Here is a 55995-nt window from a genome sequence, read left to right on the forward strand (position 1 = left end):
CGGTGAAGAAGACCAGGAGCGCGAGCGCTGCCGTTACGATCAGATGGCTCGAGATCGTGAACGTGTAGGGGATGATGCCGACCAGGTTCGAAACGCAGATGAACATGAACAGCGAGAAGATCAGCGGGAAGAACTTCATGCCTTCCGCGCCGGCCGTCGAACGGATGGTCGAGGCGACGAACTCGTAGGAGATCTCGGCGACCGACTGGAGGCGCCCTGGAACCAGCTGCGTGCCGCTGGCAAGCATCAGGATCGAGATGATCGCGACCGCCACCAGCATGTAGAGCGACGAATTGGTGAAGGCGATCGTGTGATTGCCGATATGGCCCAGGGTGAAGAGAGGCTCGATGTTGAACTGGTGGATCGGGTCGATTTTCATCAGCGCGGCATCTCTTGGTCTGCCGGGCAATGCCGGCGGGTCTCGGTCTGCCGGCCGGGCCGGCCCGTACCGGCATGGCCGGCACGATCATTCCTCTCGTGGTGCGGATCGCTTAGGAACCACCGCGCCTGTTTTGACCCGCGCCTGCCGTTCTCACCACATTCACCACGCCGGCCACGAAGCCCAGCAGCAGGAACACGATAAATCCGAAAGGCGACGTCGACAGCAAGCGGTCGAAACCCCAGCCAATCCCCGCTCCGACAACGACGCCGGCGACCAACTCGGAGGATAACCGGAAACCAAGCGCCATCGCCGAGGCTCTGGCCGCTCTGTCTTCACCGTCACCTGCGGGTTGCTCGGTCTTGATTCGTCGGTCCCGGAATTCGGACAACCGCTGATCAAGATTCCCGAGCCGTTCGGAAAGCGCAGCTTCCTCGGACGATCTATCGCGATCCCCATTCTCGCCGTGCCCCGTGCCCTGTGTCATGCAACGAAGACCCGAAACGCCGCGGCTGAATGGAAATTACGCCCGCCACCCTCAAAAGCCGCGCGGACCATACTGATGGCCCATAATCAAGTCAAGCCAAGTCACGATTGCGTCGCGTTCCATTATGTACCTGATTTACTTGATGATATTGGCGCGCGCGGCAACGCTGCACACAGCGTGACGCCGCACCGCAGCAGCTCTCTTCATGATCGGCGAATGCGACCACCGTTTCGTCCTGCTGGCGGGATCAAAGGGATTGCCGCGATCGTTGATATCGGTGGCGCGTTTTGGGCGGCAGATCACCTCGCCGGGGTGTAGAATGAAGAGAAGCCGCAGAAGCGCCATGGCGGAGAGCGCGATGAGACCAGCAAATTCATCCACAGCATCATGGCTTGCAGCGGCGGTATTCGCCGCGGCGATGACCATCGGCGGCGGCTTCGTTGCCGCACAGTCCGCGCCCGACAGCGAAAACGGCCGCTACAGCATGACGCCCATCCCCGAAGGCGTGCTGCGGCTCGACACCCGCACCGGCACGGTATCGACCTGCAGCAAGAATGGCGCCGGCTGGGCCTGTTACGCGGTGCCCGACGAACGCACCGCGCTCGACGCCGAGATCGGCCGACTCCAGGCCGAAGTCGAGAAGCTGAAGGGGCAGATCGCGGCGGGGCCGACCGTATCCGGCAAGATCGACGAGGCGCTGCCGAAATCCGATCCGCTCAAGAAGGAGCCGAAGGTCGCCGAGGGGGACCGCAGGATCGAGATTCCGCTGCCCAGCGACCAGGATGTCGATCGGGTGATGTCGTTCCTGGAAAAGGCCTGGCGCCGGCTGATCGATATGGCCAACCGCGTGCAGAAGGATGTCTCGGGGAAGATTTGAGGACCCCTTCGCGCTATCCATGCGTTGAGCTGCCGTAGGGTCGGCAAAGGCGTTCCTACGCCGTGTCCACCATGTTTCCATCGTGACGTAAGAAGACGTGGGCACGTCGCTACGCGCCTTTGCCCACCCTACGGCAGTGTTCGATGAACGAGACATTTCATGACATCAGGCAAATCCGTCACGCGTTCGACGCCATCGTCAGTGCAAGCCACCACCGTCGCATCGTCACTGCTGACCGCGCAGACGCCCGGCCGCGGTTTCACCGATCTCACCAGAGAAGCCGCGAAGTTCATCAATGAGGTTCAGGCGCGCGATGGCGCGCTGACGCTGTTCATCCGTCACACCTCGGCTTCGCTGACGATCCAGGAGAACGCCGATCCGTCCGTGCTCGTCGATCTCACCACGGCACTGTCGCGGCTCGCGCCTGAGAACGCCGGCTGGACCCACGACACCGAGGGACCGGACGACATGCCGGCGCACGTCAAGACCATGCTGACGCAGACTTCGCTTCAGGTCCCGGTCTTGAACGGCAAGCTCGCGCTCGGCACCTGGCAGGCAATCTACCTGATCGAGCATCGCGCCCGCCCGCATCGGCGCGAAGTGGTGCTGCAATTCATCGGTAGCAATCAGTAGGCCCCAAAACAAAACCGGCCGCGGAGACCGCGGCCGGCTCGTATAGTCGATCGGTGCTGTCGATCAGGTCGCCTTGATGTCGACGTCCTTGGTCTCGGGCAGGAAGAAGAAGCCGATCACGACGGTAATCGATGCGAAGATGACCGGATACCAGAGACCCGCATAGATATCGCCTGTGGAAGCCACGATCGCGAACGCGGTCGCGGGCAGCAGGCCGCCGAACCAGCCGTTACCGATGTGGTAGGGCAGCGACATCGAGGTGTAGCGGATGCGGGTCGGGAACAGTTCGACCAGCATCGCGGCGATTGGGCCGTACACCATGGTGACGAAGATCACCAGGATGAACAGCAGCCCGACGGTCGCGGCCACCTGCGGACGGAAGATGTCGAACGGATGCGACATCTTCACGATGCCCGCATCGCCCGGCTTCGGATAGCCGGCTGCCTGCACGGCGGCGAGCAGCGCCGGATTGCCGTCCTTGGCGTTGGCGTAGGCAACGTCCTTGCCGTTGACCGCCACCTTCACGCCGGAGCCGGCCGGGCCGGGCACGGTCGAGTACTTGACCGACGCGCCCGACAGGTAGGCGCGTGCGGTGTCGCAGGGCGCGCTGAAGACGCGGGTGCCGACCGGGTTGAACAGGTCGCCGCAACCCGCGGGATCCGCCACCACGTCGACCTTGACCGACTCGATCGCCTTTTCCAGCGCCGGGTTGGCGTTGGTGGTGATCATCTTGAAGATCGGGAAGAAGGTCAGCGCCGCGATCAGACAGCCGCCGAGGATGATCGGCTTGCGGCCGATCTTGTCGGAGAGCACGCCGAACACGATGAAGAAGCCGGTGCCGAGCAGCAGCGACCATGCGATCAGCAGGTTGGCGGTGTAGCCGTCGACCTTCAGGATCGATTGCAGGAAGAACAGCGCGTAGAACTGGCCGGTGTACCAGACCACGCCCTGGCCCATCACGCCGCCGAGCAGCGCGAGCAGCACGAGCTTGCCGTTCTGCCAGTTGCCGAAGGCTTCCGTCAGCGGCGCCTTCGAGCTCTTCCCCTCGTCCTTCATCTTCTGGAAGATCGGGGATTCATTGAGGCGGAGACGGATCCAGACCGAGATGCCGAGCAGCAGCACCGAGACCAGGAACGGAATGCGCCAGCCCCAGGCCGCGAAGTCGGCTTCGCCGGTCGCAGTGCGGGTGAACAGGATCACCAGCAGCGACAGGAACAGGCCGAGCGTCGCCGTCGTCTGAATGAAGGAGGTGTAGTAGCCACGCTTGCCGTTCGGCGCGTGCTCCGCGACATAGGTCGCCGCACCGCCATATTCACCGCCGAGCGCCAGGCCCTGGGCGAGGCGCAGCGCGATCAGGATGATCGGGGCCGCGATGCCGATGGTCGCCGCATTGGGCAGCAGTCCGACGATGAAGGTCGACAGACCCATGATCAGGATGGTGACGAGGAAGGTGTATTTGCGGCCGACGATGTCGCCGACGCGTCCGAACACGATGGCGCCGAACGGACGGACGAGGAAGCCCGCGGCGAAGGCCAGCAGCGCGAAGATGTCGCGGGTTGCCGGCGGATAGGCCGAGAAGAACTGCGCGCCGATGATGCCGGCCAGCGAACCGTAGAGGTAGAAGTCGTACCACTCGAAGACGGTACCGAGCGAGGAGGCGAGAATGACGAACCGTTCGTCCTTCGTCATCCCTCCCGCGCCCGCTTGAGACACAGCCATTGTCGACATGTTGAGTCGCTCCCCGAAATGCGTTTCCTCGCGCCCCGGATGTCCGGTCATGCCGGATCAACCCAGGTCTTGGCTCCAAGGTAACATCGGCGTGAAACCTGCCCCAATACGACTTTCGGCCTTGCGCACTGACGCGCACCTGACGCCGCGGACCTTTCAATCCGGCACGATCGCGCTCGACCATGGGTTAACCCCGTTCCCGCAAAGGGATAATGCCCACTTGCATGCCACGGCCGGTCGGGAAAGAATTGACCAAGGCCCCGGGCCGGCCTACTGGCCCGGTGTGAATGCCAGCAAGAGAACGATGAGCGCTCCTTCGACCCATCTCGTCATTGCCGATGACCATCCCCTGTTCCGCGACGCGTTGCGGCAAGCGGTGGCGGGCGTCCTGACCTCGGCCAGGATCGACGAGGCCGGATCGTTCGAGGATCTCACCAAGCTGCTGGAACAGACATCCGACGTCGATCTGGTCCTGCTCGACCTCTCGATGCCCGGGATCTCCGGCTTTTCCGGGCTGATCTATCTGCGTGCGCAGTACCCGGCCATCCCGGTGGTGATCGTCTCGGCCTCCGACGACAGCGCCACGATTCGCCGTTCGCTCGATTTCGGCGCCTCCGGCTTCATCCCGAAGCGATTCGGCGTCGAGACCTTGCGCGACGCGATCCTCAAGGTGATGGAGGGGGACGTCTGGGTTCCCACCGACACCGACCTATCGGCTGCCGCCGATCCCGACATGACGCGCCTGCGCGACCGCCTGGTGACGCTGACGCCGCAACAGGTCCGGGTCTTGATGATGCTGTCGGAAGGGCTGCTCAACAAGCAGATCGCCTATGAGCTCGGCGTCTCCGAAGCCACCATCAAGGCGCATGTCTCGGCGATCCTGCAAAAGCTCGGCGTCGAGAGCCGCACGCAGGCGGTGATTGCCGCGGCGAAGATCGCCGGCGGTCAGTGGAAGCAGGGCACCACGACGGGATCGTAGATCCCGATCGGTCAGTCGCCTTTTTCGCGCGTCGGCTTGGGCAGGATATCCGGCTGTACCGATTCCAGGATGCTCTTGACGTCGCCATGCCTTGCGAGGGCATCGAAGACGTCGGGCACGTCGGTCGACACCGAAAACGACTTGGCCAAGCGAAACACCTTGCCGAGCTTGATCGCATTGGCCGGCAGATCGAGGCGGGCGCTCATGTCAGTGACGATTTCCCTTGCTTTCTCCGGCAGGTCGCTCGCGGCAACGTCATCGTTCAGGAACACCTGAACTGACGAAGGTTGGCCGGGCTTGGTGGCCTGGCGCAATCGATTGACGACAGCCTTACCTTCCCATTCGGGCGAAGGCTTTGTCTTGTCGGTCATGGCCGGCTCCTGTGCGGGAATCCCTGACGGCCTGGCCAATATAGCGCTTATTGCGGTCGGCTTTTAGCCGGCCGCAACAAGAATTGCCGTGGAGTCAGGCGGGCCGGCGCTTCGAAGGGCTCTTCTTGCGCGATGCGCGCCGCGATGCGGCAACCTTCGGCCGGCGTGCCATCTTCTTGGCGACGCTGCGCGGTGGATGCGACGACGAGCGCCCCCTCGCAGAGCGCTTTTTCGCGGGCGTGCGCCGCCGGGGCGCGACGCTCACCTGCGTGGCGGGGAGCTGCGATCCGGTCAGGAGTTCGTAGGCCTTGACGGCATCGGGGACCCCATGGTTCGCGCGGGCCTCTTCCATCGCCTCGGGGCGCGTGCAGGATCCGATGATGGCGGCTTCGAGCTGGTCCGCCGTTGCGGTCGGCCTGGCTTGCAGCAGAAGGGCTGCAAGACCCGCGACGTGGGGCGTCGCCATCGACGTCCCATTCATGGTCTCGTACTTCTTGCCGGGAACGCAGGACGTGATCGCGACCCCCGGTCCGACGATCGCGGGGCACAAGGGGCTGATCGCGCGGTTGAAGCTCTGGCTGCTGGAGAAATCGGGCACGACGTCGTGCAGGTCGATCGCGCCGATCGACAGCACGTTCGCGTAATTGCCCGGCGAGCGGCTGGTCCGGGGGCCTTCATTGCCGGACGCAATGACCGGCAGAACGTTGGCGGCGCGCAAGGCATCGATCACACTCTGGAATGCCGGCGTGAAGCCGCGCAGTCCGAGCGACATGCTCAGGACTCGGGCGCCTTCGCCGATCACCCAGTCCATGCCGGCCAGGATGCGCTCGATCACCTGCCCGCCCTCGATCACCATCGCGCTCGCGAGCTGGGCATCCGGTGCGACGCCGAAGCGACCCTTGCTGACCGGCCGGCCGACGATCGTGCCCGCGGTGTGAGTGCCGTGTACGCCGCTGTCGCGGGCCGGTGCGTTCGGAACCTGATCTCCCGCCAGGTCGAACTCGGCAAACTTCTTGATGGCTCCGGCCAATGCCGGATGCTTGCCGTCGACGCCGGTATCGAGGTGACCAACCACCACGCCTTGGCCGGTGAATCCTGCCTGCCAAAGGCGTTCCACGTTCAAGCGCTTGATGCCCCAGGTCGGACCGACCCCGGTCTTGATTGGACGGGCTTCGACCGGTTTGATCAGGCTGATCTCCGGAGCCTTGTCGACCTTGCCCACTTGCGGATCAGCCTGGAGCGAAACGAGGCCGCTGGCATCCACGCTGCCGACCGCGAGTCCGAGGTTGGGGTAGATGCGCACGCGGCGCTCGGCCAGGTTCTCCGCTCGTCTGATCTGGCGGCCAGCGGAGCGCGTCGCCGCCGCCACGAGACTCTGTGTCTGGGCAGTGTCCGGTGCGATGAAATGATCCTGCATCGCGCTCTCGGACGTGGCGGCGGCCGCCGCCCTGTCCTTCATCGTGACAATCACTTTGACATAGCCAATCGCGGCCAGTGTATCCTCGAGGCTGGACCCTGCCATTGTCGTGGCTCCGGATGATTGAAATGGACGTGCTAAAGGCAATCAACTGAATAGGTTCAACATGCGATAAAATGCTCGCAGTGGTTGATGCTAGTCCATTTCCCGGGAGTTGCAACGAGAGAGGATGTCGCAGGGATACGCGGCGCAAACCTCGAACATCGCGATACCGTTTCGGCCAACGCCTGGCCGCCGGTGCGCTTCCTAGAGTGTCTCCAACAACTTGTTGGCGATCCCGATATCCGAGGTCTGTGAGCCGTCGGAGAAGCCTCCGAGCGCCGATCGAAGCAACCTCTTCGCGTCCGCGCGCTGGCCGCGCCCGGCGATCAATTTCGCGAGATCGATCGCCGCTCGCAACTCCCAGGCTTTCGCATCCGAGCGGCGGCTCAGGTCAAGCGATCGCCTGAAGTGGTTCTCAGCCTCATCGGTGGCGGGCTGCGGCAGTGACAGCAACACATTGCCCTTCATGCGCAGCAGCTCGGGCATGTAGAGATGATCGCCGCCTTGCTCGACGAGGCCGATCGCGTCGTCGATCAGGCGCGCACTCCGCTCGATCTGCCCGAGTGCCAACAAGCCATGCACGAGCGCGATGTTGAACGTCGTGGTGAGCAGCTCGTAGCCGGCGTCGTGGAGTTCGCGCAGACAGGCCCGTATCGTCGCGACGCCGCCGGCGGCGTCGCCGCGCCGGATCGCCAGCTCGCCTTTGACGCCCCGGCCGACCGCGAGATAGGGGCCCATCGAGCGCGTTTCGGCATGTGCGATGAAGCGGTCGATGTTCTCTTCCGCGCCGTCGAGATCCCCGCTCCAGAGATCGATCGAGACCGCCCAGATCAGCGCGATGCAGAGCGTGATCGGATGGTCCATCTGCGCGGCCTCGGTAACCGTCTGCCGCGCCAGTTGCCGCGCATCCGCCGGCCGGCCCTGCAACCAAAGCTCGCGCGCGAGCGAGATGCCGGCCCGGTTGCGGTGATCGAAGCCGTGGACCGTGCTGATCCGCTCCGTGCCCGGCCCGTGCCAGGCGGCCTCCAGCATGCTCAGGGCGTCGCGATGCTCGCCGGCCAGATGCAAGGAGACACCCAGCAGCGAATGGGCAAGGGCGATGGAGGCGGCATCGCCGAGCGCCTCGGCGACCGTGAGGCTCTGCTGCGCATAACCGAGCGCGGCGTCGAACTGTCCCATCCGCTCGTGGAAGATGTGCATGCGGCCGAGCAGCTGGAGCTGGTTCGGCGCGTCGCCGCGCGCCTCGGCGATCGCCAGGCTCCTGCTCAGGGCGGCACGCGCAGCTTCGCTGCCGCCACGCGTGAACATCAAGGTCAATCCGAGGGCGGCCTGGATGTGCATTTCCTCGGTGCTGCCGCGCGCGGGCGGATCGATCGCAAGCAGCGCCCGTTCCGACCAGCGCCGGCATTCGATCAGCAGCGACATCGCGAGAAAGATCGGAGCCGCGGCGGCGGCGAGCCCAATGCCGATGCTTGCGTCGCCGCCCGTGTCGAAGCACCAGTCCAGCGCGGCGCGCACGTTGTGAAGCGCGGAGAAATGGATCGCACGTTCGTCGGCGCTCGGCACCGTCGCCCATGTCGTGCCGGCCTGCTCCAGCCATCGCCGGTAGTAGGTTGCGTGGCGGGCGGCAAGCGCGGTCTCGTTCGGCTCGATCTCGAGCAGATAGGCGCGCGTCGTGTCGAGCAGGCGGTAGCGCATCATGGCGCCGATCGGTCGCGGCGCGACCATCGACTTGGCGACCAGGCTGTCGATGGCATCGAACAGGCGCGAGCGGTCGACGCGCTCGTCCGGCACGATTTCAAGCGCGGCGTCGATGGTGAAGTGACCGGCGAAGACGGCGAGCCGGCGCAGCACGAGGCGCTCGGTGTCGGACAGGAGCCCGTAGCTCCAGTCCAGCGTCGCTTGCAACGTCTTCTGCCGGGGCGGCGCGGTGCGCTGGCCCTGCCAGAGCAGATTGAGGCGTTCGTCGAGCAGTGCGGCCGTCTGCTCCAGGCCGTAGGCCTCGACCCGGCCGGCGGCGAGCTCGATCGCCAGCGCCATGCCGTCGAGCTTGCGGCAGATCCCGGCGACGATCGCGGCATTGGCGTCGTCGAGCGCGATCTGCGCGCCGCCGGCCATGGCACGTTCGAGGAAGAGTTGAAGCGCGGGATAGGTCTGTGCGGCAGCCGCGGTCAGCCCGGGATTGTCAGGGGGAACGGCGAGCGGCGCCAACCGGTAGACTTGCTCGCCCTCGACGCGCAGGGCTTCGCGGCTCGTGGCGAGGATATGGACATGGGGCGCGGCTTGAAAGATTTCTGCTGCCAGCGGCGCCGCGGCGGCGATGACGTGCTCGCAATTGTCGAGGATAAGCAGCATCCGCTTGTCCCCGAGATGGGCGAGCAGTGCAGGGAGGGGATCGTCGGTCTGCGCCGGCAAGCCCAGCATCAGCAGGATCGAGGTGATCACGAGATCGGGATCGCTGAGCGCGGCGAGGTCGACGAAATGTGCGGCGTCGGAGAAAGTCTCGAGCAGGTCGTGCGCGATCGCCACCGCAACGGCGGTCTTGCCGACGCCGCCCGGGCCGACGATCGTGACGAAGCGCGAGCCGATGAGCCTGTCGGAGACGGCGGTGACCGCATCGTCGCGCCCGACCATCCGTTGCAGCCGGTTCGGCAGCTTGACGGGCGGTAGTTCCGTTCGTTGCGCGGGACGCCGCTCTGCCGCGATTTCCGCCTTCGAGATCGGCGCCACGAAGCAATAGCCGCGGCCGGAGAGCGTGGTGATGTAGCGGGCGCCGTCCTTGCCGTCGCCGAGCGCCTTGCGCAAGGCTGCGACGTGAAAGCGTAGATTGGCTTCTTCGACGGTCAGGCCCGGCCACACCAGCGCCATCAGATCCCATTTGCTGACGACCTCGTTCGGCCGCGACATCAGCGCAATCAGCGTGTCGAAGGCCTTTGCGCCGAGCGGCAGCGCGACGCCGTCGCGCATCACGAGCCTTTCGTGCGATGTGACGGTGAATGGCCCAAACGACAGGGTTCCCGTTGCGGTGCCGGACGGCTCAGTCATGGTGGAATTCTGGTCCTTTCGATGGGATCGCATAGCCAGATGATCACGATCCGGCAAGGTCGCTGCCGCATCGGGAGCAGACCGCAAATGCAGGCCTCGTGAGGGACTGGAAGCCAGGCCTTAACAATTTCTCACAAGTCCAAACGGGTGTCCTGTGGCGGCCGCTGCTAGTCAGTTGCGTGACGGCAAGGAGACCTTCATGACGCAAGCGGCACAAACACTCTACACGGCCAGGACCCACACCAGCGGCGGGCGAGAGGACGGCACGTCCCGCAGCTCCGACGGCCGCCTCGACGTGCGGCTCTCGCCGCCGGGCGGTGCAGGCATCGGCACCAATCCCGAGCAATTGTTCGCGGCCGGCTGGTCGGCCTGCTTCGAAGGCGCGATGGAGAAGGCGGCCCGCAAGCGGAAGATCGAGCTTCCGAGAAAAAGCGCGATCGATGCGGAGATCGATCTCGTGCTCGACGAGGGGGCGTATTCGCTCCGGGCGCGCCTCAATGTCAGCCTGCCGGGCCTCGATCCCGAAATCGCGCGCGGCATCGTCGATGAGGCGCACCAGACCTGTCCTTATTCCAAGGCCGTGCGCGGCAATATCGACGTCACGGTCGCGCTGATCTGACGCACCATCACCAACCACCAACAAGGTAGCACCACCATGAAACAGATCATCGACCAGCACCGCCGCAAGTTTTTCAGCGTCGCCGCGGGAACCGTCGCCGTCGGTCTCGGCGTGATCGACCTCGCCCGCGCCGAGACCGAAGCGCCGCGTTCCCCGGCATCGAACGCGTCGTTCGGTCCGATCAAGCAGATCGACGCCGGCGTCCTCAATGTCGGCTACGCGGAAGCAGGTCCCTCGAACGGTCCCGTGGCGATCCTGCTGCACGGCTGGCCCTACGACATTCACGCCTTCGTCGATGTCGCGCCGATCCTGGCAAAGGCCGGCTATCGCGTGATCATCCCCTATCTGCGCGGTTACGGCTCGACGCATTTCCTTTCCAGCGAGACGCCACGCAACGGCGAGCCCGCGGCGATGGCCGTCGACATCATCGCGCTGATGGACAAGCTCGACATCAAGAAGGCGGTTATCGCCGGCTTCGACTGGGGCGCGCGCACCGCCGATATCATCGCTGCGTTGTGGCCGGATCGCTGCCGCGCGCTGGTGTCGGTCAGCGGCTATCTGATCTCCAGCCAGGCCGCCGGCAACGCGCCGCTGCCGCCGTCGGCCGAACTGCAATGGTGGTACCAGTTCTATTTCGCGACCGAGCGCGGCCGCGCCGGATACGAGAAGTACACGCATGATTTCGCAAAACTGATCTGGAAGCTCGCCTCGCCGCAATGGAAGTTCGACGACGCGACCTTCAACCGGAGCGCGGCGGCGCTGGACAACAAGGATCATGTCGCCATCACGATCCACAATTACCGCTGGCGGCTCGGGCTCGCCCAGGGCGAAGCCAAATACGAGGAGCTCGAAAAGAAGCTCGCTGCAGCTCCGGTGATCAGCGTCCCGACGATCACGATGGAGGGCGACGCCAACGGTGCGCCGCATCCCGACCCCAGCGCCTATGCCAAGAGGTTCTCAGGCCGGTACGACTTCCGCCTGATCACCGGCGGCATCGGCCACAATCTGCCGCAGGAAGCGCCGCAAGCCTTCGCCAAGGCCGTCATCGACGCCGACGGCGCCTGAGCGTTCATTCGATGCCTCGGTCCAGCGCGGCTGGACCGAGGATGCCACGATCCCAGCATGAAGGAACGTCATGACGTCCATCGAACCTGAAAAGAAGAAGCGCTTCCATGCCACGGCTATCACGCTTGCCGCGCTCCTTCTCGTCGTTCTCCTGACTTGCGTGCCCTACCTGGTCTCGATCGCTCTCGCCGAGGGGCCGGTGCAAGGCAACACGGCAGACGCCTCTCCGATCTTCGGCGTCACGATTCCTGCGGGTTACAAGCAGTGGGAGCTGATCGCGCCCGCCGAAGAGGCGGCACCGCTCGACGAGCTTCGCGCCGTTGTCGGCAACCAGACCGCGATCGATGCTTATCAGGCCGGACAACTTCCGTTCCCGGATGGCACCATTCTGGTCAAGCGCGCCTGGAAGCGGAAACAGTCACCGGAGTTCGCATCCGCGACGATCCCCGGCGCGGCCACCACAGTTCAGGTGATGGTCAAGGATTCCAGGAAATATGCGTCCACCGGAGGTTGGGGGTTTGGCCGCTTCGTCAATGGCAAGCCGGTCGACGAAGCCCAGCACCGCACCTGCTGGGGCTGTCACGAAGCGCGCGCGAAAAGCCGTGATTACGTCTTCACCCGGCTTGCGCCTTGAGCGGTCAGGAGAGCGCCGTGTCAAAGATCTGGTTCATCAGCGGCAGTTCGCGCGGGCTCGGACGCGCCATCACGGAAGCCGCACTTGCGGCGGGAGATCGCGTGGTGGCTACGGCCCGGGACACGAAGCCGCTCGAACCGTTGAGTGAGCGCTTTGGCGAGAGACTGCGGCTCGCAAGGCTCGACGTAACCGACGAGGCTGCCGCGCAAGCGGCCATCGGCCTCGCCGTGGAGGCATTCGGCGGCGTCGATGTGGTCGTGAACAATGCCGGCTATGGCGATCTCGGATCGGTCGAGGACACGAGCCTGGCCTCGTTCCGTCAGCAGATCGAGGTCAATCTGCTCGGCACCATCATCGTCACCAAGGCGGCGATCCCCGTGCTGCGCCGGCAGCGCCGCGGGCATATCGTGCAGTTCTCATCCGTCGGCGGACGGATCGGAGCTCCCGCCCGCGCGGCCTATTCCGCCGCGAAATGGGGCATCGAGGGCTTTTCGGAATCGCTGGCGCGCGAGATGGCGTTGATCGGCGTGCACGTGACGATCGTCGAACCCGGCGGCTTCCGCACAGGCTTTGCGCAGTCCGCGCATGCGACCGGCGAAGGGCGGGCGGAGTACGATGCCGTCGTTGGCGCGGCCGTCAGGATGCAGCGCGATTACGATGGCCGCCAGCCGGGCGATCCGGCGAAGGCCGCCGCCGTCGTGCTGGAGCTCGTCGACATGGACAGCCCGCCGCTGCGGATCGCGCTCGGCAGCGACGCGGTGAACGCCATCGCTGCGACGGACCGGCAACGCCTCGACGAGCTCGAGAGGTGGCGCACGCTCAGCGTCTCGACCGACTACTGACCGCGTCTCACTCCGCCGCCACCATCTGCTGCGTGCGCCATTGTCCCAGCAGGGCGCGCAGTGAGGCCGGCTTCACCGGCTTGTTGAGCACCGCGATTTTCTCCTCGCGCGCGGCGACCTGCACCGCGGGGCTGCGGTCGGCGGTGATCAGGATCGCGGGGATGCCGTCGCCGAAGCGGCGGCGAATGTCGCGGATGGCGGCAATGCCGTTGCCGCGGTCGAGATGATAATCGACCAGCAGGCCGGTGACGCGGCGGCCCGCGCCTTCGATCGCGGCGATCGCGCCCTCGGGGTCGGCGACCGCGATGACCTCGGCGTCCCAGGCCTTCAGCAGCGTGCGCATGCCGTCGAGGATCGCCGCGTCGTTCTCGATGCAGACGATGAGAGCGCCCGAGATCGGCCTACGCGCCAGCGGCGTCGCGCTGGTGACGGCAGCGGTGTGGGTGATCGCCTTGGCTGTCGGCACTGTCACGGAGAAGACCGAGCCGCCGCTCTTGTTGCTGTCGATGGCGATGCCGTGCTTGAGCACGCGTGCAAGACGCTCGACGATCGAGAGGCCGAGTCCAAGGCCGCGGGCGATCCGCGCGCCCTGCTCGAGGCGGTGGAATTCCTTGAATATCTCGCCGCGCTTGACCGGCGGGATGCCGACGCCGGTGTCGTAGACGCAGATTTTCAGCGAAGGGCCCTGCCGGCGGCAGCCGACCAGCACGCGTCCGCGCGGGGTGTATTTGATCGCGTTTGAGATCAGGTTCTGGAGCAGGCGCCGCAGCAAGAGCCGGTCGGACTCGACCGGCAGCGAGCAGGGCACGAAGGCGAGCTCCAGGTTCTTGGCGCGCGCGATCGGCGCAAACTCGATCTCCAGCGAGCGCATCAGGTCCGCCATCTTGAAGCTCGAAGTCGAGGTCGTCATCGCGCCGGCATCCAGCCGCGATATGTCGAGCAGTGCGCCGAGAATCTCCTCGATGGCCTGGAGCGATTCGTCGATGTTCTCGACCAGCCGCGTCTCCTCGCCGCTGTGCTGGCGCTCGACCAGGCTGGTGACATAGAGCCGCGCCGCGTTCAGGGGCTGGAGGATGTCGTGGCTGGCCGCGGCCAGGAAGCGCGTCTTGGAGATGCTGGCGTCTTCCGCCGCGCTCTTGGCCAGCGCCAGCTCGGAATTCAGCCGGGTCAACTCCTCGGTGCGGTCGCGCACCCGCTTTTCGAGCGTCGCGTTGGCGCGCTCCAGCGCTTCGGCGGCCTCGAACGTGGGGGTGACATCGGTGAAGGTGATGACGAAGCCGCCGCCGGGCATGCGGTTGGTCAAGATCTCGATCACCATGTGGCGGTCGGGCAGGCGCTCGAGATAAGGCTCGCTGTCGGTGGTGTAAGCCGCGAGCCGCCGCTCCAGCATGGCTTCGCGCTCGACCGGATTGTCCGGCTCGCTCACACCCATGAATTCCAGGATTTCACGCAATGGCGTGCCGAACTGGATGAAATGCGGCGGCACGTTCAGGAGATCGCCGAACTGCCGGTTGGAGCAGATCAGTTGCAGATCGGCGTCGAACACGGCGATGCCCTGGCGGACATGGTTGAGCGCGGTCTGGAGGATCTCGCGATTGAAATGCAGCGCGGCGTGGGAATCGTCGAGCAGTTTCAGTGCCGCTTTCGCCGAGACCGTCCGCTTGCGCAGCAGCAGCGACATCACGAGCCGCGAGGAGGCCGCGCCGATCGAAGAGGCGATCAGGTGCTCGGCGTGCTGCAGCAGCTCGAAATCGGCCGGCGCCCCGGATTCCAGGCGTACATTGCGCCGCACCGAAAAGGCCTCGAACGAATGCCGGGCACGGTCGGGCCCGAGATATTGCGCGACCGTGGTCTGGATGTCCTGCACCGTGACGGTGGTGCGCCAGCGGCGGAAGTTCGGGGAGATCGGCGCGAGCGTGTTGGGTACGAACAGATCGGCTTGCACCAGTTCGATCGAGGTTGGCCGCCGCGCCAGCGACAGCAGCACATAGGTCATGATGTTGAGCGACAGCGACCAGATCACGCCGTGCATCAGCGGCGGCAAGTCGGCGCCGAACAGCGCCTGCGGGCGCAACGCCTCGATGCCGAACGGGCCGTGCTGGACCAGCAGGATTCCCGCTGTCGAGGAATCCATGAAGCTCGGGATGAACAGCGTGTAGAGCCACACCGCGAAGCCGACCAGCATGCCGCCGATCGCGCCGCGCGCGGTGGCGCGCCGCCACAACAGCCCGCCGAAGAAGCTTGGCGCGAGCTGGGCGATGGCGGCAAAGGAGAGCAGGCCGATCGCCGCGAGCTGGGTGTTGCCGAGCGCGCGGTAGTAGAAATAGGCCATCACCATGATGGCGAAGATCGCAAGGCGCCGCGAGCGCAGCAGGAAGTCGCTGAAATCGGCGCCGCCGGTGCGCCCCTCCGGCCGCCGCTGCAGCACCAGGGGCACCACGAGGTCGTTCGAGACCATGATGGAGAGCGCGACGCATTCGACGATCACCATCGCCGTCGCCGCCGACAGCCCCCCGACGAAGACGGCGACGCTGAGAAGTCCCGCGCCGCCCTCCATCGGCAGCGCCAGCACATACATGTCCGGTTCGACCGCGCCGAACGGAAAGGTGACGAGGCCGGCGAGCGCGATCGGGATCACGAACAAGTTGATGGCGACGAGATAGACCGGGAACAGCCAGCGCGCGCGGCTGACCTCGGCATCCGAGGAGTTTTCGACCACGCTGACGTGGAACTGGCGGGGCAGCAGCATGATCGCGCAGAGCGACAGCAGCGTCATGGTGAGGAAGTTGCCGATCGACGGCGAATAGTTGATGGCGCGCACCGCCTCCGGCGTCTTCATCGCGCGCTCGATCAATTCGTGCGGCGAGAACATCCAGAAGGTGACGAAGATGCCTGCGGCGAGGAAGGCGATCAGCTTGACGATGGATTCGGTTGCGACCGCCAGCATCAGGCCGTGCTGGTGCTCGGTGGCGTCGGTCTGCCGCGTGCCGAACAGCACGGCGAAGGCGGCCATCGCCAGCGTCACCATCAGCGCCATGTCGCCGAGGATCGGGATGTGGGAGAACGCCTGGTCCTCGCTCAGGATCGTTTCGAGCGATGAGGCGACCGCCTTGAGCTGGAGCGCGATGTAGGGCACCGAGCCGATGATCGCGATCAGCGCCACCGTCGCCGCCACCGCCTGGCTCTTGCCGTAGCGCGCGCCGATGAAGTCGGCGATCGAGGTGATGTTGTGCGCTTTCGCGAGCTGGATCACGCGGCGCAGGACACCGGCGCCGAGCCCGATCATCAGGATCGGGCCGACATAGATGGCGAGGAAGTCGGTCGAGGCGCGGGTGGCGAAGCCGACCGAGCCGAAGAAGGTCCAGGAGGTGCAATAGATCGCGAGCGAGAGCGGATAGATCAGCCCGGACGCACGGCCGCGCCCGGCCGGCGAGCGGCGGTCGCCGTGGCTCGCCACCAGGAACAGGAAGCCGATATAGCCGAAGGCGGCAGCGATCACGCCCCAGTCGTGCAGCATGGCGAGCGCGCTTCTCCCTGGGCGCGAGGGCGCCCGAACTCATTTTCCCTGCAAATCTAGCGCGTTGGGCGGGCGCAAGCGACAGCGAAATGCCGTACCGGGGCGGGAACTGGGGTTGTCGTTAAGGTGCGGGGCGAGGCTGCCGATACTTACCCTCCCCTGGAAGGGGAGGGTCGATCGCGCGCAGCGCGAGCGGGGTGGGTGATCTCTCCGCTCGGGCAGTGTGTTCGCGGAGGGACCGTCACCCCACCCCGCTACGCATTCCGCTTCGCTAGATGCGTAGCGACCCTCCCCCTCCAGGGGAGGGTAAGAACGGAGGCCTACTCCGCCGCCAGCGACTTTTGCTTGAGCGGCAGGCCCAGGCGGTCCCACACCTGCAAGAGCGCTTCGGCGAGCTGATCGATCAAGCCGTCGTCGTGATAGGGCGAGGGCGTGATGCGCAGGCGTTCGGTGCCCTTGGCCACCGTCGGATAGTTGATCGGCTGAATGTAGATGCCGTGCTGTTCCAGCAGCAGGTCGGACGCCTGCTTGCACTTCTCGGCATCGCCGATGAACAGCGGCACGATATGGGTGTCGCTCGACATCACAGGCAGGCCGGCGGCGTTGAGGATCGCCTTGACGCGGGCAGCGCGGTCCTGGTGGCGCTCGCGCTCCCAGTTCGAGGTCTTCAGATGCTTGATCGCGGCGGTCGCGGCCGAGCAGATCGCCGGCGGCAGCGCGGTGGTGAAGATGAAGCCCGGCGCGTAGGAGCGCACGGCGTCGATGATCTGGCCGTTGGCGGCGATGTAGCCGCCAAGGCAGCCGAATGCCTTGGCGAGCGTGCCTTCGAGAATGTCGATGCGATGCATGACGCCGTCACGCTCGGCGATGCCGCCGCCGCGCGGGCCGTACATGCCGACGGCATGGACCTCGTCGACATAGGTCATCGCGCCATATTTCTCGGCGAGATCGCAGATTTTTGCGAGCGGGGCGACGTCGCCGTCCATCGAATAGAGGCTCTCGCAGGCGATCAGTTTCGGCCGGTTCGGCCCCGCGGCCTTCAACAGCTCTTCGAGGTCGGCGAGATCGTTGTGGCGGAAGACGACGCGCTCGCAGCCGGACTGGCGGATGCCCTCGATCATCGAATTGTGGTTGAGCTCGTCCGACAGGATCAGGCAGTTCGGAATGAGCTTCGCGATGGTCGCGATGCCGGTCTGGTTCGAGACATAGCCCGAGGTGAACAGCAGCGACGCTTCCTTGCCGTGGAGATCGGCGAGCTCGGCCTCGAGCTGCACCAGCGGATGATGCGTGCCGGCGATGTTGCGGGTGCCGCCCGCGCCGGTGCCGACGCGGGTCGCGGTTTCGACCATGGCGCCGACCACCTTCGGGTGCTGGCCCATGCCGAGATAATCGTTGGAGCACCAGATCACGACGTCGCGTTTGCCCTTGGGCGAGTGCCAGAGCGCATGCGGGAACCGGCCGGCGATGCGTTCGAGATCGGCGAACACGCGGTAGCGCCGCTCGGTGTGGAGACGATCGAGGGCGGTATTGAAGAACTGGGCGTAATCCATCGGCAAAACCTAAGACGGAACTGACCAAAAAGGGCGCATCTTCTTAGAGCTTTTCCAGCTCTAGAGTCTATGCGCTATCCCATATTTGGGGGCGAGGAGCATTTGGGCAAAATGCCCTATCGTGCGATTTGAAACTTGATCCCGATCAAGTTCGCGCGAGAGGCAATGTTGCTTTGCACCATCGGTGGCGGTGCGGATCTACCCGGCCTTGGCCTTCTTGCGCGGCTCGGCGCGCGCCTCCTTCACGGCGGCCACCGGCTTTAACCAATCCGAATTGCGCAAGGCATGCGCCACGCAATCATGGATGTGGGTGTGCAGCACCTTGTTCGCGCCCTTGGCGTCGCGCTTCAGCGCCAGCTCTTTCAGCTCGCGATGCTCGGAAGCCGCCATCTCGCCACGGAACACCACGGCGATCATCTGGTAGCGCAGATAGCGGTCATAGACCGCGGCATGCGCATCGAGCAGCACCTTCGAGCCGCAGGCCGCGACGATCGCGCGATGAAACTGGAAATCGCACTGTTTCCAGCTCTCCGCATCGGATCGCTCGCCTGACAGCAGCATCCGCTCCATCGCCGCGAGCTTGTGATGCGCCGAGACGATATGCGCCTCCCAGTCGAGATCGCCGGCCGCGAACGATTTCTCGATCATGTGGCCCTCGAGCAGCTCGCGCAGCTCCGCGATCTCCTGGAATTCGGTCGCCGAGATCGGCGCGACCTCGAAGCCGCGCTGGCCTTCGGCGACGACAAAACCTTCCGAGCACAGCCGGTTCAGCGTCTCGCGCAGCGTCGAGATGCTGGTGCCGTAGGCGCCGCTCATCCGTTCGAGCTTCAGCTTCTGACCCGGCGTCAGCTTGCCGAAGATCAGGTCGGTGCGGATGCGGCGATAGGCGCTGTCGCCCACCGTCTCGGCGGTCGTGTCGGGAAGGGTGTCCATGCCTCATCCTAGCGCTTTGGACTTGCGTTTTGCCAAATTTCGCAACTTTATCAAGCGTTTCTTATAACATCAGATAAAATCAAAAATATAGGTTGATTTATAATCCATCATATAAGACGTTCCCGCCCCTAAGAACGAGATCAACAGGGGAGGCGGCGATGCCCGTTCGGTTCAAAGGTCTGGCTTTGGTGGCGGCGATCGGCGCGGTCGCCTTGGGCGCGATGGGGCCGGCCTCGGCGCAGGCCATTCAGGAGCGCACCATCCGCTGGGGGCACCTCAACAACACCGACCATCCCGTCAGCAAAGGCGTGCAGAAGTTCGCCGAGATCGTCGCGGCCAGGAGCGGTGGCAAGATCAAGGTGCGCGAATATCCGGCCAATCAGCTGGGCAGCGAGATGCAGCAGCAATCGGCGCTGCGCGCCGGCACCCAGGAGATGCAGTCGCCGGCGACGACGTCGCTGGTCGGCATCGTCAAGGATTACGGCCTGATCGATTTCCCCTTCATCGTCTCGACGCCACAGCAGGCCGACGCCTTGCTCGATGGTCCGCTCGGCGCAGCGCTGCTGGCAAAGCTGCCTGAGAAGGGGCTGGTTGGTCTCGCTTATTGGGATCTCGGCTTCCGCAACGTCACCAACAGCAAGCGCGCCATCACCAGGGGCGAGGACCTCGGTGGCATCAAGATCCGCGTGATCCCGAACCCGGTCTATCTGGAGACCTTCAAGGCTTTCAACGCCAACCCGGTGCCGATGAGTTTCTCGGAGCTCTATAGCGCGCTGGAGACGGGCACCGTCGACGGCCAGGAGAACCCGTTCTCGGTGATCCTGTCGAACAAGTTCTTCGAGGTGCAGAAATATCTCAGCGTCACCAACCACACCTATTCGACCAACATCATCCTGATCAGCAAGAAATTCTGGGACGGGCTCTCGCCCGACGAGCAGAAGATCTTGCAGGACGCCGCGATCGAGGCGCGCGACTACCAGCGCAAGGTCAGCCGCGAGCAGGCCAAGGCCGCGATCGACGAGCTCAAGGCCAAGGGCATGGCCGTCAACGAGATCGCACCCGCCGAGCTCGATCGCATGCGCGAGAAGACAAAGCCGATCGCGGAAAAATTCTCGGCCGACTACGACCCCGCCATCGTCAAGCTGTTCAACAGCGAGCTCGACCGCGTGCACGCGCTGAAGCCGTAAGCCGACGCGCAGCAGGCCGGACATGATGAAAACGATGGTCAACGCCTATTTCTGGCTGCTCCGCGCGGTGATCGCGGTGCTGCTCGCCGCCATGGTGGTGCTGGTGTTCGGCAACGTCGTGCTGCGCTACGGCTTCAATTCCGGTATCGCGATTTCGGAAGAGCTGTCGCGCTGGCTGTTCGTGTGGATGGTGTTTCTGGGCGCGATCATCGGCCTGAAGGAGCATGCCCATCTCGGCGTCGATAGCCTCGTCAAGGTGCTGTCGCCGTTCGGTCGCAAGGTCTGTTACGGCCTCAGCCACGCGCTGATGCTCTATGCCTCCGTGCTGCTGACGGAAGGCTCCTGGAAGCAGACGGTGCTGAACTGGGATACGGTGGCGCCCGCCTCGGGGCTCTCGGTCGGCCTGTTCTACGCTGCCGGGATCATGTTCGGCGCCTCCTCCTGCGTGATCATCGTGCACGAGCTCTATCGGCTCGTGACGGGGCAGATCGCCGATGCCGATCTGATCGCCATCAGCGAATCCGAGGAGCTGTCGCATTCTCCTGGCGCGGCGAGCGGGAAGCCGCAGGCATGACTGTCGCCGTCTTCACCTTCTCGCTGCTCGGCGCAATGGCGATCGGCATGCCGATCGCGTTTGCGCTGATCATCTGCGGCATCGCACTGATGACCTATCTCGCGATGTTCGATTCCCAGATCATCGCGCAGAACGTCATCAACGGCGTCGATTCCTTTCCGCTGATGGCGGTGCCGTTCTTCATCCTTGCCGGCGAGGTCATGAACACCGGCGGCCTGGCGCGCCGCATCCTCAACTTCGCCATCGCGCTGGTCGGCCATTTCCGCGGCGGCCTCGGCTATGTCGCGATCCTGACGTCATGCATCCTGGCCTCGCTGTCGGGCTCCGCGGTCGCGGACGCCGCGGCGCTCGGTGCGCTCCTGGTGCCAATGATGGCCGCCGCCGGCCACAATCGCGCCAGCGCGGCTGGCCTCGTCGCTGCCGGCGGGATCATCGCGCCCGTCATTCCTCCGTCGATCGGTTTCGTCATTTTCGGCGTCGCCGCCAATGTCTCGATCTCGAAGCTGTTTCTGGCCGGCATCGTGCCGGGCCTGCTGCTCGGCGCCGGTCTGTGCTTTGCCTGGTGGTGGGTCGTGCGCAAGGAGAATCCGGCGCGCCTGCCGCGCAAGAGTTTTGCCGAGATCTGGCGCGCGCTGATCGACGGCTTCTGGGCCTTGATGCTGCCGATGATCATCATCTTCGGCCTGCGCTTCGGCATCTTCACGCCGACGGAGGCGGCCGTCGTCGTCGCCGTCTACTCGCTGGTGGTGGCGATGGGCGTCTATCGCGAGCTCAGGCCGGCACAACTGCCGGCACTGCTGGTCTCGACCGCGCAGACCACGGCCGTGGTGATGTTCCTCGTCGCCGCCGCGCTGGTATCGTCCTGGCTGATCACCGTCGCCGAGATCTCCGACCAGATCGTGGCGCTCGTGCAACCGTTCGCCGGCAACAAGACACTCTTGACCTTCGTTCTGATGATCATCGTCGTCATCGTCGGCACCGCGCTGGACATGACGCCGACGATCCTGATCCTGACGCCGATCCTGATGCCGATCGTCAAGCAGGCCGGTATCGACCCCGTCTATTTCGGCGTGCTCTTCATCATCAACAACGCGATCGGCCTGATCACGCCGCCTGTCGGCGTCGTGCTCAACGTCGTTGCCGGCGTCTCCCGCGTTTCGATGGACGATCTGATCCGCGGCGTCTGGCCTTTCATGATCGCGCAGCTCGTCGTGCTAGCCTTGCTGACGCTGTTTCCCGTTCTCGTCACCGGCCCGGCCAAGTGGTTCGGTGGCTAACTTCCAGAAGGACCTGTCCATGAAGCGCGTGATGATCCTCAACGGTCCCAACCTCAATATGCTCGGCATCCGCGAGCCGCACATCTACGGCACGACCACGCTCGACCAGGTCAACGCAAGCTGCGAGGAAGCGGCCGCCAAGCTCGGGCTCAAGCTTGCCTTCCACCAGTCCAACCATGAAGGCGTGCTGGTCGATCTGATCCAGTCGGCGCGGCAGGATGCCGATGCGATCGTCATCAATCCGGCCGGCCTCTCCTTCACCTCGGTCTCGATCATGGATGCGATCAAGACATTCGAAGGCCCGGTGCTGGAGGTCCACATCTCCAACATCCACGCCCGCGACGAGTATCACCGCCACTCCAAGATCTCGTTCGTGGCGACCGGTGTGATCTGCGGGCTAGGCCCGTTCGGCTACGTCGCGGCGCTGCACGCGATCGCGAATATGAGGTGAGCTGGTTCCACAAACTCGTCATGCCCGGGGTTGTCCCGGGCATCCACGAACTCGTTTCGACTTGAAAGAACGTGGATGGCCGGGACAAGCCCGGCCATGACGCCGCGGCCTAAGTCGTCCGGAACTGCAGCACGCCGTCCTTGGTCTCCGCCGTCAGCCGGCCCTCGACGATCATGTAATTGACGTGGGCAACGAGCTCGCCGGCGGCAAAGCCCATCTGGTGCTCGTCCAGCACGTGCTTGTTGAACACGACAGGCACCAGGGCGCGCGAGGTCTGCGGCACCTCGCTGCAGGCTTCCGCGATCAGGCGGCAGCGCTCCTCGTGGTGGTCGGCGAGCTGCTTGATGCGGGTCTTCAGACCATAGAACGGCACGCCGTGGCCGGGCAGCACCAGCAGATCGTAGGGCAGGGTGGTGGTCAGGCTCGCGAGCGAGGCCAGATATTCGCCGAGCGAGTTCTGGTCGGGCTCGACGGCCCAGACGCTGACATTGGGCGAGATCTTGCTCAGCACCTGGTCGGCGGAGAGGAACAGCTTGTCGCCGGCGCAATACAGCATCACCTGGTCGAGCGCGTGCCCGCCGCCGGTGATGACCTTGAAGCGGCGGGTGCCGATCACGATCTCGTCGCCATGCGAGATGCGGCGGTAGGACGGCGGCAGCACCGAGACGCGCTTGAGATAATCCTGGCCGCGGCCGAGCAGCTTTTCGGTGAGCGACTCGTCCATGCCGTGGCGGCGGAAGAACAGCCGCTGGGCTTCGCGCCGCTCCTCGGTGCCGCGGTTCTGGTGGTAGACCGACTGCAGATATTCGACCTGCGACATCACCAGCGGGCAGTTGAACCGCTCGACGATCCAGCCCGCAAGCCCGACGTGATCGGGGTGCGAATGCGTGACGATCAGGCGCGTGATGTTGACGCCCTTCAGCGGCCCCTCGAACAGTCTGGTCCAGGCCTCGATCGTCTCCTCGTTGCCGAAGCCGGCATCGACCATGGCATAGCCGTCGCCGTCGGCGAGCAGGTAGATGTTTACGTGGTTGAGGCGGAACGGCAGTTTCAGCCGCGCCCACAACACGCCGGGACGCACCTCGACGACCTCTTCGGGGCCGGGATGCTGTTCCCAGGGATAGCGTAGGGCCTCGGCCGAGGACTGCACGGTGTCGGTTTTCGGGTTCATGCTACCGGCTTAAACCCGCCGGGCGCGGGGCGCCAGCCGAAAAAGGCCGGGCCGTGGTCTCCGCATGGCGGTCATACCTGCAGTTTTCCGCAGCCCGGATTACGCGGCGCTCGATCCGGGCTACGGGCCGGCGGCTTACGCCGCCCGCATGTTGTTGAGGAATGCGTCGATCTCTCCGCGCAGCATGTCGGCTTCGCGGCGGAGCGCGTCGGAGGCGCCCAGCACTTCGCTCGCCGCCGCGCCGGCTTCCGCCGAAGCCGTGGAGACGCCGATGATGTTGCTGGAGACCTCGCTGGTGCCGCCGGCGGCATGCTGGATGTTGCGGGCGATTTCGCGGGTGGCTGCGCCTTGTTCCTCGACCGCTGCGGCGATCGTCGTCGTCACGTCGTTGATCTCGCCGATGATCCGGCCGATGCCCTGGATGGTGCCCACCGCCGAGGTGGTGACTTGCTGCATGCTGGCGATCTGGGTGCGGATCTCTTCCGTCGCCTTGGCGGTCTGGCTCGCGAGGCTCTTCACCTCGGAGGCGACCACTGCGAAGCCGCGGCCGGCTTCGCCCGCGCGCGCCGCCTCGATGGTGGCGTTGAGCGCGAGCAGGTTGGTCTGAGACGCAATCGTCTGGATCAGGTCGACCACAACGCTGATGCGGCTGGCACTGTCGGCAAGGCTCTGCACCGTGGTGTCGGTGGCGCCGGCCTCGTCGACCGCCTTCCTGGCGATCGCGGCCGAGGTGACGACCTGCTTGCTGATCTCCTCGATCGAGGACGACAGCTGCTCGGTGCCTGATGACACGGTCTGCACGTTGACCGAGGTCTCCTCCGCGGCGGAGGCGACCGCGTTTACCAGCGCGTTGGACTGGTCGGCGGTGTTCGACATGCTCTGCGCGGTGGACTGCATCGAATTGGCCGACTGCGCGAGATTGTCGAGCGCGTTGCGTACCGCGCTCTCGAACTCGGCGATCTTCGCTTCCATGCGTGCGGCACGCTCGGCCTTGGCGACACGGTCCTTGTCCTGCTCGCTCGACATCGCGCGGGCCTCGATCATGCTCTCGCGAAACACCTGCAGCGTGTTCGCCATCACCGAGATTTCGTCGTTGTGGTGCTTCGAGCGGTAGATCTCGGTCTCGAGGTCGCCGTTCGCGAGCAGCTGCATCGACTGATGCAGCGCGCCGATCCGCCGCAGGATGTTGCGGCCGACATAGAGCCAGACGAACAGCGCCGAGCCGACCAGCATCAGCGCGCCCAGCGCCAGCATCGCGGTGGTGGCGAGCGAGATCTCCTGGCGCGCCTGGAAGGTCGACGCGTTGGTCTCCTTCTGCACGCCGTCGACGAGCTGCTGCACGCTGATGCCGAGACCGACATTGAGCTTGCGGGTCTCGTCCAGAATGGTCTGGCCGTAGTCGATGGCGTCGAGCTCCTTCTGGCGGATCTTGAACACGCCGGTCTTGCCCTCGCCGAAGGCGAACAGCTTCTGCACGGCGTCGCGCACCGTCTGCATCGAGGGCATGTTCGGGAGGTCCTCGAGGTTCGACTTGACGCGGTCGCGCGTCGCCTTGAACTCCTTCTCGATCGCTTCCAGCGTGTCGCTGTTGTTGGCCGACAGCGCCGCCATCATGTCGGCGGCCATCAGATTGCCGTTGGCGGAGATTGTCGCGACCTGGGAGACGGTGCGGGCGGCCTCAGTGGCATCATCGGCGGAAACTTCCGCCGCGCCGAGGATCGCGTTCAGGCGCGTCTGTGCGTCCAGCATCGCAGGACCGGCCGCGCCGACGAAGCTGAGCTGGGCCTTGCGCAACGCCTCATACTGCTTGTCATGCAGCGCGCCGGTCTCGAGCCGCTCGCGCGCGGCCGACACCAGGCTCTGGGTCGCCTCGTCGATGCTCTTGGCGGTGTCGCGCAGCGCGGTTGCGATCTGCTTGTCGGCGCCGAGCTCGATGATCTCGCCGAGCTTGGCCATGGCGAGCTGCTGGATGTCCTTCACGCTCTTGGTGCGTTCCTTCAGCGCCTCGTCGGAGGGCGATGCCAGCAGGCCCGGGCCTTGCGCCGCGAGCGTCGCGCTTTGCGAGGCGAGCTGCAGGCTGGCGGAGAGGCGCGGGATGTCGCGGCCGCTCAGATCCATCATGGTTGCGCCGAGGTGATTGAACACGAAGCCGGCGCCGGCTGCGATGACGAGGCCCATGCCCGCGATCAATGCGAAGGCGGCGAACAGGCTGCCGCGCACGCCCCACCTTGGCATCTTGAAACGAGGCTTGAGACGGCCAAGGACACGGCCAGCACCCAGACGGATCGCCATCGAAATTCCCCCACGCGTGATCTTTATATTTTCGCGGCGGAGTATCCTTCGGTCGGGTTAAAAAATCGCAAGTTGCACAATTGGTTGCGCTCGTTCCGCACAGCGAAAAAAGAAAGGGCCGGCAGAGTTGCCGGCCCTTGATGGTGAAGAGATTCTTGAGGCGCGATCAGTAGCGCGCGACCGCCGAATTGGCCCAGTTGAAGCGGTAGTTGACGCCGGCCTTGATGGTGTGGTCGTCGGTGGTGAAGCTGCCGGTGCCCGCCAGCGGACCGCCGGTGAAGCTCGCGTCGCCGAAATTGTAGTACTGGTACTCGGCCTTGGCCGACCAGTTCGGGGCGAACATGTATTCGAGGCCGGCGCCGACGGTGTAGCCGTTGCGGTGATCGCCGGTGATGAGGAAGGCGGTCGGCACGCCGCCGACGGTCACCTTCTCGTTGTTGTCGGAATAGGCGTAGCCGCCCTTCACGTAGAGCAGGCCCGGACCCCAGGTGTAGCCGACGCGGCCGGTGATCGAACCGAGGCCACGCTGGTCGTTGGTGTAGGCGATGCCGCCCGGAAACACAGCGCCGACGCTGCCGGAAAGCCAGGAATACTGGCCTTCGACGCCGACCACGAAGCTCGGGTTGAACTGCCAGTCCGCACCGACCTGCACGCCGCCGAGGAAACGGCCGTTGCCGTTGTTGCCGGTGGAGAGGCCGTTGAAATTGTTGTCGCTGGAGAACGCGCCGCCGACATGGCCGCCGATATAGAAGCCCGTCCAGTTGTAGATCGGCGCGGCATAGGCCGGCGCGGGCGCCTTGTAATAGTTGCGGTTGCCGAGATCGGCGCCGACGGCCGGCGCGGCAGCGGCCACCACGAGCAGCGCAACGGTTGCAAACAAAATCTTCTTCATCGTCTTGAACTCCAGCACTTTGGTCCCCGGCAGGCGCGCTGTCCGCGCCGTCGTTGGTCTTGCAGATAGCTCGCTTTTGACGAAAATGCTGTCACATGCATGGCACAACGACAGCCAACCTAACTTATTGGGCTGTAAATGATTTTCGTGCTTAATGCCGGCTTAAGAAGTGGTGAAGGAAGGTTTAACGTCGCAAGTCTCGGGTAACTTGCGCACGTCTCTCGTTAACCAAGTCGCCGCCGCACCTCATCGCGCATCTGCTCGCGGAAGGCCGCGCGCCTTGCGGGCCGGTCCTCCTCGCGGACGTCGTGGCGATCGAAAACGTCGAACTTCTCCATGATCGGATAGCGCTCGCTCGCCATCGCGAGCACGCGCAGCACCTTGGTCGCGGACGGCGTCGGGCCACGGACCTCCCAGCGCCGGATGGTATCGGCGCCGCCCTGCGCCGGCAGTCCGCAAAGCCTGGCCATGTCGGCCGCGGTGAGCTTGCGCTCGAGCGCGTCGGAAAGGTCGTTGCGGAGCTGCTTCAGTTCGGGGCCGGTCATGCTGTTTGCGTCCAGGAAAGTCGCTGAAGGCAATGCACTAGCGCTGATTCGGGTCCGTCCGAAGGCGCGTGGTCGTGATAGCGTGTCCGCGCCGGTCGAGCGTCAGCGAGGCGAAATCGCATGCCTGTGTTCAAGCTGCCCCTGTTGGGGGATGTCGTCCAGTCCATTTATCCGTCGTTCTTCAGTCCCACCGGCGGCCAGTTCGGCCTCGTCAACATCACGGTGGGACAATCCTCGGCGCCAGATGTCGAGAAGGACGTGCTGTCGGATGTCGCCGGTTACGGCAAGCAGATCGGACAGATCGCGGACGCGCTGCTGGCCGTGGTCGAGCATCTGGAGTCGCGGTCCGACCATGCGCTCGCTGACGATCCGGCGATCGCCGCCTTCAAGGAGCTGATGCACTCTGTCGCGACAGTCAAGGAGCGACACGGCCGCAAGGCGTGTCGCCCGAAGCGACGATGACCACGGCGGCGGTGCCTGGGTCAGGCACATTCGGGCGTGCACGAAGTTATGAACGGGTGCCCATGGAAATTTCGCGTTGAATGAACACATGGCACACTGGGCTCGCAGCCAATGAAGGGAACCGCCATGACAAGCATCAAACCCGCCATTGCCGCACTCATCACTGTCGGACTGCTTGCCGCGCCCTTCGCAGCCGAAGCGAAGAAGGCCAGGCCGAGCCGGCATCACCACAGCACAGGCGTGATGGCCCCGACCTATGGCGCCGCCACATTGCCGGTCGCGCAGCCCAGGACCTCCTACGGGTCGTCCGGACAGACGGTCGGGACGGTCACGGCGCCCTCGATCGGATCGTACAATTGGCCGTCGGTCGGCGTGACCAATGCGGTGCCGACCTGGAGAAACACGACGAGATAGACAGGACGTCGCCGGGCGCGCCGGTGACCATCAACGCGTGCCGGGCGCGAGGCCGGAGAGCAGGTAGAGCGCGATCAGCAATGTAGCGACCGACAGCATCGTCGTGACCGAGACGGTGGCCGCGACCAGCTTCTCCTCGACCTTGTGCTCGTGTGCCAGCACATAGACGGTCTTCGCCGTCGGCACGGCCGCGCATATGACAGCGGCGACCGTGTAGAGCGGATTGAGGCCGGTGACCACGCAAAGTCCGTAGACGATCAGCGGCATCACCACCAGCTTCACGGTCGCGAGCGCGAACGATGCCTTCAGGTTGGATCGCAAACCGTCGACCGACAGGCCAAGCCCGATGGCAAACAGTGCGCAGGGTGTGAGCGCAGCGGCAATGATGTTCAGGTAGGCCGCGACCGGCGCCGGAATCGGCAAGCCCGTGATCGCCCAGACGAGACCGATGAGCGTCGACAGAACCATCGGATTGAGCAGGATCTGCTTCACCAGTCCGGCCGAATGCGCAGCGCCGCGCACGTCCCTTTCCAGCAGGATGACCGTGAGCGGAAACATCACGCCCGCGACGAATACCGTCGCCACCGCGGCGGGCAAGACGGCGGGCTGGCCGTAGATCGCGTGCAGGATCGGGAGCGCCACGAAGCCGGTATTGGTCATGGCCGCCGCCATGCCATGGATCGTGCTGCTGGCGAGATCGTGCTTGCCGCCCGCGCGGACCGCCAGGAACACGAGCGCGAAGCAGAGGAGGGAGCCGCCGCCGAACGCGAGCAGGAAGCGCCATTCCAGCAGGTTGCGCGCCGGCTCCTGGGCGATCGTGACGATCAGCAGCGCCGGCATCGCCACGTTGTAGGCAAAATGCACCAGTGCGTCCGCAAGCGAGCGGGAGAGATAGCCGAGCTCGCCGGCAAGCCAGCCGGTGACGATGATTGCGAACACGGGAAGAACGAGGCTGGCGACCTCCATCCGGCGTCCCCCTCTGCAAGCAGCGTCGCCATTCTAGCCTGGCGATGCATGCTCGTCACGGTTCAACTGGATGGCGCCGTCCTCGACCGGACGGCCGGTGGGCTCAGGCGCCCCTGCCGGTCTGTTGGCCGATCACGCAGCGCCATGCGGCCAGGCGTTCGGCCGGATGCTGGTTCATCCATTCGGCGAGCTGTGGCGCGCCCATCAGGCACGACTGCACCGAGATGTTGGCGAAGTCGGAGGTGGTGACGATCTGCTCGTGGCAATTTGTCGGAGAGGAAAGACTGCAGAGCACAGCGATGATCTTGATCACGACAGATTTCCCACGTCGCCGTTGGCCGCGCGGCCGATCGCCGCCTTGTCCTGCTGCTCGCCGCTCGGATCAGCCGGCGGAAAAATGCTGTCGTAGATCGCGCGCGCTTCCTGGATGAGGCGAACGCGCTCGCGCTCGGATTTCGAGACAAACTGAATAACCTGGCCCATATCGGCTCCAATGGATCGGAAATCCATCATGAGATGATGGAAATCATTCCATGCGAATCTGGGGTGCCGGCCTCGCTTTCGCATCTGTGCGGACGGTCACGAAGGATAAAAAGCCCGTGACTGCTCCGTTGCGCGAAGAGGAGCGGAATACCTTAGCCATGAGCTGGCCTGACGTTGCCGGCGCGCGTTCCCTGCGTCCCGGGACTGCTGCAAGCAAGGCACAACATGCGAGCATTCTCCGGTGCAGCGGCGAGCCAAGGCGCGGGGAGTGCGCCCCTGTTCGGCTGGAGCTACTCGTCGCGCCATCGTGATGGAGCGTCAGACCCCGCATTGTGATCGTATTGCGGCACATTTTCGCGCGCGTGGAGTTGTAATATCGCTCAGTGCACGAGCGGTTCGACGAGCGAACGGCCGACGCGACTGAGAGACCGCGCCGAAAGGATTGGCCATGACAAGAACGAGACGCTCGATTGCGGTACTTATCGTTGTCGGATTTGCCGCATCGCCCTTTGCTGCAAGCGCGCAGACGTCCGCGGCGGGCACCCAAAGCAACACGGGCGGTGGCTCCGGAGCGCCAGCAGCGCAAGGCACAACGTATGGAAGCTCCGGACAGACTGTCGGGACCGTCACCGCGCCGTCGGTCGGAACGTCTAATCAACCATCGGTCGGCGTGACCAACTCAGTCCCCACCTGGAAGAATACTAATCCTCCGGCCAGGTAGAAGCCGCGATCGGTTGGCTCACGCCGCCGGCGCACGCTCTTTCCGCCCGGGCACCGCCGCCAGTAGTTCGCGCGTATAGGCGTGCTCCGGCGCGGCGAACAGCTGCGCGGTTGGCTTCAACTCGACGATGGCGCCGCGCTGCATCACCGCGATGCGGTCGCAGATTTGCGCTGCGACGCGCAAATCATGGGTGATGAACAGCATCGAGAGGCCGAGGCGCGCCTTGAGGTCTTCGAGCAGTCGCAGCACCTGCGCTTGCACGGAGACGTCGAGCGCGGAGACGGCTTCGTCGGCGACGATGATCTCGGGTTCGAGCGCGAGCGCACGCGCGATGCCGATGCGCTGGCGCTGGCCGCCTGAGAATTCATGCGGATAGCGGTCGAGCGCACCGGCGTCCAGCCCGACCACCTTGAGGAGATCGCGGGCGCGGTCGAACGCCACTTTCGGATCGATGCCGGCTGCGATCGGACCGTCGGTAATGATGTGCCCGACCTTCCGACGCGGATTGAGCGAGGCGAACGGATCCTGAAAGATCATCTGGATGCGATGACGCTCGGCGCGGAGCGCCTTGCCCGAGAGCGAGGTGAGATCGGTCTCGCCGATCCGCACCGTGCCGCGGTCGGCTTCGATCAGTCGCATCACCAACCGCGCCACCGACGATTTGCCGGAGCCAGATTCGCCAACGAGGCCGAGCGTCTCGCCCTTCAGAATGTTGAAGTTGACCTCGCGCGCGGCGTCGACGCGACGGTCCTCGCGAAACCAGCCGCCTGAGGTGACGTAGGTCTTGTCCAGCCCGATCACCTCGACGGCCCTGGCCTGGTCGTCGAGGGGGCGGCGCACAGGCGGGTCCATCGACGGCACGGCGGCGAGCAGCGCCTTGGTGTAGCCGTGCTGCGGATTGTTGAAGACGGAGCCAGCGGGGCCTTCCTCGACGACCTTGCCATGCCTGAGCACCACGACCTGGTCGGCGATGTCGGAGACCACGCCGAAATCATGGGTGATGAACATCACCGCCATGTTGCGGTTGCGCTGGAGGTTGCGGATCAGTTTCAGGATCTGCGCCTGCGTGGTGACGTCGAGCGCGGTGGTGGGCTCGTCCGCGACCAGCACCGCGGGCTCGAGCGCCAGCGCCATCGCGATCATGGCGCGCTGGCGCTGGCCGCCGGAGAGCTGGTGCGGATAGGCGCGGACAATGCGCTCGGGGTCGGGCAGGCCGACCTCGCGCGCCAGCGACAGCGCCTTCGCGCGCCGCTCCTTCGGCGTCAGCAGACCGTGGGCCTCGAACATCTCCGCCATCTGGTCGCCGATCCGCATCAATGGATTGAGCGCGGTCATCGGCTCCTGAAAAATCATCGCGAGGCGGCGGCCGCGCAGATCGCGCCAGCCGTCGTCGTCGAGCTTGAGCAGGTCGCGGCCTTCGAACTGGATCTCGCCGGCGGTGACGGTGACCGTATCAGGCAGCAGGCCCATCAGCGCATGCGCGCACATCGACTTGCCGGAACCGGATTCGCCGACGACGCAGACGATCTTGCCGGGCCGCAAATCCAGCGAGACGCCGTCGACCGCGAACGCACGCTCGGCGCCCTTGGGCAGCGCGATCCGCAGATTCTTGATCGAGACGGCGGGCGGGGCGGTCATCATCAGCGGCCCTCCCGCGACAGGCGCGGATTGAGGGCGTCGTTGAGGCCTTCGCCGATCAGGTTCAGCCCGAGCACCGAGATCAGAATGGCGACGCCGGGAAACACGGTGATCCACCAGGCTTGGCGGATCACGGTGCGGCCGGCGCCGACCATGTAGCCCCAGGAGATCAGATTGGGATCGCCGAGCCCAAGGAACGCCAGCGAGGATTCCAGCAGGATCGCGGTCGCCACCATCAGCGAGGCCAGCACGATCACCGGCGTCAGCGCGTTGGGCAGGATCTCGCGCAGGATGATCCAGGTGTTGCTCTGGCCGGTGACGACGGCGGCCTGGACATATTCGCGCGTGCGCAGCGACAGCACCTCGCCGCGCACGAGGCGGGCGACCGGCGGCCAGCTCACCACCGCGATCGAGGCCACGATCGAGTAGATCGAGGGCTGGAGGATCGCGACCAGCACGATCGCGAGCGCGAAGCTCGGAATGGTCTGGAAGAATTCGGTGAAGCGCATCAGGGCGTCGTCGACCTTGCCGCCGAAATAGCCGGCCATCGCGCCGATCGGCACGCCCACGACAAGCGCGACGAGGGTGGACACGAGGCCAACAAGCAGCGACACGCGTGCGCCAAAGATCATGCCGGCGAAAACGTCGCGGCCGAGCGCGTCGGTGCCGAGCGGTACGGTCGAGAGCGTGAAGGGCGGCAGGAACGGCCGCTGCACCATGCGCCAGGGCGAGTTCGGGAACAACATCGGACCGAACACCGCGACCGAGATCGCGAGCAGGAGGATGACGAGCCCGACGACGCCGCTCGGGCTCTTCAGCATCGATTTCCAGAACTGTTTCATGAGGCGAATTCGATGCGCGGGTCGACCAGTCGATAGACGAGGTCGGTGATGAGATTGAAGATCAGCACCATGGCGGAGCAGATCACGAAGACGCCGAGCAGCAGATTGTAGTCGCGCTGGAGCAATGCGTCGTACATCAGGCGCCCGATGCCGGGCCAGGCGAACACGGTCTCGGTGATGACGGCGCCGCCGATCAGCGTGCCGGAATGCACGCCGGCCAGCGTCACGACCGGCAGCAGCGCGTTGCGCAGCACGTGGCGGCGCTGGATCACGGCGTCGGAGAGGCCTTTCGCGCGCGCCGTCTTGACGAAGTCGAGGCGCTTCACCTCCAGCATCGAGGCGCGCGTCATGCGGGTATAGGTCGCCATGAAGAACAGGCCGAGCGTCATTGCCGGCATGATCAGGTGCTTTGCGACGTCGACCGCATGAGCGAAGCCGGTGAGGTTGGCGCCGACCGTCTCGTAGCCAAAACTCGGCAGCCAATCCATGGTGACCGAGAACAGCAGGATGCCCATCAGCGCCACCCAGAAGATCGGCATCGCGTAGAAGATCAGCGCAAAGACGGTGATGGCCGTGTCGAGAAAGGTTCCGGCAAAGCGTGCGGCGAACGTGCCGAAGAGAACGCCGAGCATCAGCGAGATCGCAAAGGCCGTCAGCGTCAACAGCAGCGTCGCCGGCAGCCGCTCGCCGATCAGCTTGGCGACCGGTGCCTGCTGGCGGAAGGAGAAGCCGAGGTCGAGCGTGACGACGCCCTTGACGTAGATGAAGAGCTGCTCGGGCAGCGGCTTGTCGAGGCCGAACTTTTCCCGGAGCCGCTTGACGAAGACCTGGTCACTGGCGCCGGCCTCGCCCGCCATCACGACCGCGGGGTCGCCGGGCGCAAGCCGGATCAGGAAGAAATTGAGGACGACGATCGCGAGCAGGACGATCACGCCCTTCACGACACGCTGAGCGACGAAGGAGAGCATATTAGAGAGTCATATCTTGTAGCGTGACCTGGAGCCACGGAGACAGCGGGCTCCCTCGCCCCGCTCTTGCGGGGCCGAGACGAGCTTCGCTCGCTCCGGGAGGGTTGGGGTGAGGGGCTTCTCTCCACGCGGGAGAATGCCGATGGACCTGTACCCCCTCACCCGCCGCGCCCTGCGAGCGTGTCGACCTCTCCCCGCAAGCGGGGAGAGGTGAGGGAAGGCACGCCATCACTTGTCCAGCCATGCGTCCTTGAAGCCGTCATTGACCCCGATGCCCGTGGTGATCAGGTTCTTGACCTTGCAGCGGGTGATGGTCGGGAATTGCAGTTCGAGCATCCAGGCCACCGGCACGTCCTCGACCAGGATTTTCTGCGCCTTCTCGTAGATCTCCTTGCGCTTCGAGTCCGGCGTCGCGACCGCGCCATCGGCAAAGAGCTTGTCGATCTCGGGGTTGGAGTAACCCTCGACGTTGTTGAAGACCTGGCCCTTGGCGATGGCGCTGGAGACGTAGTTGCGGCCGACGCCGAGCGCGGGATCGCCGTACTGGTAGAGATAGGTGAAGGCGATGTCGTAATCCCAGTCGCCGATCTTCTGGTTGCCGCCGGCCACGTCGGTGGCGATGGTCTCGATGTTCATGCCGACGTCCTGGAGGTTCTGCTTCACGGCTTCACCCCAGCGCTGCCAGGTCTCGCCATAGGCGAGCGGCAGCAGGCGGATCTTCTCACCCTTGTAGCCGGCTTCCTTCAAGAGCGCCTTGGCCTTGGCGGGATCGTAAGGATACTTCGGCACGTCGTCGGTGTAGTACTTGATGGTCGAGGCGGACGGGCCGGTCGCGACCTTGCCGAGCCCGTTCCAGATCACGTCCTTGGCGAAGTCGCGGTCGATCGCGAACATGATCGCCTGCCGCACCCGTTTGTCGGCGAGCGGGCCCTGGCGGTTGTTCAGCCACAGCCAGGCCAGCGGCGAGAAGAATTCCCAGCCGGCGCCGGTGACGCAGGTGTCCTTCAGCTTGGACAGCCTGGGCACGTCGAAGTTCTCGACGGAGCCACCGGGCAGCACGTCGACCTTGCCGGTCTCGTACGCCACCGAGCGCGCGGCGGCGTCGGGGATGATCTGCCAGTAGATCTCGTCGATGTAAGGTTTGCCCTTCTCGTAATAATTCGGGTTCTTGACCAGGCGGATGAATGAGCCCTTCTGCCATTCCTTGAACATGAAGGGGCCGGTGCCGACCGGTGCGTTGTTGTAGGGGTTGGTCTTGAAGTCGGTGCCTTCATAGAGATGCTTCGGCACCATCGGCATCGAGCCGACCTCGAAGATGCCGAGGAAGGGGCCGAACGGCTGCTTCAGCGTGAACACGACGGTGTATTCGTCGGGCGCCTCGACCTTGTCGACCTGCGCCAAATTGTTGCGGGCGCGCGCGTGGGTCTGCTTCAGCATCTCGACCGAGAACAGCACATCCGCGGACGTGAAGGGCTTGCCGTCATGCCAGGTGACGCCCTTCCTGAGCTTGAAGGTGTAGGTTTTTGCGTCCTCGCTGACGCTCCAGCTCTCGGCGAGCTCCGGCTGCGGCTCGAGTTTGGGGCTGTAGCGCAGCAGGCCTTCGAAGATGTTGCCCGACACCATCTGGGTCGGGCCGTTCTGGATCATCGCAAGCATCAGGCCGGGCGGCTCGGGCTGGATCACGGCGTTGATCACGCCCCCCGTCCTCGGCTCTTGCGCCAGCGCCGCGGCCGTGAGGCCGCAAGCCAGGAGGGCACCAAGCAACACTCGTTTTGGCATGTCGTATCTTTCTCAAGCGAGACCGGCCGAAATCGCTTCGCACGTCATGGCGCGCAAAGCTCCGGCCGGCCCATCCCAGTCCCCATCCGATATCGAGGCTCACACAGTCTCATTCGGGGCCGCAAGATGAAAGTCTCGACAGTGTTCGCACAAAAAATGTACAGCGCGTCCTGTTTTCACTTGATTCATTGTCTTGTCACGGAGACAAGTCGGCCATGGACAATGCCAGCCGCTCCGAACGATCCCGTAACGCCGCACTCGAAGCGGCCATCGCGATCATCGCGCGCGACGGGCCGGGCCGGCTGACGCTGGATGCGATCGCGCGCGAGAGCGGACTCAGCAAGGGCGGCGTGATGCATCAGTTCCGCACCAAGGAAGCGGTGCTGAAGGCGTTGCTCGACCGGCAGATGGCGCATTTCGAGGAGTTCGCCACCAGCACCATGGCAAAGGTGAGCGCGACCTCCGCGAATCCCAATCTGGCGACCCAGCTCGCGACCGTGCGCGAAGCAGCCACCTCGCCGAATTCTGCCGCGCTGGCGCTGGTTGCGGCCATGGTCGAGAATCCCAGCCTGATGGCGCTGCCGCGCGAGCGCGAGATGGAGAGGATGGCGGCGATCAGGGAAGAGGCCTCTGATCCTGATCTCGCGATGCTGCGCTGGGCCGGCGCGATGGGACTGCTGCTGAGCTCGTTGTTCGGCATGTCGCCGCTCAGCAAGGACGAGCATCAGCGGCTGTTCGCGCGTCTGCTCGACGACGCGCAGTGGACCGGCCTCGAACGGCCGGCCGCCAAGCGCACCGCCAAATCCGGCGCGCCTTCGGCGGCAAAGGCCGCAACGCCGCGCAAGCGCGCCTGATTCATCGTTAGCGATTTCCCGCCGAACGCTGCCCAAAGCCGCGCCTGCGGCCAAATGTGCCAGGCCCTCGTTTTTGAACTTTACAAACCGTCCAGTCGGTTTTATGAATCGACGCACTGAGACGGCCCAAGGCTTCCGAGATGGCCCCGGACGAAGCCTTGGGTTGGCGCTGGTGAGCGCTGCAGCCGCGTCTGGTCCCGTACGCGGCTGCGGTCGCCACTGCCTTGGCAGCAAGCCGCGAGAGGAGTCTGGAATGAATCGCGCGATCGCCCTGCGCGGTCTGGGAACGCTGCTGCTTGGCGCAGCCGTTGCGGGCTGCGCCACCGTCGCGCCCGTGCCGTATTCCGGGATGGCGTCCTCAGCCTACATGGCTCCGGACAAGTCGGACGCCTCCGGCCGCGTGCCCTACCGCTATTCCACGCCGGTCGACTGGCGCGCCTACAATAAAGTCATCCTCGAACCGGTCGTGGTCTATCGCGGCAGGGATCACCAGTTCGGCGACATGTCCGACAGGGACAAGGCGACGCTTGCCGCCTACATGCAGACCCGTTTCGCCGAAGGTCTGCGCGGCCGCTTCGCGCTGGTACGCGAGCGTGGGCCGGCGACGCTGCGGATCAGGCTGACACTCACCGGCGCCGTCGCCAACACGCCGGTGCTCGGCACGCTCTCCCGCTTCGACGTGGCCGGCGCCGTCTACAACGGCGTGCAGGCCGCGCGCGACGGCGAAGGCACCATGACCGGCTCGGTGATCTACGGCGTCGAGATCTTAGACGCCGCGACCGCGCGCCTGCTCTCCGCCTACGTCACCAAGCAATACCCTGCCGCCTACGACATCAAGGCCACCGCCGGCGCGCTCGCCGCCGCCACCGCCGGCCTCGACAAGGGCGCCGACGCGCTGATGGCGCAATTGAACTGACGCCGCGACCCATCCAACGAAAGGTGCCGTTGATGAACATTGTCCTTCGCTTCGTGCTGCGCGTTGCGATCACGATCCTGATGATGGTCTTTGGCGGCCGCGCCGGGGCCGCGGTGTCGCCCGATCCCAGCGGCACCTGGCTCGTCGAGGACGGCCGCGCGCGCATCAGGCTCGAGCGCTGCGGGCCGTCGCGCGACCGCATCTGCGGCTTCATCGTCTGGATGAAGGAGCCGGTCGACAAGCGCGGCCAGCCCTATCGCGACAAGGAGAATCCCGATCCCGACAAGCGCGCCCGCGCGCTGCTCGGCCATCAGCTCATCATGGGTTTGCAGGCGACGCCGGAGGGACAGTTCGCCGGCGAGATCTACAATGCCGAGGACGGCAAATCCTATTCGGTCACGCTGTGGCGCGACTCCGCCGACCGCCTCAAGCTCAGGGGTTGCCTGATCAAGTTCCTGTGCCAGACCCAGACCTGGCAGCAGACCCTCGACGTGTTGCCCGGCCAGCTCGTCGGCCTCACCGGCGATCTCAATGGCCCGCGCGCCGACAAGGAATGGGCCGCCGTGCCTGCACCGAAGCCGATGCAGGCCAAAGCAAAATAGCCGCAGCGTCTCCCGATTTGATCCGGATCAAGGCGCACGCGCCGCTTTTGCGATTGGATGGCGCGACGCGCAAGATACGCGCGCCCCTGTCAACCGCGAGACGCAGCGGCGATGGACGTCCTCACCACCCTTCCTGAAGCGGATTCAAACGATATTGCGGCGCAGCTCGCGGACGAGGCTGCGGCGCGTTGCGCGCAATTGCTTGGCGATGCCGGCTTGCGGCCGACGCGTCATCGTCTGGCGCTCGCCCGGATGCTGCTGATGGGCGATCACCGTCACGTTACCGCGGAAGGCCTCTACGACGAGGCGATGGCCGCCAATATGCGGCTGTCGCTCGCGACCGTCTACAACACGCTGAACCAGTTCACCGAGGCCGGCCTGCTGCGCCGGATCGCGGCCGACGGCATCAAGTCGTTCTTCGACACCGACACCTCCGTGCATCCGCATTTCTATCTGGAGGGCGAGGACGTGCTGGTCGACGTTGCCGGCGGGCTCGCCTTCAGCAAGGTGCCGCAGCCGCTGCCCGGCCACGAGATCGCGCGGCTCGACGTCATCGTCCATCTGCGCCGGAAGCGCGTGATGTAGCGCGAGCCAGACGGGCCTCTACTGCAACCCCGCGCGCCGGAACCCTTCCAGATAGTGCTCGCGATCGGCGTCACTGGCCCATGGCAGCTGCGTCGCGATCCAGTGCAGCGAGATGTTGGGCTGGGTACGGCGGAGTTCGCCCAGCGCCATCCCGGCCAGCGCGCCGTCGCCGGTCATGCCGGCGGACACCGCGAGCACGCGGTAGGCACCGGTGAGGTCGCCGCGATGGCGGATCGCCTCGCGCGCCAGCGCGATCGCCTCGTCGTAATGCCGTTCGGTGAAGCGCGCATAGCCGGCAATGCCGTAATAGATCGCCAGCGACGGATCGCGCGGCGAGAGCCGGATCGCCCTCTGCGCCGCATCGAACGATTCCCCGGAACGCCCGGCGTAGGACAGCGCCAGGGCGTAATAGCCCTGCGCCAGCGAGAAGTTCGGGTTGAGCGCGAGCGCCTGCTCGAACTCGGACAGCGCGTCGGAAAGCCTGCGCGTCGAGAAGAAGACGCTGCCGAGCGCGGCATGCGCCCAGGGATCCTCGTGGTCATGGCGCACCGCGGCGAGCGCGGCGGCCTCCGCGATCGGCACCGTCGTGGCGAGCTCCGCCCAGCCGAGATGGACGCCGAACATGTGGCTCGCCGCGAGCACCGACAGCGCCTGACCGTAGTTCGAGTCGATCGAAATGGCGCGTTCGAGCAATGCCTGCGCGGCCTTGTGGTCCTGCTGCGTCACCCGCCAGTAATGCGACAGCGCGCGCATCAGCAGGTCCCAGGCATCGAGGCTCGCGGGCGGCTTGCGGTCGGCGCGAAAATTCTCGGCCGCATGGATCTGCGGCTCGATCGCCGCGACGATCGCGTTGGTGATGTCGTCCTGCACGGCGAAGACGTCGACAAGCTCGCGGTCGTAGCGCTCGGCCCAGAGATGGCTGCCGGTGGTGGCGTCGTTGAGCTGCGCGGTGATGCGCACACGGTTGTCGACCTTGCGCACACTGCCTTCGACGATGTAGCGGACGCCGAGCTCCTCGGCGATCTGCCTGATATGAACCGAGCGCCCCTTGTAGGTGAAGGACGAATTGCGGGCGATCACCATGAACCAGCGCTGCTTCGACAGCGCGGTGAGAATGTCCTCGCTGATCCCGTCGCCGAAATATTCCTGCGCGGGATCACCGCTCATGTTCTCGAAGGCGAGCACCGCGATCGCCGGGCGATCCGTCATGGCGCGCGCCGGGGCAGGGCCGGGTTCCACCGGCGCAAGCGTCGCTACCACATCTTCCCGGACTTCGCCGACGAAGCGGAAGCCCTTGCGCGGGATCGTCTTGATCAGCCGCTGCGTCGCGCCGTCGTCGCCAAGCGCCTTGCGCGCGGCATTGATTCGGCTGTTCAGGGCGGAATCCGAGACAATCCGGTCGCTCCAGATCTGGCTGATCAGGTCATCCTTGCTGACCACACGGGCGCGTTGCGCGACCAGATAAAGCAGCAGATCGAACACCTGCGGCTGTAGCGGTACGGCCGCGCCGCTGCAGGTCAGTTCCCGCAGGTCCCCGTCGAGCACGTTGTTTTCAAAGAGAAATCGCACGTTTCTATTGTCTCAAGCAAAAATCAAAGTCGTCTCAGGCGAAAATCAACCGTCCGCGAAAGTCAGGGGGTGTCCGATCCGGCATGGTGCGGACACTAAACAGTGCCGATGCCTCGGCACAACGGAGCGTTCTATGACCCAACTTGATCACCAGCTTCATTCCATCGGCCCGGAGGTTGCGGGCTCACGCATTTTCAAATTCATCGGCTTTCTGTACGGAATTGCGGCATATCTCGTGTTTTTCGTCACCATTCTCTACGCCATCGGCTTCGTCATGGGGCTGGTGGTGCCGAAGACCATCGACACCGGAACCGACACGCCGACGGCCGAAGCCGTCATCATCAATCTACTGCTGATGACGCTGTTCGCCCTTCAGCATAGCGTGATGGCGCGCAAGCAGTTCAAGGCGTGGTGGACGCAGTTCGTCCCCAAGCCGGTCGAGCGTTCGACCTACGTGCTGTTCGCGAGCCTGTCATTGCTGCTCCTGTTCTGGCAGTGGCGTCCGATGCCTGCAGTCGTATGGGATGTGGGAAACCCGGATCTCGCCGTGACGGTGGTCACGCTGTCCCTCGCAGGCTGGGTGCTGGTATTCGCCTCGACCTTCGTCATCAATCACTTCGAATTGTTCGGATTGCACCAGGTGACCAACCATCTCGTGGGCAATGAGGCGGCGCCGCCGCGCTTCAAGACGCCGTTGTTCTACAAGTTCGTTCGTCATCCGATCTATCTCGGCTTCATCATCGCGTTCTGGGCGGCGCCGGTCATGACGGCGGGCCATCTGCTGTTCGCGGCCGTGACCACGCTCTACATCTTCGTCGGCATCGCGCTGGAGGAGCACGACCTTGTCGATCTCTTCGGCGACGAATACCGGCAGTACAAACAACGGGTGTCGATGCTTATTCCCTGGCGCAGATCGGTATAGCCGTAGCATCTTTCGGCTGCGTCCACCGAAAGGAGGACGCGCGGCGGAACCGAAGCGCGTAACGGACGCTGCCGGCCTCCAGCCTTCAACGTCCCTCGGGGTGATTCCCTCCACTCCGACGCCTCTCCCCGCATCCGCCTTTGCCGCTTTATCGGCGAGCCGGGGCGGGGAGAGGAATTTCAACCATCATCAACGGAGACGACCCAATGAAACATGTCGGAAACTGCTTCTGCGGCGCGGTCACGATCGAGGTCACGGGCGAGCCGGCTGCGATGGGCTATTGCCATTGCCGCTCCTGCCGCTCGTGGTCGGGCGGACCGGTGAACGCCTTCAGCCTGTGGAAGCCGGAAGCCGTGCGCATCACCGAAGGCGCCCAGAACGTTGAGACCTTCGCCAAGACGCCGCTCAGCCAGCGCAAATATTGCAAGAAGTGCGGCGGTCATCTCATGACCAATCACCCGCCGCTCGACCTGGTCGACGTCTTCACCGCCACCATCCCAACGCTCGCCTTCACGCCCGGCGTCCACGTCAACTATTCCGAGACGGTGCTGCCGATGCGCGACGGCCTGCCGAAGCTGAAGGACTTTCCGGCCGAGTTCGGCGGCAGCGGCGAGATGATGCAGGAGTAACGCTTTCTGACCCTCCCCTGCAGGGGGAGGGTCGATCGCGCGAAGCGCGAGCGGGGTGGGGCGATCTGTCCACACGGGCAGTGTTCATTGTGGAGAGACCGTCACCCCACCCCGTCTCTCATCTTCGCAGCGCTCAGACGCGAGCCGACCCACGGGCGAGCTACGCTCGTCCCGGACCCCTCCAGGGGAGGGTCAACAGCATCACCTCATCCCCGCGCGCCGAAACCCCTGCAGATAGTGCTCGCGATCCTCTGCCCGCTGCATCGGCAGCTCGCGCGTGAGCCAGGCCAGCGAGATGCCGGGCTGAGTGCGTTGCAGGCCCCGCAGCGCGGACGCCGCGAGCTGAGGATCACCCAACATGCCGGCGGCTGCCGTCAGCACGCGATGGGCGCCGACGAAATCGGCGCGCTGCCGCATCGATTCCCGCGCCATCTGCACGGCTCCCTCATAGTTGCGGCCGATGAACTGGGCATAGGCGGCAACGCCGCAATAGATCGCCGCGAGCGGATCGCGCGGGCTCAGCCGCAGCGCGCGGCGTGCGGCGGCATCGCCGTCTTGCCATCTCCCCGCGTAGCACAGCGTCACGCCGTAGAAAGCGTGCGCCATCGCGAAATTCGGATTGAGTTGCAGCGCCAGCTCGAACTCCGCCAGCGCGTCGTCGAAGCGGCGGCGGAACAAATAAGTATAAGCCAGACCGTGATGGGCCCAGGCGTCCTCGCGATCGGCTTCCACCGCCGCGAGCGCCGCGCGTTCGGCGACCGGCACGGTCATGGCCATGTCGGCCCAGCCCATATGGGCGCCGAAGATATGGCTGGTCGCGAGCAGGCCCAGCGCCTTGCCATAGGTGGGATCGATCGCGGTCGCCTGTTCCAGCAGTCCTTGCGCGGCCGCGTTGTCCTCGCGCGTGATGCGCCAGTAATGCGACAGCGCACGCATCACGAGGTCCCAGGCGTCGAGGCTGCCCGGCGGCTTCTGCTGGGCGCGAAAGCTTTCGGCGGTATAGAGCTGCGGCTCGATCGCGGCGACGATCGCCTCGGTGATCTCGTCCTGCACGGCGAAGATGTCGGCAAGCTCGCGGTCGTAGCGCTCGGCCCAGAGATGGCTGCCGGTCGAGACGTCGTTGAGCTGCGCCGAGATGCGCAGGCGATCGCCGCTGCGCCGCACGCTGCCTTCGAGCACATAGCGTACGCCGAGCTCGCGCGCGACTTCGTGCATATGCACGGCGCGGCCCTTGTAGACGAAGGAAGAGTTGCGGGCGACGACGAAGAACCAACGCAGCTTCGACAGCGCCGTGATGATGTCCTCGCTGATGCCGTCGGAGAAATAGTCCTGCTCGCGATCGCCGCTCATATTGGTGAAGGGCAGCACGGCGATCGCGGGACGGTCTGGCAGCGCGAGCGTAGCCAGCGGCGCCTGGGCGACACGGCCCGGCTCCGGCGCGGCCGCGCGCTGCGTCTGGACGGCGCCGACGAAGCGAAAGCCCTTGCGCGCGATCGTACGGATCAGCGCCTGGTTCGCGCCGCTGTCGCCGATCGCCTTGCGCGCCGCGTTGATCCGGCTGGTCAGGGTGGATTCGGAGACGCTGCGCCCGTGCCAGATCTTGTCGATCAGCTCATCCTTGCTGACCACCCGGTCACGGTTTTCCATGAGATGAACGACGAGGTCGAAGACCTGCGGCTCCACGGCCACGGGAACCTGCTCGCGGCTCAGCTCGCGCCGGTCGGTGTCGAGAAGGTGGTCCCGGAACATAAACTGCACGTCGAAAACTCAACCCTCGCAATGACATCAGGCAATGATGAAATCAGAATGGATTTCGACTCTAAGATTGTGTGTCCGCTGAGCGGCCTGCCGGGTTCACCACGATCGCGTGATGGCTGCTATGCCGTTTTCGGATAGAAGTACAACTTGAATGAGAATGTGGCGGGTCTGGTGGACTGTCGCGGGCTGCGCACCTAGCCCGACCTTGCTGCGCGCACAGTTTATCCCTGTCACCCTGAAGTGGCCGCCTTGTCGCGGCCCTCGAAGGGCCTCGGCCCGTCTGCATCGCGGCCGCTCATTCGGAGGTTCTTCGTGCGCCGCTGCGCGTCGCACGCTTCGCATCTCAGGATGACGGGGTGATGGAGCGATGCGCCGTCGTAATGTCGTCGTACGGCATCGAATGTGTGGCGAGCCATGAATGTCCATTGCCGAACAGCGCGGCCCGCGTAAGCTGCTCTCCACACAAACACCAACCACGAAGAAACGCCCATGCCCGCTTTTCCCGCCTCGACGACCGTGCTCGATTCCATGCTGTTCCGCGACGCCTTCGGCACGCCCGAGATGCGCGAGGTGTTTTCCGATGTCGCGCTGGTGGCGCGCTATGCCGAGGTCGAGGTGGCGCTGGCGAAGGCGGAGGCGAAGTGCGGCGTGATCCCCCAGGAAGCCGCCGACCAGATCGCGGCGCGGACCGACGTCGCCGCATTCGATTTCGATCTGCTGCGACAGGAGACCGACATCGTCGGCTATCCGATTCTCCCGCTGGTGCATCAGATGGTGAAGCAGTGCGGCGAGGCCGGCCGCTACGTGCATTGGGGCGCGACCACGCAGGACATCATGGACACCGCGGTGGTGCTGCAATTTCGCGCCGCGCTCGGGATCGTCGAGCGCGACATCGCCGAGCTGCGAAACATCCTCGCGGACCTCTCGAAGCGCTACCGCGACACGCCGATGGCCGGCCGCACCCATCTCCAGCAGGCGCTGCCGGTGACCTTCGGCTACAAGACCGCGATCTGGCTCGCGATGTTCGACCGCCACGCCGAGCGTATCAGTGAATTGAAGCCGCGCGTGCTGGTCGGACAGTTCGCCGGCGCCGCCGGAACGCTGGCCTCGCTCGGCGACAAGGGGTTTGAGGTGCAGGAAGCGCTCTGCGCCGAGCTCGAGCTCGGCGTTCCCGCCTCGACCTGGCACGTCGCGCGCGACGGCTTTGCCGAGGCCGTGAACTTCCTCGCGCTCGTCACAGGCTCGCTCGGCAAGATCGCGCTCGACATCATGATCATGGCCTCGACCGAGTTCGCCGAGGTCTACGAGCCCTTCGTCAAGGGTCGCGGCGCCTCCTCGACCATGCCGCAGAAGCGCAACCCGATCTCCTCGGAGCTGATGCTCGCGGCGTCCAAGGCGGTGCGCCAGCATGCCGGTCTGATGCTGGATGCGATGGTGCAGGATTTCGAGCGCGCCACAGGGCCCTGGCATGCCGAATGGATGGCGATCCCGGAAAGCTTCGTGCTGACCGCCGGCGCGCTGCACCAGGCGAAGTTCGCGCTCGCAGGCCTCATCGTCGATGAAAGGAAGATGAACGACAATCTTGCCATCAGCCGCGGCCTGATCGTGGCCGAAGCGGTCATGATGGGGCTGGCGCCGCAGATCGGGCGGCAGGAGGCGCATGACGTGGTCTATGATGCCTGCCGGCTCGCCAATGAGAAGGGTCTGACGCTGGCGGACGCGCTCTCGTCCGACGCCCGCGTATCGAGCAGAATCGACCGTGCCACGATCGAAGCGCTGACTTCACCGAAAAATTACCTCGGCCTTGCGCCCGCCATGGTCGACCGGGTGCTGAAATCGGCAACGCGTTGAAAACCAAGATGCGTGAAACTGCGTATCTTCCCAGTGTCGCAAGGCGCTCGCGCACTTGCGCCCTGCGATGCTAGACTTAGATTGAACGAGAGAGCTTCGCCAGAGGACCCCGCATGACTGATCACCGCGACACGCCTACTCCCATCGATCCCGTGAAACTCGACCGGCTGGCCGAGGTGGCGGTGAAGGTGGGCCTGGGCTTGCGGCCGGGACAGGATCTGCTCTTGACGGCGCCCGCGATCGCGCTGCCGCTGGTGCGGCGGATCGCCGTGCACGCCTACAAGGCCGGCGCCGGTATCGTGACGCCGATCCTGTCGGACGAGGAGATGACGCTGGCGCGCTACCGCCACGGCCAGGACAACAGCTTCGATCGCGCCGCCAACTGGCTCTATGAGGGCATGGCCAAGGCATTCTCCGACAACACCGCGCGGCTTGCCATTGTCGGCGACAATCCGATGCTGCTGTCCGGCGAAGATCCTTCCAAGGTGGCGCGTGCCAGCAAGGCCAATTCGATGGCCTATCAGCCGGCGCTGGAAAAAATCGTCAATTTCGACACCAACTGGAACATCATCGCCTATCCGAGCCCGTCATGGGCGAAGCAGGTATTCCCTGATGATCCCGAGGACGTTGCGATCGGCAAGCTGGCAGACGCGATCTTCGCGGCCTCCCGCGTCGACCGCGAGGATGCGATGGGCAATTGGGCGAGCCATAACGCAGTGCTGCGCGAGCGCACCAACTGGCTCAACGGCCAGCGTTTTCGAGCGCTGCAATATTCGGGTCCCGGCATCGACCTCTCCATCGGGCTTGCCGACGGACACGAGTGGGAGGGCGGCGCCTCGCTGTCCAAGAACGGCATCAGTTGCAACGCCAATATCCCGACAGAAGAGGTATTCACCACGCCGCATTGCCGGCGCGTCTTTGGCCATGTCGTGAGCTCGAAGCCGCTGTCCTACCAGGGCACGCTGATCGACAACATCGCGGTGCGTTTCGAGGACGGCAAGATCGTTGACGCAAAGGCCTCGCGCGGCGCGGAGGTGCTGAACAAGGTGCTCGACACCGACGAAGGCGCGCGTCGTCTTGGCGAGGTGGCACTGGTGCCGCATTCCTCGCCGATCTCGCAGAGCGGGCTGTTGTTCTACAACACGCTGTTCGACGAGAACGCGGCCTCGCACATCGCGCTCGGCCAGTGTTATTCGAAATGCTTCGTCAACGGCGCGCAGCTGACGCCGCAGCAGATCGCCGCGCAAGGCGGCAACCAGAGCCTGATCCATATCGACTGGATGATCGGCTCTGCCGAGACCGACATCGACGGCATTCTCGCCGACGGCAGCAAGGTGCCGGTGTTCCGCAAGGGCGAGTGGGCGAAGTAGTCCGCTGCTGCTCGTCATGCCCGGGCTTGTCCCGGGCATCCAAGTTCTTTGTGCCGCTAGGCGTGGATGGCCGGGACAAGGCCGGCCATGACGATGATGGTGGAGGGTTCAAGCGCGAACGCTGGCGTCACGTGCCCCTCACACCGCCACGTTGCGCAGCATTGGGTTGTTGTCGATGCTGAAGCGGTTGAACAGCGTCGTGAACGGGCTGCCGTCGGTGGCTCGTACGATGGCGTCGGACGTGGCGACCGCCTCGTAAAGCGCACCGATGGGATCGTCCGCATCGGGCAGGTCGAGGCCGCCGCGAATTTCCTCACGAGCCTCATTGACGTCATCCTCCTCGTCGAGTGTCGCCTCCAGCGCATCCGCCGCGCGCCGCATCTCCGTGACATCGCCGCCGGCGGAGAATTTGAGGATGTCCAGCCAGTAGGGGCGGGCGACAACGAGCTGGATGAAGGCCTCGAACGTGCCGGCGATGATTCCTGCGCGGCCCTCCGATGAGACGTAGAGCACATTCCGCGATGGCAGCAGCACGAAGGTGCCGCCGCAGCCGTCGCTGCCGATCTGCCGGGGGTTTTCGATGCCGTCGATGGTGAACCAGGGCTCCTCTTCGGCTGCGAAGGAAACATCGAGGCTGCCGAGCCAGGCGACGACCTCGCCTTGGGCTGTCAGAACCTCCGGCGTGAGGGGCATCGGTGCGGACTCCTTCGATGGTCACTTTCGCGCACTTTGTCGCACCCCGGAAAAGATGGGTTCATGTGCGCGAATTTGCAGGCAAATCCCGACGTTAACCTCGTCGCGCCTGCAACTTGCGGCTGATTGTCGGCGCCTGCGTAAGAAAGAATTAAAAGCCGGCTACTAGCGTTCCCAACATCTTTAGAAACAATCCGGGCCCAGACCCGGCCATACATATTGTATTCCCTGGGGAAGCAGATGTCGCCGTCATTGATTGAAATCAGTAGTTGCAACGTGGATCTCGAGCTGCGGCCGATCGAGCCGTCCTGGATCATCGAAGGCAATCCGGTGTCGCGCTCGCACATCCTGTCGACCAGCGCCGACGGCACTGCCTCGACCATCATCTGGCACTGCACCGAAGGGCGCTTCAACTGGTACTACGATATCGACGAGACGATCATGATCATGGAAGGATCGATCGTGCTCGAAAGCGACGGCATGCCGCCGAAGCGCTACGGCCCGGGCGACGTCATTTTCTTCCGCGACGGCGCGCATGCCAAATGGCACGTCGAAGGCCACGTCAAGAAGATCGCCTTCTGCCGCAAGACCAATCCCGTGATGATCGGCTTCCTGATCCGCGTCGTCAACAAGCTCAAGCGGATGTTCGTCTCCGCCGGCGAGCGCCGCCCCGCCTCGCTGTTGGGGGCTGGCTAGAATTCAAACATATCCAAGGACGCTTCCCAGCGGCCACGACGGAAGAGGGGCCGGGACCAACATCCCGGCCCCTCTTCTCGTCATGACGCAAATCCTGTCATGATGGCAAATCGAGCCGGTAGACATCGCTCGCCGTCTGCGAGAACACCGCCGTCTTCTCGGCCTCGCTCAAGGGCGCGGCGATACGCTTGAAGGCGTTGAAGATCACCTGGTAGCTGCACTGCCCCTTGTCCGGCGGGAAATTGCTCTCGAACATCGCGCGCCTGGGGCCGAACGCCTCGATGCAGGTCTCGACATAGGGCCGCCAGGCCGCGGCAAGCTCCTCCGATGACGGGGGCTTCGCGCGCAGATGGAAGTCATAGCCGAGCAGGCACATCGCGAGCCCGCCGAGTTTCACCGAGACGTTCTCGCACTTCGCGATCTCCTGGATCGAGGCGCGCCATTGCGGAAACACCTCTTCGCGCCGCCCTGCGAAGCGACCGACGCCGGCCGGGCCGCCGCAATGGTCGAGCACGATCCGGGTGTCGGGAAAGGCGCGCGCGAGCTCGGTCAGCTCGCCGATCTGCGGGTGAAACAGCCAGGCATCGAAGCTCAGGTTCAGCGGTGCGAGGCAGGCAAAGCCTTTGCGGAAGGTCGGATCCTGCAACAGCCCCTTCGGCCGGTTGGCATACATGCCGGCGACGACAGGGTCTTCGTCCCAGGCCGAGGAATGCCTGATGCCGCGGAAGCGGCCGTTGCCCGCAGCGATCTCGGCTTCCAGCACCGGCTTGGCGGCATCGCCCAGCAGCAGGTTCACGTGGCTGATGATGCCGGCGCAGATCGCGGCCGTGCCGTAGCCGCCGCTTGCGCTCATGGCGGCGACGCCGTTGGCGAACTCGACTTCGCCGACCGGCCGGAATGCCTCGGGCCCGTGCGCGCGATACATCGAACGGCAGTCGACATAGACGGTGGCGATGATGTTGTGCCCGGAGGTGATATCGGCCACCATCTCCTCGATCAGATAGCGATGCCCGCGATTCCAGAGATGGTGATGAGGATCGACGATCGGCCGCAAGGGATCGATGATCTCCTCCTGATATTGCGCGAGCCAGTCCTCGCGCGGCTCGACGAATAGCCCGCTCGTGTTGGCGGGCACACCGCTTGCAGCCATCGGCATTCGCTCCCTTATGTTTTTTGTGGGGGAAGCCTAGCATCTCGTCTTCGCATCCAGCTGCGCGTGCTGCGCAACCGCACCCGTCATCGCGAGCACAGCGGCGCCGTCGTTAGCCCTTGCGCCGCTTCGCCCTCACATCGACCACAAGCCGCCAATCGGCTGCTGCTGCCGGCTTCACTTCGCCGAGCCAATGGAAGGAATCATCGGTAATCTCCGTGAAACTCCAGCGGGTCAGGTCGCCCGTGTCGGTCGTGCCTTCCTGCACGATGTCCGCGCCGCGCGGACGGCCGATCTGCTGGCGGAACACGCTACGACCGGGATCGAACCAGGAAATCCGCCACGCGGACATGGAGGGGTCGTAAACGCGCAATGTCGTGCCGTACCAATTGCCGGCGATCGGAAACGCCGGGCTGTCCGCTGGGCGAGGAATGATCCAGACATCCTGGACGGCACGGCCTTCCAGCACCCAGCCGAAATGGACCTCGCCGGATGCTGTGTGCTTGGTTCCATCTGGGCCATGAGCGGTGATCTCGGCATCCCAATCGCCGACGAAGCGGCCGTAAAGCTGGAGCGCCGCCGCGTGCTCGGGGTTCGGTCCGTCCGCATGCAGAAGTCTGGCAAAGTCGGTCATGTCGATCTCCTGTCGTGAGGAGATCAGCACGACCGAACGGCAATCGACTTGGAGAAAATTGCGCGTCAGACGCCGTCGAGGATGATGACCGTCGGCGTCGTCGGCAACGTATCCCGCGACATCCGGAAGGAGCGCTCGCTGCGCCGGTCGATCTCGAACTGCCGGCCGATGAGGTGCATGAACTCGTCGAGCGGGGTGGCGAAGCGGTGCATCGGCAGCACCACAGAGGCGCGTAGCCGCTTGGTGATCTCGGAGACGCCGTCGAGCGACATGGTGTAGGTGCCGTCGATCGGCACCATCACGATGTCGAGTCGCCCGATCTGGGCGAAATGGGTTTCGTCGAGCTTGTGGTGGAGATGGCCGAGGTGGCCGATGCAGAGGCCGGCGACCTCGAAGATGAAGATCGAGTTGCCGTCGCGGATCATGTCGGTGCCGGAATCGTCACCAAAATAGCGACGGATGTCGGTCGTGACGTTGCGGATGAAGGTGTCGCCGATGCGCTCCGACACGACGGCCGGCTTGCCGTCCTCACCCCAGCCATGCAGCACATGGGGAATGCGCTTGTCGGGAAATAGAGAGTAGTGGGTGCTGTGCGCCCGGTTCATGGTGACGACATCGGGCAGACGTCCGACCTGGTAGGCGCCGCTGTAGTCGGTCGCGATGCGCAAGCCCCCGGGCGTGTCGATGAAATAGGTGGAATGGCCGGCATAGGTGATCTGGACTTCAGCCGAGCCTGCGGCCTGCCGGAAGGCTACCGGCATTGCGCGGGGGGCGGCGTTCGCCATCGCCAGGCATTCGCTGCGCTGAGGTGGCTGCTGGGCGAGAGCAGGAGAGAGGAATGCGCCGAACAGCGCCAGAGCCGCTGAAACCAGTCGCCGCATGAATCGTCCCCGATGACTTCGGAAGAAGTCTACCGTGCAATGCAGCGCGTGGCCAATAGGCCGCGATCAACAGCGCGTCAGTGTCGCAGCCTCACTCCCGGCTCTTAGCTGCGCTTTGGGCTGAACTTCCAGGTGATGGCGACGAGGGCCGCGGTGATCAGGCCGCTGATGAGGCCGGCGATGGGAAGCGCGAGCAGCAGCGCCGCGCTGGCGGCCCAGCCGATCGAGGAGAAGGCTTCGGCAAAGGTTGCGAGCCGAGACGAGGTCTGGCGGCGGCGGAATTGGCTGCGCCGGGCCTGCACCCGGAACCAGAGCTGGATCGCTGTCGCGGACGCCGCGCTGATGATGACAGCGCCGGCACTGACCGCGGCCTGGAACGGCGAGGCGAAAGCAAGTGCCGCGACCAGCGGGCAGAAGATGGCGGCGATGGCGATCAGCACGACCTCGATCTTGGCGCGGATGACGCTGGACGGCGTCAGCGGCGCGGTCGCGACCAGGTCGGGGGCGTCCTCTCCCGAGATCGTCAGCCAGGCGAGCCCGCCCGCGAGCTGTCCCGCCGCCATCACGATGACGGGTGTGATCAGCGTCAGCGCCGCGGAGCTGTCGGCAAAGTTGCGCCAGAGCAGCAGCGCCGGCGGCACCAGGTAGAGCAGCTGCATCAGCGTCTGCGAGATCAGCCAGGGATCGCGCCAGAGCAGCGAAAATTCCTTGCGCCGCAGCGCCTGTTGCCGCGATCCGCCGCGGAACGGGCGCTGCTTCGCAGCCTTGCTGCCGGAGGCGCCGTAAGCGGCGGCATCGATCGCGGTGTCGGCAAAGCGGTGCGAGAAGACCGCCATCACGCTGCCGAGCAGCACGAGCCCGAGCGCCAGGAGCAGCAGCAGCGCCTCGCTGTCGCCCATCGTCGCCCGCGCCGGCCACCACCAGATGCTGTCGACGTCGGGCGCGTAGGCGGCGAAGCTGCCCGAGGTCAGGATGGTGAAGCGCGACAGCGTGCCATAGGACATGATCGCGGCGACCTGGAGCGCGATCACGAAGCCGGCGCCGATCATCGCGGCGAGGACCTGGGCGACGAAGCGCGTGCGCGCCGGGCCGATCAGGCGGAACAGCAGGATGGTGACGGCGATCGCGATCGCCGCGGCGGAGAGGCCCATGGCGACGACGACGCCGAACGCCGCGAGCCAGCGCGCGCCGCCGCCGATCACCAGCACGTCGATGAACGGCGTCGAGAACAGCAGCGCCATCCCGGTGACGGCCAGTGCGATCGCGGCGATGCGCACCGAGAACAGATTGGCGAGCGTCGCGGGCGAGGACATGATGAGGTCGAGATCGGCGCGGGCGTAAAACACCCGCGTCACCGATTCGATCGCCTGCGACAGCATCAGCGTCCAGGCGAGAAAGATCGTCGCCGAGATCACGATCAGCGAGGATTTGTCGAGCGGCAGCTGCAGGTCGGCGAAGCGGCCGATCACCGCCCAGGCCGGCACGTGCAGGAGGGCCGCGAAGAACAGCAGGCCGATCATCGCGGCGCGCCCGCTTGCGCCGGCCGCCGGTCATCATGGCGAACCATTCGCGCCAGGCGAGCCGGAGCTCGTGGCGGGCAAACCAGGACAGTGCGGTTGCCGAGCTCATGCGGCTTCCGGAAGCGTCACCAGCGCGATGAAGAGATCCTCCAGGCTGGTGTCGGCGTGGCCGTTCTGCTGACGCAGCTCGGTCAGCGTGCCCTCGGCGACCAGACGGCCCGACGCGATCACGCCAATGCGATCGGCCATGCGTTCGGCAACCTCGAGAATATGCGTGGTCATGATGACGGTGCAGCCGGCGCGGACGCGCTCGCTCAGCAGACCCTTCACGTGGCGGGCGGAAACGGCGTCGAGGCCGGTCAGCGGTTCGTCGAGAATGATGAGGCGGGGATCGTGCACCAGCGCGCCGGCGAGAGCGACCTTCTGGCGCATGCCCTTGGAAAAGCCTTCGCAGCGTTCGTGCCGGTGCGGCTCGAGCCCGAGCGAGGTCAGGAGGTCCTGCGCGACCGGTTCAGAGACCGACGGCGCGATGCCCCAGAGCCCGGCGACGAATTCGAGGTACTCAAGCGGCGTCAGCTTATCGTAGATCATGGGCTCATCGGAGACCCACGCCATCACCTGCTTGGCGGCGACGGGATTTGCGAGCGCATCGATGTCGAAGATCGAGACCGCGCCGGCGTCGGGCCGCAACAGGCCCGCGACCATGCGCAAAGTGGTGGTCTTGCCGGCGCCGTTGGGGCCGACCAGCGCATAGAATTCGCCAGCGTGAATGGTGAGATCGAGGCTGTCGACCGCTAGGCGGTCAAAACGCTTCGTTAACCCAAGGACTTCCAGCGCCGATTTGTCCGGCTTCATGACGGCCCCACCATCCGGTTCTGCATCGCTCGCGACCATGATCCCAAGATGTTTCGGCACCGTGAATCTACGGCCCACAAATTCCGCCATCCGGTTTCGACTAATGGCAAGTCACCGTTTGTTGACAGCGCTGGACGGTTCAGGCTGAATTGGCGCCGGGACAAATGGCGCTAACGCGGCGAAACGACCGCGTAGCGACTGGACACAAGATACGGCAAGGCGGTCACCAAGAGCCGCTGGTTGTATCGGGAGGTTGCGCGGCGATGCTGGATTTCGTTCAGCAGCTGGTCAGCGGTGTTGCGCTCGGCTGCGTCTACGGCCTGATCGCGCTCGGCTTCGTGCTCGTCTACAAGGCCACCGAGGTCGTCAATTTCGCCCAGGGCGATTTGATGATGCTGGGCGGCTTCTTCGCCTTCACCTTCATCGGCATGTTGGGACTGAACTACTGGATCGGCTTTGCCGGTGCGGTGGCTGCCATGGCGTTGTTCGGCATGCTGGCGGAGCGCGTGGTGGTGCGGCCGATCCTCGGCTATCCGCAATTCTCCATCATCATGGCCACCATCGGCCTCGGCTATTTCCTGCGCTCGGTCGCAGGGATGATCTGGGGTACCGACGATCTGAAGATCGAGACGCCGTTCAGCCACGGCGTGCTGCGCGTCGGCTCGCTGGTGCTGGCCTATGACAAGCTCTCGGTGATCGCCGCGACGATGATCCTGTGCGCGCTGCTCTGGCTGTTCTTCAACAAGACCACGCTCGGCACCGCGATGCGCGCCAGTTCCGAGAACATGCTGGCGGCCTATTACATGGGCATCCCGGTCAAGCGCGTGGTGTCGGTGGTCTGGGCGATCAGCGCGGCGGTCGCGACCTGCGCCGGCGTGCTGCTGGCGCCGATCACGTTCATCCATTCCAATGTCGGCCTCGTGCTCGGCCTCAAGGCGTTTCCCGCCGCGGTGCTCGGCGGCTTCGGCTCGATTCCGGGCGCAGTCGTCGGCGGCGTCCTGATCGGCGTGATCGAGAGCATGGCCGGCTTCTATCTGGCGGAGGGCTGGAAGGACGTCGCGCCCTATCTCGTGCTGCTCGCCGTACTCTTGCTCAAGCCCGAAGGCCTGTTCGGCCTTCACGTCTGCAAGAAGGTCTGAACACCATGCGCTTCCTGTTCAAGACCGACTATGAGGACGACATCAAACTGTTCCCGCATTCGGGCTATATCGTCTCCTACGGCATCCTGCTCGCGCTGCTGCTGGTCGCGCCCTATGTGCTCTCCAGCTATCTGATGAGCCAGCTCGTCTTCGTCTGCATCTACGCGACGGTTGGCGTCGGCCTTCTGATCCTGACCGGTTTTACCGGGCAAGCCTCGCTCGGCCACGCCGCGTTCCTCGCGATCGGCGCCTACACGGCGGCATACTTGCAGAAATACAACGTGCCGTTCCCGGTCTATTTCCTCGCTGCCGGTGCCCTGACCGGGTTGATCGGCGCGATGGTCGGCTTTCCTGCCCTGCGCCTGACCGGCATCTACCTCGTCATCGCCACCATCTCCTTTGCCCTGATCGTCGAGGAGATCCTGGCGCGCTGGGAGAGCGTCACCAACGGCAACGAGGGCATGCGGGTCAAGACCCTGTCACTGCTCGGCGTCACCGTCCCGCGCGACAGCCCGACCTTCTATTTCCTCTGCCTTGCCGTGCTGGTGTTGACCATCGTCGGCACGCTCAATCTGCTGCGCTCGCCGACGGGGCGCGCCTTCGTCGCGATCCGCGACAGCGAGACCGCGGCGCGCAGCATGGGCGTCAACGTCGCGCTGTACAAGGTGAAGTCCTTTGCGATCTCGGCGGCGATCACCGGCTTTGCCGGCGTCCTGTTCGCGCACAAGCTCTCCTTCATCTCGCCGGAGATGTTCACACTCCAGCTCTCGATCGAGTTCATCATCGTGATCCTGATCGGCGGCACCTTCAGCCTGCACGGCGCGGTGCTGGGCGCGATCTTCATCGTGATGATCGACCCGTTCCTGACCTATCTGAAGGACGACTTGCCCGGCATCATCGCCGGCATTGCCGCGACGTTCGGGGCGGGCCCGGCGACTGCCGGCAATATCCAGTCCAAGGTCGCGGCTTTCGCCTCGCTCAACGGATTGAAGGGCGCGATCTACGGCATCATCATCGTGCTGTTCGTGCTGTTCGAGCCGCTCGGGCTCTACGGCCGCTGGCTCAAGATCAAGCTCTTCTTCCAGCTGTTTCCGCTCTACAAGCGCGCCACCTTCAAGCGTCAGAAGATCTACGTGAAGTCGGAGCGCAACCGATGAGCTATTTTCGCGCGGAGAACCTGTCGCTGCATTTCGGAGGGCTGAAGGCGGTCGATGCGGTATCCTTCGCGGTCGAGAAGGGTGAGATCCTCTCGATCATCGGGCCGAACGGTGCCGGCAAGAGCTCAATCTTCAACTTGATCTCGCGGATCTACCGGCCGACTATGGGCCGGATATTCTTCGAAGACCAGGACATCACGGAGCAGCCGCCCTACGACATCGCCAGGCTCGGCATCGCCCGCACCTTCCAGAACATCGAGCTGTTCGAGAACGCGACCGTGCTGTCCAACCTCCTGGTCGGCCGCCACCGTCACTCGACCACCCGGCTCTGGCAGGAGCTGCTGTTCCTGCCGAGCGTGCGCGCGAACGAGAAG

General features: G+C 64.9%; 54 protein-coding genes and 1 pseudogene (2 of these 55 only partly in view). 26 read left to right on the forward strand and 29 right to left on the reverse strand.

Annotated elements, in window-relative coordinates; all coding sequences use genetic code 11:
• From ACKWRH_RS04500 to ACKWRH_RS04510, 3 genes are all read right to left on the reverse strand, one after another.
• Window positions 1-379, reverse strand: the 5' portion of a protein-coding gene (locus tag ACKWRH_RS04500; RefSeq protein ID WP_007605089.1) for a F0F1 ATP synthase subunit A. Its footprint begins 371 nt before the window's first position; the window shows 379 of its 750 coding nt (coding positions 1-379); its start codon is at window positions 377-379; its stop codon lies off the left edge, out of view.
• 112 nt (window positions 380-491) lie between these two features.
• Window positions 492-866, reverse strand: coding sequence for an AtpZ/AtpI family protein (locus tag ACKWRH_RS04505; RefSeq protein ID WP_028148709.1), 375 nt, complete (start codon window positions 864-866; stop codon window positions 492-494).
• A gap of 135 nt (window positions 867-1001) precedes the next feature.
• Window positions 1002-1292, reverse strand: a complete 291-nt coding sequence (locus ACKWRH_RS04510; protein ID WP_445222642.1) for a hypothetical protein — start codon at window positions 1290-1292, stop codon at window positions 1002-1004.
• On the opposite strand from ACKWRH_RS04510, the gene ACKWRH_RS04515 reads away from it, so the two are divergent.
• Both ACKWRH_RS04515 and ACKWRH_RS04520 read left to right on the forward strand, forming a co-directional pair.
• A complete protein-coding gene (locus tag ACKWRH_RS04515) occupies window positions 1225-1743 on the forward strand; it encodes a hypothetical protein (protein WP_445219486.1) in 519 nt (172 codons plus the stop codon). The two genes, ACKWRH_RS04510 and ACKWRH_RS04515, sit on opposite strands and share 68 nt — an antisense overlap.
• Before the next feature lie 159 nt (window positions 1744-1902).
• Window positions 1903-2376 (forward strand): secondary thiamine-phosphate synthase enzyme YjbQ, encoded by a 474-nt coding sequence (locus ACKWRH_RS04520; RefSeq protein WP_445219487.1) that lies wholly within the window; start codon window positions 1903-1905, stop codon window positions 2374-2376.
• Window positions 2377-2439: 63 nt separating this feature from the next.
• Here ACKWRH_RS04520 and ACKWRH_RS04525 read toward each other — a convergent pair whose 3' ends face one another.
• Entirely contained in the window at window positions 2440-4065 is a 1626-nt protein-coding gene (locus tag ACKWRH_RS04525) for an MFS transporter (protein ID WP_445222622.1), read from the reverse strand.
• Between the two features lie 343 nt (window positions 4066-4408).
• Here ACKWRH_RS04525 and ACKWRH_RS04530 point away from each other — a divergent pair, with 343 nt between their 5' ends.
• Window positions 4409-5083 carry a response regulator gene (locus ACKWRH_RS04530; protein ID WP_445219488.1) on the forward strand — a complete coding sequence of 225 codons (675 nt, stop codon included), beginning with the start codon at window positions 4409-4411 and terminating at the stop codon, window positions 5081-5083.
• A gap of 11 nt (window positions 5084-5094) precedes the next feature.
• Here the strand turns inward: ACKWRH_RS04530 and ACKWRH_RS04535 are convergent, their stop codons facing one another.
• The 3 genes from ACKWRH_RS04535 to ACKWRH_RS04545 form a co-directional block, all read right to left on the reverse strand.
• Complete coding sequence (locus tag ACKWRH_RS04535) at window positions 5095-5454, reverse strand: hypothetical protein (protein ID WP_445219489.1); 360 nt, start codon at window positions 5452-5454, stop codon at window positions 5095-5097.
• 94 nt (window positions 5455-5548) lie between these two features.
• Entirely contained in the window at window positions 5549-6976 is a 1428-nt protein-coding gene (locus tag ACKWRH_RS04540) for a S8 family peptidase (RefSeq protein ID WP_445219490.1), read from the reverse strand.
• Window positions 6977-7177: 201 nt separating this feature from the next.
• Entirely contained in the window at window positions 7178-10018 is a 2841-nt protein-coding gene (locus tag ACKWRH_RS04545) for an ATP-binding protein (protein WP_445219491.1), read from the reverse strand.
• Window positions 10019-10217: 199 nt separating this feature from the next.
• Between ACKWRH_RS04545 and ACKWRH_RS04550 the strand changes: the two genes are divergently transcribed.
• The 4 genes from ACKWRH_RS04550 to ACKWRH_RS04565 all read left to right on the forward strand — a co-directional run bounded on the left by ACKWRH_RS04550 (window position 10218) and on the right by ACKWRH_RS04565 (window position 13178).
• Window positions 10218-10637, forward strand: coding sequence for an organic hydroperoxide resistance protein (locus ACKWRH_RS04550; RefSeq protein ID WP_445219492.1), 420 nt, complete (start codon window positions 10218-10220; stop codon window positions 10635-10637).
• A 36-nt stretch (window positions 10638-10673) separates the two neighbouring features.
• On the forward strand, window positions 10674-11702 hold the full coding sequence (locus tag ACKWRH_RS04555; RefSeq protein WP_445219493.1) for an alpha/beta fold hydrolase: 1029 nt from the start codon (window positions 10674-10676) through the stop codon (window positions 11700-11702).
• Window positions 11703-11772: 70 nt separating this feature from the next.
• Window positions 11773-12336, forward strand: coding sequence for a cytochrome P460 family protein (locus ACKWRH_RS04560; protein ID WP_445219494.1), 564 nt, complete (start codon window positions 11773-11775; stop codon window positions 12334-12336).
• 17 nt (window positions 12337-12353) lie between these two features.
• Window positions 12354-13178 (forward strand): SDR family NAD(P)-dependent oxidoreductase, encoded by an 825-nt coding sequence (locus tag ACKWRH_RS04565; protein ID WP_445219495.1) that lies wholly within the window; start codon window positions 12354-12356, stop codon window positions 13176-13178.
• Between the two features lie 7 nt (window positions 13179-13185).
• On the opposite strand, the gene ACKWRH_RS04570 is transcribed toward ACKWRH_RS04565, so the two are convergent.
• The 3 genes from ACKWRH_RS04570 to ACKWRH_RS04580 form a co-directional block, all read right to left on the reverse strand.
• Window positions 13186-16695: a PAS domain-containing hybrid sensor histidine kinase/response regulator gene (locus tag ACKWRH_RS04570; protein WP_445219496.1), complete on the reverse strand. Its 3510-nt coding sequence runs from the start codon at window positions 16693-16695 to the stop codon at window positions 13186-13188.
• Between the two features lie 320 nt (window positions 16696-17015).
• Window positions 17016-18245 (reverse strand): 5-aminolevulinate synthase, encoded by a 1230-nt coding sequence (gene hemA, locus ACKWRH_RS04575; protein ID WP_445219497.1) that lies wholly within the window; start codon window positions 18243-18245, stop codon window positions 17016-17018.
• A gap of 198 nt (window positions 18246-18443) precedes the next feature.
• Entirely contained in the window at window positions 18444-19178 is a 735-nt protein-coding gene (locus ACKWRH_RS04580) for a GntR family transcriptional regulator (protein ID WP_445219498.1), read from the reverse strand.
• A 158-nt stretch (window positions 19179-19336) separates the two neighbouring features.
• Between ACKWRH_RS04580 and ACKWRH_RS04585 the strand changes: the two genes are divergently transcribed.
• The 4 genes from ACKWRH_RS04585 to aroQ are packed head-to-tail and all read left to right on the forward strand — an operon-like array spanning window position 19337 to window position 22667.
• Window positions 19337-20365, forward strand: coding sequence for a TRAP transporter substrate-binding protein (locus ACKWRH_RS04585; protein ID WP_445219499.1), 1029 nt, complete (start codon window positions 19337-19339; stop codon window positions 20363-20365).
• Between the two features lie 25 nt (window positions 20366-20390).
• Window positions 20391-20939 (forward strand): TRAP transporter small permease, encoded by a 549-nt coding sequence (locus ACKWRH_RS04590; protein WP_445222623.1) that lies wholly within the window; start codon window positions 20391-20393, stop codon window positions 20937-20939.
• Window positions 20936-22216 (forward strand): TRAP transporter large permease, encoded by a 1281-nt coding sequence (locus ACKWRH_RS04595; RefSeq protein ID WP_445219500.1) that lies wholly within the window; start codon window positions 20936-20938, stop codon window positions 22214-22216. The genes ACKWRH_RS04590 and ACKWRH_RS04595 overlap by 4 nt, the downstream gene beginning before the upstream one ends.
• A 19-nt stretch (window positions 22217-22235) precedes the next feature.
• Window positions 22236-22667 carry a type II 3-dehydroquinate dehydratase gene (aroQ, locus tag ACKWRH_RS04600; protein ID WP_445219501.1) on the forward strand — a complete coding sequence of 144 codons (432 nt, stop codon included), beginning with the start codon at window positions 22236-22238 and terminating at the stop codon, window positions 22665-22667.
• Window positions 22668-22776: 109 nt separating this feature from the next.
• On the opposite strand, the gene ACKWRH_RS04605 is transcribed toward aroQ, so the two are convergent.
• The 4 genes from ACKWRH_RS04605 to ACKWRH_RS04620 all read right to left on the reverse strand — a co-directional run bounded on the left by ACKWRH_RS04605 (window position 22777) and on the right by ACKWRH_RS04620 (window position 27567).
• On the reverse strand, window positions 22777-23838 hold the full coding sequence (locus ACKWRH_RS04605; RefSeq protein WP_248881270.1) for an MBL fold metallo-hydrolase: 1062 nt from the start codon (window positions 23836-23838) through the stop codon (window positions 22777-22779).
• Between the two features lie 135 nt (window positions 23839-23973).
• Window positions 23974-26130: a methyl-accepting chemotaxis protein gene (locus ACKWRH_RS04610; RefSeq protein WP_445219502.1), complete on the reverse strand. Its 2157-nt coding sequence runs from the start codon at window positions 26128-26130 to the stop codon at window positions 23974-23976.
• Between the two features lie 166 nt (window positions 26131-26296).
• Complete coding sequence (locus ACKWRH_RS04615; protein WP_445219503.1) at window positions 26297-27022, reverse strand: outer membrane protein; 726 nt, start codon at window positions 27020-27022, stop codon at window positions 26297-26299.
• Between the two features lie 224 nt (window positions 27023-27246).
• On the reverse strand, window positions 27247-27567 hold the full coding sequence (locus tag ACKWRH_RS04620; RefSeq protein WP_166345656.1) for a hypothetical protein: 321 nt from the start codon (window positions 27565-27567) through the stop codon (window positions 27247-27249).
• Between the two features lie 120 nt (window positions 27568-27687).
• On the opposite strand from ACKWRH_RS04620, the gene ACKWRH_RS04625 reads away from it, so the two are divergent.
• Window positions 27688-28029, forward strand: coding sequence for a hypothetical protein (locus ACKWRH_RS04625; protein WP_445219504.1), 342 nt, complete (start codon window positions 27688-27690; stop codon window positions 28027-28029).
• Between the two features lie 126 nt (window positions 28030-28155).
• Window positions 28156-28443: a hypothetical protein gene (locus tag ACKWRH_RS04630; protein WP_445219505.1), complete on the forward strand. Its 288-nt coding sequence runs from the start codon at window positions 28156-28158 to the stop codon at window positions 28441-28443.
• 30 nt (window positions 28444-28473) lie between these two features.
• On the opposite strand, the gene ACKWRH_RS04635 is transcribed toward ACKWRH_RS04630, so the two are convergent.
• From ACKWRH_RS04635 to ACKWRH_RS04645, 3 genes are all read right to left on the reverse strand, one after another.
• Window positions 28474-29409 carry an AEC family transporter gene (locus tag ACKWRH_RS04635; protein ID WP_445219506.1) on the reverse strand — a complete coding sequence of 312 codons (936 nt, stop codon included), beginning with the start codon at window positions 29407-29409 and terminating at the stop codon, window positions 28474-28476.
• A 103-nt stretch (window positions 29410-29512) separates the two neighbouring features.
• Window positions 29513-29722: a hypothetical protein gene (locus ACKWRH_RS04640; protein ID WP_445219507.1), complete on the reverse strand. Its 210-nt coding sequence runs from the start codon at window positions 29720-29722 to the stop codon at window positions 29513-29515.
• Complete coding sequence (locus ACKWRH_RS04645) at window positions 29719-29892, reverse strand: hypothetical protein (protein WP_445219508.1); 174 nt, start codon at window positions 29890-29892, stop codon at window positions 29719-29721. Before ACKWRH_RS04645 ends, ACKWRH_RS04640 begins: the two co-directional genes overlap by 4 nt.
• Window positions 29893-30340: 448 nt before the next feature.
• Between ACKWRH_RS04645 and ACKWRH_RS04650 the strand changes: the two genes are divergently transcribed.
• Entirely contained in the window at window positions 30341-30613 is a 273-nt protein-coding gene (locus ACKWRH_RS04650; protein WP_445219509.1) for a hypothetical protein, read from the forward strand.
• Window positions 30614-30631: 18 nt separating this feature from the next.
• Here ACKWRH_RS04650 and ACKWRH_RS04655 read toward each other — a convergent pair whose 3' ends face one another.
• The 4 genes from ACKWRH_RS04655 to ACKWRH_RS04670 all read right to left on the reverse strand — a co-directional run bounded on the left by ACKWRH_RS04655 (window position 30632) and on the right by ACKWRH_RS04670 (window position 35840).
• Window positions 30632-32251, reverse strand: a complete 1620-nt coding sequence (locus ACKWRH_RS04655; protein ID WP_445222624.1) for an ABC transporter ATP-binding protein — start codon at window positions 32249-32251, stop codon at window positions 30632-30634.
• 2 nt (window positions 32252-32253) lie between these two features.
• Window positions 32254-33093: an ABC transporter permease gene (locus tag ACKWRH_RS04660; RefSeq protein ID WP_445219510.1), complete on the reverse strand. Its 840-nt coding sequence runs from the start codon at window positions 33091-33093 to the stop codon at window positions 32254-32256.
• Window positions 33090-34061, reverse strand: a complete 972-nt coding sequence (locus ACKWRH_RS04665; protein ID WP_445219511.1) for an ABC transporter permease — start codon at window positions 34059-34061, stop codon at window positions 33090-33092. Before ACKWRH_RS04665 ends, ACKWRH_RS04660 begins: the two co-directional genes overlap by 4 nt.
• Window positions 34062-34289: 228 nt before the next feature.
• A complete protein-coding gene (locus ACKWRH_RS04670) occupies window positions 34290-35840 on the reverse strand; it encodes an ABC transporter substrate-binding protein (RefSeq protein ID WP_445219512.1) in 1551 nt (516 codons plus the stop codon).
• A 215-nt stretch (window positions 35841-36055) separates the two neighbouring features.
• Here ACKWRH_RS04670 and ACKWRH_RS04675 point away from each other — a divergent pair, with 215 nt between their 5' ends.
• From ACKWRH_RS04675 to irr, 4 genes are all read left to right on the forward strand, one after another.
• Entirely contained in the window at window positions 36056-36694 is a 639-nt protein-coding gene (locus ACKWRH_RS04675; RefSeq protein WP_445219513.1) for a TetR/AcrR family transcriptional regulator, read from the forward strand.
• A gap of 253 nt (window positions 36695-36947) precedes the next feature.
• On the forward strand, window positions 36948-37610 hold the full coding sequence (locus tag ACKWRH_RS04680; RefSeq protein WP_445219514.1) for a DUF3313 domain-containing protein: 663 nt from the start codon (window positions 36948-36950) through the stop codon (window positions 37608-37610).
• A 32-nt stretch (window positions 37611-37642) separates the two neighbouring features.
• Window positions 37643-38212: a DUF2147 domain-containing protein gene (locus ACKWRH_RS04685; RefSeq protein ID WP_445219515.1), complete on the forward strand. Its 570-nt coding sequence runs from the start codon at window positions 37643-37645 to the stop codon at window positions 38210-38212.
• A 111-nt stretch (window positions 38213-38323) separates the two neighbouring features.
• Window positions 38324-38797 carry a Fur family transcriptional regulator Irr gene (irr, locus tag ACKWRH_RS04690; RefSeq protein WP_445219516.1) on the forward strand — a complete coding sequence of 158 codons (474 nt, stop codon included), beginning with the start codon at window positions 38324-38326 and terminating at the stop codon, window positions 38795-38797.
• Between the two features lie 18 nt (window positions 38798-38815).
• Here the strand turns inward: irr and ACKWRH_RS04695 are convergent, their stop codons facing one another.
• Entirely contained in the window at window positions 38816-40366 is a 1551-nt protein-coding gene (locus ACKWRH_RS04695) for a winged helix-turn-helix domain-containing tetratricopeptide repeat protein (RefSeq protein ID WP_445219517.1), read from the reverse strand.
• A gap of 133 nt (window positions 40367-40499) precedes the next feature.
• Between ACKWRH_RS04695 and mddA the strand changes: the two genes are divergently transcribed.
• Window positions 40500-41288, forward strand: a complete 789-nt coding sequence (gene mddA / locus ACKWRH_RS04700) for a methanethiol S-methyltransferase (RefSeq protein ID WP_445219518.1) — start codon at window positions 40500-40502, stop codon at window positions 41286-41288.
• Window positions 41289-41494: 206 nt separating this feature from the next.
• Window positions 41495-41917, forward strand: coding sequence for a GFA family protein (locus ACKWRH_RS04705; RefSeq protein WP_445219519.1), 423 nt, complete (start codon window positions 41495-41497; stop codon window positions 41915-41917).
• A 201-nt stretch (window positions 41918-42118) separates the two neighbouring features.
• On the opposite strand, the gene ACKWRH_RS04710 is transcribed toward ACKWRH_RS04705, so the two are convergent.
• Window positions 42119-43675 (reverse strand): winged helix-turn-helix domain-containing protein, encoded by a 1557-nt coding sequence (locus tag ACKWRH_RS04710; protein WP_445219520.1) that lies wholly within the window; start codon window positions 43673-43675, stop codon window positions 42119-42121.
• Between the two features lie 489 nt (window positions 43676-44164).
• On the opposite strand from ACKWRH_RS04710, the gene pcaB reads away from it, so the two are divergent.
• Window positions 44165-45526, forward strand: a complete 1362-nt coding sequence (gene pcaB / locus ACKWRH_RS04715) for a 3-carboxy-cis,cis-muconate cycloisomerase (protein WP_445219521.1) — start codon at window positions 44165-44167, stop codon at window positions 45524-45526.
• 113 nt (window positions 45527-45639) lie between these two features.
• Window positions 45640-46896, forward strand: coding sequence for an aminopeptidase (locus ACKWRH_RS04720; protein WP_445219522.1), 1257 nt, complete (start codon window positions 45640-45642; stop codon window positions 46894-46896).
• Window positions 46897-47034: 138 nt separating this feature from the next.
• Here the strand turns inward: ACKWRH_RS04720 and ACKWRH_RS04725 are convergent, their stop codons facing one another.
• The gene (locus tag ACKWRH_RS04725) at window positions 47035-47589 is read right to left on the reverse strand and encodes a hypothetical protein (RefSeq protein ID WP_445219523.1); all 555 of its coding nucleotides are present in this window, start codon (window positions 47587-47589) and stop codon (window positions 47035-47037) included.
• Window positions 47590-47829: 240 nt separating this feature from the next.
• Here ACKWRH_RS04725 and ACKWRH_RS04730 point away from each other — a divergent pair, with 240 nt between their 5' ends.
• Window positions 47830-48285 (forward strand): cupin domain-containing protein, encoded by a 456-nt coding sequence (locus ACKWRH_RS04730; protein WP_063980806.1) that lies wholly within the window; start codon window positions 47830-47832, stop codon window positions 48283-48285.
• Between the two features lie 97 nt (window positions 48286-48382).
• Here the strand turns inward: ACKWRH_RS04730 and ACKWRH_RS04735 are convergent, their stop codons facing one another.
• The 5 genes and pseudogenes from ACKWRH_RS04735 to ACKWRH_RS04755 all read right to left on the reverse strand — a co-directional run bounded on the left by ACKWRH_RS04735 (window position 48383) and on the right by ACKWRH_RS04755 (window position 53325).
• Window positions 48383-49435: an amidohydrolase family protein gene (locus ACKWRH_RS04735; RefSeq protein ID WP_445219524.1), complete on the reverse strand. Its 1053-nt coding sequence runs from the start codon at window positions 49433-49435 to the stop codon at window positions 48383-48385.
• A 112-nt stretch (window positions 49436-49547) separates the two neighbouring features.
• A complete protein-coding gene (locus ACKWRH_RS04740; protein WP_445219525.1) occupies window positions 49548-50069 on the reverse strand; it encodes a hypothetical protein in 522 nt (173 codons plus the stop codon).
• Between the two features lie 65 nt (window positions 50070-50134).
• A complete protein-coding gene (locus tag ACKWRH_RS04745; RefSeq protein ID WP_445219526.1) occupies window positions 50135-50950 on the reverse strand; it encodes an MBL fold metallo-hydrolase in 816 nt (271 codons plus the stop codon).
• A 104-nt stretch (window positions 50951-51054) separates the two neighbouring features.
• Window positions 51055-52579, reverse strand: a pseudogene (locus ACKWRH_RS04750) (permease).
• Window positions 52576-53325 (reverse strand): ABC transporter ATP-binding protein, encoded by a 750-nt coding sequence (locus tag ACKWRH_RS04755; protein ID WP_445219527.1) that lies wholly within the window; start codon window positions 53323-53325, stop codon window positions 52576-52578. Before ACKWRH_RS04755 ends, ACKWRH_RS04750 begins: the two are co-directional and overlap by 4 nt.
• Window positions 53326-53588: 263 nt before the next feature.
• On the opposite strand from ACKWRH_RS04755, the gene ACKWRH_RS04760 reads away from it, so the two are divergent.
• The 3 genes in view from ACKWRH_RS04760 to ACKWRH_RS04770 are tightly spaced (at most 5 nt apart) and all read left to right on the forward strand, a layout consistent with a single transcriptional unit that may run on beyond the window.
• Window positions 53589-54464 carry a branched-chain amino acid ABC transporter permease gene (locus ACKWRH_RS04760; RefSeq protein ID WP_445219528.1) on the forward strand — a complete coding sequence of 292 codons (876 nt, stop codon included), beginning with the start codon at window positions 53589-53591 and terminating at the stop codon, window positions 54462-54464.
• Between the two features lie 5 nt (window positions 54465-54469).
• Complete coding sequence (locus ACKWRH_RS04765; protein ID WP_445219529.1) at window positions 54470-55621, forward strand: branched-chain amino acid ABC transporter permease; 1152 nt, start codon at window positions 54470-54472, stop codon at window positions 55619-55621.
• A protein-coding gene (locus ACKWRH_RS04770) for an ABC transporter ATP-binding protein (protein ID WP_445219530.1) crosses the window boundary here: on the forward strand, window positions 55618-55995 show its start. Its footprint extends 381 nt past the window's final position; the window shows 378 of its 759 coding nt (coding positions 1-378); it begins with the start codon at window positions 55618-55620; the stop codon falls past the right edge of the window. The genes ACKWRH_RS04765 and ACKWRH_RS04770 overlap by 4 nt, the downstream gene beginning before the upstream one ends.

The sequence above is a fragment of the Bradyrhizobium sp. Pa8 genome (assembly GCF_052588265.1).

Bases quoted from the DNA above. Each gene is read 5' to 3' on its own strand.
- ACKWRH_RS04615 (WP_445219503.1), bottom strand. From the start codon at position 27,022: ATGAAGAAGATTTTGTTTGCAACCGTTGCGCTGCTCGTGGTGGCCGCT.
- ACKWRH_RS04675 (WP_445219513.1), top strand. From the start codon at position 36,056: ATGGACAATGCCAGCCGCTCCGAACGATCCCGTAACGCCGCACTCGAA.
- ACKWRH_RS04595 (WP_445219500.1), top strand. From the start codon at position 20,936: ATGACTGTCGCCGTCTTCACCTTCTCGCTGCTCGGCGCAATGGCGATC.
- ACKWRH_RS04535 (WP_445219489.1), bottom strand. From the start codon at position 5,454: ATGACCGACAAGACAAAGCCTTCGCCCGAATGGGAAGGTAAGGCTGTC.
- ACKWRH_RS04760 (WP_445219528.1), top strand. From the start codon at position 53,589: ATGCTGGATTTCGTTCAGCAGCTGGTCAGCGGTGTTGCGCTCGGCTGC.
- ACKWRH_RS04705 (WP_445219519.1), top strand. From the start codon at position 41,495: ATGAAACATGTCGGAAACTGCTTCTGCGGCGCGGTCACGATCGAGGTC.
- ACKWRH_RS04605 (WP_248881270.1), bottom strand. From the start codon at position 23,838: ATGAACCCGAAAACCGACACCGTGCAGTCCTCGGCCGAGGCCCTACGC.
- hemA (WP_445219497.1), bottom strand. From the start codon at position 18,245: ATGGATTACGCCCAGTTCTTCAATACCGCCCTCGATCGTCTCCACACC.
- ACKWRH_RS04555 (WP_445219493.1), top strand. From the start codon at position 10,674: ATGAAACAGATCATCGACCAGCACCGCCGCAAGTTTTTCAGCGTCGCC.
- ACKWRH_RS04540 (WP_445219490.1), bottom strand. From the start codon at position 6,976: ATGGCAGGGTCCAGCCTCGAGGATACACTGGCCGCGATTGGCTATGTC.
- ACKWRH_RS04740 (WP_445219525.1), bottom strand. From the start codon at position 50,069: ATGACCGACTTTGCCAGACTTCTGCATGCGGACGGACCGAACCCCGAG.
- ACKWRH_RS04585 (WP_445219499.1), top strand. From the start codon at position 19,337: ATGCCCGTTCGGTTCAAAGGTCTGGCTTTGGTGGCGGCGATCGGCGCG.
- ACKWRH_RS04735 (WP_445219524.1), bottom strand. From the start codon at position 49,435: ATGGCTGCAAGCGGTGTGCCCGCCAACACGAGCGGGCTATTCGTCGAG.
- ACKWRH_RS04550 (WP_445219492.1), top strand. From the start codon at position 10,218: ATGACGCAAGCGGCACAAACACTCTACACGGCCAGGACCCACACCAGC.
- ACKWRH_RS04680 (WP_445219514.1), top strand. From the start codon at position 36,948: ATGAATCGCGCGATCGCCCTGCGCGGTCTGGGAACGCTGCTGCTTGGC.
- ACKWRH_RS04665 (WP_445219511.1), bottom strand. From the start codon at position 34,061: ATGCTCTCCTTCGTCGCTCAGCGTGTCGTGAAGGGCGTGATCGTCCTG.
- ACKWRH_RS04725 (WP_445219523.1), bottom strand. From the start codon at position 47,589: ATGCCCCTCACGCCGGAGGTTCTGACAGCCCAAGGCGAGGTCGTCGCC.
- ACKWRH_RS04620 (WP_166345656.1), bottom strand. From the start codon at position 27,567: ATGACCGGCCCCGAACTGAAGCAGCTCCGCAACGACCTTTCCGACGCG.
- ACKWRH_RS04730 (WP_063980806.1), top strand. From the start codon at position 47,830: ATGTCGCCGTCATTGATTGAAATCAGTAGTTGCAACGTGGATCTCGAG.
- ACKWRH_RS04720 (WP_445219522.1), top strand. From the start codon at position 45,640: ATGACTGATCACCGCGACACGCCTACTCCCATCGATCCCGTGAAACTC.
- ACKWRH_RS04505 (WP_028148709.1), bottom strand. From the start codon at position 866: ATGACACAGGGCACGGGGCACGGCGAGAATGGGGATCGCGATAGATCG.
- ACKWRH_RS04580 (WP_445219498.1), bottom strand. From the start codon at position 19,178: ATGGACACCCTTCCCGACACGACCGCCGAGACGGTGGGCGACAGCGCC.
- ACKWRH_RS04570 (WP_445219496.1), bottom strand. From the start codon at position 16,695: ATGCTGCACGACTGGGGCGTGATCGCTGCCGCCTTCGGCTATATCGGC.
- ACKWRH_RS04685 (WP_445219515.1), top strand. From the start codon at position 37,643: ATGAACATTGTCCTTCGCTTCGTGCTGCGCGTTGCGATCACGATCCTG.
- aroQ (WP_445219501.1), top strand. From the start codon at position 22,236: ATGAAGCGCGTGATGATCCTCAACGGTCCCAACCTCAATATGCTCGGC.
- ACKWRH_RS04745 (WP_445219526.1), bottom strand. From the start codon at position 50,950: ATGCGGCGACTGGTTTCAGCGGCTCTGGCGCTGTTCGGCGCATTCCTC.
- ACKWRH_RS04590 (WP_445222623.1), top strand. From the start codon at position 20,391: ATGAAAACGATGGTCAACGCCTATTTCTGGCTGCTCCGCGCGGTGATC.
- ACKWRH_RS04650 (WP_445219509.1), top strand. From the start codon at position 30,341: ATGACAAGAACGAGACGCTCGATTGCGGTACTTATCGTTGTCGGATTT.
- ACKWRH_RS04645 (WP_445219508.1), bottom strand. From the start codon at position 29,892: ATGGGCCAGGTTATTCAGTTTGTCTCGAAATCCGAGCGCGAGCGCGTT.
- ACKWRH_RS04510 (WP_445222642.1), bottom strand. From the start codon at position 1,292: ATGGTCATCGCCGCGGCGAATACCGCCGCTGCAAGCCATGATGCTGTG.
- ACKWRH_RS04670 (WP_445219512.1), bottom strand. From the start codon at position 35,840: ATGCCAAAACGAGTGTTGCTTGGTGCCCTCCTGGCTTGCGGCCTCACG.
- ACKWRH_RS04635 (WP_445219506.1), bottom strand. From the start codon at position 29,409: ATGGAGGTCGCCAGCCTCGTTCTTCCCGTGTTCGCAATCATCGTCACC.
- ACKWRH_RS04520 (WP_445219487.1), top strand. From the start codon at position 1,903: ATGACATCAGGCAAATCCGTCACGCGTTCGACGCCATCGTCAGTGCAA.
- ACKWRH_RS04765 (WP_445219529.1), top strand. From the start codon at position 54,470: ATGCGCTTCCTGTTCAAGACCGACTATGAGGACGACATCAAACTGTTC.
- ACKWRH_RS04560 (WP_445219494.1), top strand. From the start codon at position 11,773: ATGACGTCCATCGAACCTGAAAAGAAGAAGCGCTTCCATGCCACGGCT.
- ACKWRH_RS04545 (WP_445219491.1), bottom strand. From the start codon at position 10,018: ATGACTGAGCCGTCCGGCACCGCAACGGGAACCCTGTCGTTTGGGCCA.
- ACKWRH_RS04530 (WP_445219488.1), top strand. From the start codon at position 4,409: ATGAGCGCTCCTTCGACCCATCTCGTCATTGCCGATGACCATCCCCTG.
- ACKWRH_RS04660 (WP_445219510.1), bottom strand. From the start codon at position 33,093: ATGAAACAGTTCTGGAAATCGATGCTGAAGAGCCCGAGCGGCGTCGTC.
- ACKWRH_RS04630 (WP_445219505.1), top strand. From the start codon at position 28,156: ATGACAAGCATCAAACCCGCCATTGCCGCACTCATCACTGTCGGACTG.
- mddA (WP_445219518.1), top strand. From the start codon at position 40,500: ATGACCCAACTTGATCACCAGCTTCATTCCATCGGCCCGGAGGTTGCG.
- ACKWRH_RS04525 (WP_445222622.1), bottom strand. From the start codon at position 4,065: ATGACGAAGGACGAACGGTTCGTCATTCTCGCCTCCTCGCTCGGTACC.
- ACKWRH_RS04610 (WP_445219502.1), bottom strand. From the start codon at position 26,130: ATGGCGATCCGTCTGGGTGCTGGCCGTGTCCTTGGCCGTCTCAAGCCT.
- pcaB (WP_445219521.1), top strand. From the start codon at position 44,165: ATGCCCGCTTTTCCCGCCTCGACGACCGTGCTCGATTCCATGCTGTTC.
- ACKWRH_RS04755 (WP_445219527.1), bottom strand. From the start codon at position 53,325: ATGAAGCCGGACAAATCGGCGCTGGAAGTCCTTGGGTTAACGAAGCGT.
- irr (WP_445219516.1), top strand. From the start codon at position 38,324: ATGGACGTCCTCACCACCCTTCCTGAAGCGGATTCAAACGATATTGCG.
- ACKWRH_RS04625 (WP_445219504.1), top strand. From the start codon at position 27,688: ATGCCTGTGTTCAAGCTGCCCCTGTTGGGGGATGTCGTCCAGTCCATT.
- ACKWRH_RS04515 (WP_445219486.1), top strand. From the start codon at position 1,225: ATGAGACCAGCAAATTCATCCACAGCATCATGGCTTGCAGCGGCGGTA.
- ACKWRH_RS04655 (WP_445222624.1), bottom strand. From the start codon at position 32,251: ATGACCGCCCCGCCCGCCGTCTCGATCAAGAATCTGCGGATCGCGCTG.